The organism is Brachybacterium subflavum, assembly GCF_009299795.1.
Classification (GTDB): domain Bacteria; phylum Actinomycetota; class Actinomycetes; order Actinomycetales; family Dermabacteraceae; genus Brachybacterium; species Brachybacterium subflavum.
In genome coordinates this window covers 56,836-113,939 of the sequence record NZ_VIGP01000008.1, presented here as the reverse complement: position 1 = coordinate 113,939, position 57,104 = coordinate 56,836, and the positions used below count along the sequence as shown (strand labels likewise).

Sequence of the window (57,104 nt, the reverse complement as noted above, 5' to 3'; positions counted from 1 at the left end):
GTGAAGGCGATCGCCTGCAGCGAGGTGAAGCCGCAGCGGGTGACGCAGCGAGACTCGAAGTCCTACTTCGCCGTCCTCCTCGACGACAACAACCGCCGCACCATCGCCAGGCTCTGGTTCAACGGGAAGAGCACGAAGCACATCGGACTTTTCGACGAGAACAAGGTCGAGACCCGTCATCGCATCGAGGGCGTCGACGACATCTATGCCCACGCGGAGACGATCCGAGAGACGGTGCGCCGCTTCACGGCGTGACGCCGCTCGATCTCAGGGCGGAGGATCGACGAGTCGTGAGGGGGAGCGTGGGAATCTCACGCTTCCCCTCACCGAGCGCATCGATGACTGGTCGGAGGGCACGTCCCCACCCGCATCGAAAGGCTCTGCCGCCGCGTCCTCGCGCCCAGGGATTGACGGGGGCCGTCGTCCACGGGCGATGCCTGACAGGATCGGACGGCACTGCCCCATCGGCGGGCGGAGCCGCAGCATGCTTGGCAGAGGGTTGGCCGACCGCGTCCGCCCGTCGGCCCGCCCGCCGAGCGATCTCGTCCCGAGGAGGACCATGACCACCGCCCCCGTTGCCCCCGTCCTCTCCTTCGAGGACGTCACCTTCCAGCGGTCCGGAAAGCTCATCCTGCCCGGCGTGACCTTCGCGATCGGCCGGGGCGAGCACTGGGTGATGCTGGGTGCGAACGGCGCCGGCAAGAGCACGATCCTCAGCTTCGCGGGCGGCAACGCGCATCCCACGAGCGGGACCGTGCGGATCCTCGGCGACCAGGTGGGACGCGTCGAGCTGCGCGCCCTGCGCGAGCGCATCGGGCACGTGGACCCGCGCCACAAGGTGCGCTCGCCGCTCACGATCGAGGAGGTCGTGCTCACCGGCTTCACGGGCACCGCCGAGAAGATGATGCGCTGGGAGCCGGAGCCCGCGCAGATCGCCCGCGCTCGCGAGCTCATGGAGATGCTGGGGCTGGGTACCAAGCGCGGGTCGATATGGCCCACGCTCTCCCAGGGCGAGCGCGGTCGCGCCCTCATCGCCAGGGCCCTCGTCACCGATCCCGAGCTGCTGCTCCTGGACGAGCCGACGACGGGCCTGGACGTCGCCGCCCGCGAGCAGCTCATGGAGACACTCGAGGTACTGCCCCGCACCCACCCCGGTCTCACATCACTGCTGGTCACCCACCATCTCGAGGAGATCCCGCCCACTGTCACGCACGCTCTGTTGCTGCGCGACGGCGTGGCCAGCGCGCAGGGCCCGATCCGGGACGTGCTCAGCACCGAGGCGGTCTCCGCAGCCTTCGACCATCCGATCGCGGTGCGCCACGAGGACGGCCGCTGGAGCGCACGCTCGATCCGCAGGTGATCCCGCCTCGCCGGTCACGAGGACGAGGGGCGCGGCACGACGAGCGGCCGGCCCGTCGTGGGGTCCTCGATGACCACCGAGGGCAGGTCGAACACCTCCTCGACGAGACGCGGCGTGATGATCTCCTGCGGTGCGCCCTCGGCGACGATCCGGCCGTCCCGCATGGCGATGATGTGGGTGGCGAAGCGGCACGCGTGATTGAGGTCGTGGAGCACCGCGACGATCGTCCGCCCCTGGGCGTTGAGCCGCGCGCAGAGCTCGAGCACACCGATCTGGTGCGCGATGTCGAGGTACGTGGTCGGCTCGTCCAGGAGCAGGAGGTCGGTCTCCTGCGCGAGGACCATGGCGATCCAGGCGCGCTGGCGCTGCCCGCCCGAGAGCTCGTCCACGAGGCGCGTCGCCAGGTCCCGCGTGCTCGTCGCCGCGAGGGCGGCCGCCACGGCCGCGCGATCCTCCGGCGTGTTGCGGGAGAACGCGCCGCGATGGGGGAACCTGCCGCGTGCCACGAGGTCCCCGACCCGGATGCCGTCGGGCGCGATCGAGGACTGCGGGAGCAGGCCGAGCCGCGTCGCGACCGCGCGGGGCGACATCGAGCGGATGTCCTTCCCGTCCAGCACGATGTGCCCGGAGCTGGGCTTGAGCAGGCGCGACATGGACCGCAGGAGCGTGGACTTCCCGCAGGCGTTCGGGCCGATGATCACCGTGAAGGAGTCATCCGGGATCTGCACGTCGAGGGTCTCGATGACCGTGCGCTCGCCGTAGCCGATGCTCGCCCCGCGCGCGGCGAGCCGCGAAGGCGCGGCCCCGGATGCGGCGCGCGCCGGTGGGAGGGTGTCGAGCTCCGCCGCGCTCGTCGTGCCTGTCTGCCCGGCGTTCATCGCAGGTGCTTCCTTCCTTCGGAGATGAGCAGCCACACGAGGTAGATGCCGCCGACGCACACGGTGACGACGCCGACGGGCAGGGGGCTGGTCGGGTTGATGCGCTGCGCGACGTAGTCGCTGACGATGAGCAGCAGGGCGCCCATGAGCGCCGCCGGTGCGATGGCCATGCCGTGCGAGCGCGTGAGGCGCTTGGCGATCTGCGGGGCGGCGAGGGCGACGAAGGAGATCGGTCCCGCGACCGCCGAGACCAGCGCGACGGCCGTGATGCCCGTGAGCATCAGCGCGAGCCGGGTGCCCTCCGCCCGCACCCCCAGGGCCGACGCCGATTCGTCGCCCATCTCCAGGATGTGCATGCGCTCGGCGAGGACGACGCAGGCGGCGCAGAGCGCGACCACCGTGATGATCGTGGGCCGCATCTGCTCCCAGGAGACCCCGTTGAGCGAACCCGCGCCCCAGACCGCGACGCGCATGGCGTCCTCGATCTCCGCGTGCAGCACCAACCAGGTGTTGACCGCGGAGAGCATGGCGGAGACGCCGATGCCCACGACGATCAGGCGGAACCCCTGGATGCCGCGTCTCCCGGCGCCCTTCGTGATGGACAGCAGGTAGACCACGAGGGCGGTGGCCGTGCCGCCGATCAGCGCACCGGCGGCCGTGCCCAGGTACGAGCCGCCCAGCAGCAGGATCACGATGAGGGCGCCCGTGTACGCGCCGGTCCCGAAGCCGATCACGTCGGGACTGCCCAGCGGATTGCGGGTGAGGGACTGGAAGATCGCGCCGCCGATGCCGAGAGCGGCCCCGAGCAGCAGCGCCATCAGCCCGCGCGGCAGGCGCCACTGCTGGACCACCAGGACCGTGCCGCCGTCCCCGGCGCCGAACAGGGCCGGCACCACCTGTCGCACGGGGATCATGAGGTCGCCTGTGCTGACGGCGAGGACGAGCATCGCCATGCAGGCGATCAGGATCGCCAGGCACACGCCGAGCGTGCGCAGCGGGAGGGGGACGTGGCCCCGTCCGAGGGTCGGGAGCCTGAGCGTGCGCGGCGCCCTGGGGGCCGTCTGCCCGCTGCGGCTCTCCTGCCCACTTCTCTCCTGCCCGCTGCCGTTCTCCTGCTCACTGCCGCTCTCCTGCCCACTGCCGCTCGGCGGAGCAGGGGAGGCCGATGGTGGGGAGGTCTGGGCGATGCTGCGTGCGGTCATAGGGTCGACACCGCCTTCGAGCGCACCATCGCGATCAGCACCGGGGCGCCGAGGAACGCGGTGACCACGCCGACGGGGAGCCCGCCGGGAGCGGCGATCCGTGCGACCACGTCGGCCGCGAGCAGCAGCACCGGCCCGCCGAGGGCCGATTGCGCCAGGATCCACCCCTGGTTCGGTCCCGTCGCCCAGCGCACCACGTGCGGGACCATCAGGCCCACGAAGCCGATCGGGCCGGCGATCGCAGTCGCCGCGCCGCAGCACAGGGTGATGCCGAGGATGCCGATGGCGCGCGCCCGTCCGAGCCGCACCCCGAGGGTCGCGGCCAGGTCGTCGCCGAGAGCGATCGCGTTGAGCGAGCGCGCGGTCAGCATCGCCGCCAGCAGGCCGACGACGATGAACGGCACGGCCCGCAGGGCCGGTCCCAGTCCTCGCACGGACAGCGAGCCCGCCGCCCACGAGCGCATGGCGTCGAAGGCCGCGGGATCGAGCAGGGTGACCGCGGTCGTGAAGCCGGAGGCGACGGCCGCGAAGGCCACGCCGGAGAGCGTCAGCCGCACCGGATCGCCGCCGCTGCGTCCGGCTGCACCGATCGCGAGCACGGCCACGGTGGCGATCAGCGCACCGGCCAGCGCCAGCCAGAGCTGGCCCGCCATCCCGGCGATGCCGAGCAGTGAGGTCCCGGCGGCGACGGCGAGGGCGGAGCCCGCGTTCACGCCGAGGATCCCGGGGTCCGCCAACGGGTTGCGCGTCAGCGACTGCACGAGCGCTCCGGCGACGGCCATGGCGGCGCCGACGACGAGGCCGCCGAGGGTCCTGGGGACCCGCGAGCCCCACACCACGCGTCCGTCGACCGTGGCCTCGTCGTGCTCCAGGAGCGAGCGCAGCACCGTCCCGGGCGGGATCTGCCGGTCCCCGATGCACAGGCTCGCCAGGAGCGCGAGCCCGAGCAGCAGCAGGAGGCCGACGGCGAGCAGGAGCCGGCCGGTGCCGCCCACCCGGATCGGCTCGTCGGTGTCGAGCCCGGTGTCGGCGTCGGTGTCGGCGTCGGTGCCGGCGCCCAGGACCGCCGTCGCGTCCTCGGTCCCCGGCGGCGTCGCGTCCTCCGTCCCCGACGGCGACTCCTCGGGCAGTTCGGCCGGACCCCCGGGGGCGGCGACCTGTCCGCGAGGTGCGGCCGTGCCGGCGGACGGGCTCACTTGACGACGTCCTCGGCCTTCTCCAGCACCTCTGCGAGGTCGTTCAGCCACGTCGTCTGCACGGTGTAGGAGTACGCGCGCTTGTCGTCCCAGCTGCCCACCTGGTCGGCCTCGACGGCGGGGAGCGAGGTCCACAGGGGGTTCTCCTCGTAGCCGGTCGACGTCTCGGCGAGGAGGATGACGTCGGCGTCGTAGTCGCTGATCTTCTCCCAGGTCGACGTGGCCCAGGCGCTGTCCTTCGGGGCCTCGGGGCCCACGAGGTTCAGCCCCAGGTCGGCGAGCATGGTGGTGACGCCGAGGGTGTCGCTCGTGTAGATGTCGTCGCCGGCGATGTTCAGGGCCATCACCGTCAGCCAATCCTTCTTCTCCTCGGCGACCGCGCGGACGCGCTCCGTCGCGGCATCGAAATCCTTCTTGGCCTGCTTCTGCTCCGGGGTGTCGACATCGGCGCCGAGCGCCTTCGCGACGCCCGTGTAGCGGTCGATCATCTCCTGGGGCGTGCCGCTCATGCGGACGGGCAGGAACGGTGCGACCTCGGAGACCTGCGTGGTCACCTTCTCGTCCCACCAGGTCCAGCCGTCGCCCTTCTCGTTGCCGACCCCGATGACGAGGTCGGGGGTCGCGGCGGCGAGCTTCTCGAGGCTGAACTCGGCATCGAGGCCGATGATGTTCTCCTTCTCCAGGTCCAGGTCCCCCTGGCCGCCGGCGCCCTTGCCGAAGCCGAAGACTCCCGCGAAGGTGATCCCGAAGGGCTGGAGAGCGGCGGCCGAGTAGATGTCGGCGACGATCTTCTTCGGCGTCTGGTCGAGCTCGACGGTCAGGCCGTCGTACCCCTCGGGCGAGTACGAGAAGGCCCCGGAGCCGGCGCCGCCCCCGTCGCTCGCCGATGAGCCGGAATCGGCTGCGGTCGACGAGCAGCTGGCGAGGGCGAGGAGACCGGGGATGGTCAGAGAGAGGAAACCACGACGGCGCATGCGGAGACTCCTGGGGACGGACGGACGGACGGCCGGACGGACGGCCGGCGGCGGGGCGGGCACGTGCGAAGAGGACGGGGGATGGGGGATAGGCGGGGAAGCGATGACTCATGCGGAGACAAGGCAAGGCTTGCCTATTTGGCTCGAGGCTAGTGTGATCCCCGGGTGGGACCGGTGGGCCGGGAGTGATACGAGACGCACCTCACGGTGGTGGGTGGCCGTCCGCGCAACACGGTTGGGGTGGCACAGCCAGCACCGCAAAGCTGGCGCCGCCAAGCTGGCGCCGCCAAGCTGGCGCCGCGCAGTCGGCGCCGAGCAGTTCCAGCCGGTCTGTCCGGGCCGGGGGCTGCGGCGGGTCGCCCTGCATGGGGCCCAGCGATGTCATGGAGCGGCGCGGGCGCGACATCCGTGCCGCATATTGCACGGATGTCGCGCATAGGCCGGTCCGTGACAGGGGCCCGCTGGAAGTCGCACATCCGCCTGTCCGTGACACGGCCTGATGGGGAGGCGCTCCGACGTGGCATAGCACCCGCGGGCAGTCCCCGCGCCCCTTCACCCGCCCAGCTGAACGAGTGCTCCCGCCACCTCGGTCCGGTCCGCGGTGCGATGGGCGAAGTCGAGTGCCGGGTGCCCGCCGACCCGGATGCTGCGGCGAGCGTGCCTGAGCAGCTCGACGTCGTTCACGTCGTTCCCGAACGCGGTGTACGCGCCGTCGCGGATGCCGAGGCGGCGCAGCGCGGAATGCTTCGTGATGCCGCTCGGTGCCACGTCGATCAGGTGCTCGTCGGGGTGGACGGACACGCTCAGTCCGGCGGCCCGCAGCTGATCGATGACCTGGGGGTCCTCGGTGAACAGCACTGCCTTCGCGTAGTCGGGCAGCGCGCTGCGCGGGACGTTGCGGGCGAGTCCTTCGGCGTCGAGCTGACGGAAGATGCGGTGCTGCTCGTCGCCCGTGAAGGAGAAGTCCCAGGGGCCGTCGACGAGCGCGGGCAGGGAGTGCGCCTCGATGATCTCGTCGAGCAGCGCCCTGGCAGGGGCAGGGAAGCCGACGACCTCGACGTCGGTGACCCGAGCCGGGCGCACGAAGGCGCCGTTCCCGCCGATCAGAGCGCTATCGGCGAGATCCTCCGGGAGCACTGGCAGCAGGTCGCGCACCGGGCGCGCGGAGGCGAAGGCCAGCGGGTGCCGCTCGCCGACGTCGCGCAGAGCCTCGACGATGTCGTCCGCGATGGTGCGCCCGTCGAAGCAGAGGGTCCCGTCGACATCGAGCACCACGAGTTCGGCGGTGGCACGATCCCGGCGGGGCCGGTGCTCATCGGCTCCGCCGTCCCCGCCAGGATCGTCTCCCGCCGGGATCACGGCACCCGGTGGCCCGCCGCGCGGAAGAGCTCGTACCACTCGGCGCGGGTGAGCGGCAGCTCCGAGCCGTCGGCCGAGTCGGTGACGCGCTGCGGGGTGGTGGTTCCGAGCACGACCTGCATGTTCGCGGGGTGGCGGGTGATCCAGCCGGTCGCCACGGCCTCCGGGGCGACGTCGTACTTCGCGGCGAGGCGGTCCACCACGGCGTTCAGGTCCGGGTACTTGTCGCTGCCCAGGAAGACGCCGTCGAAGAAGCCGCCCTGGAAGGGCGACCAGGCCTGCACGGTGATGTCGTTCAGGCGGCAGTAGTCCAGGATGCCGCCGCCGTCCAGGACGTTGGACTGCTCCTCGCCGCTCATGTTCGCGGCGATGCCCTGGGCGATGATCGGCGAGTGGGTGATCGAGAGCTGCAGCTGGTTGGCCACGAGCGGACGGGTCACCGAGCGCTTGAGCAGGTCGATCTGGCGAGGCGTGTGGTTGGAGACGCCGAAGGCGCGCACCTTGCCGGAGGCGTGCAGGTCGTCGAAGGCGCGGGCCACCTCGTCGGGCTCGATGAGGGCATCGGGGCGGTGCAGCAGCAGGATGTCGATGTAGTCGGTGCGCAGGGCCTTCAGCGACCCCTCAACCGACTCGATGAGGTGCTCGTAGGAGTAGTCGAAGTAGGGGCCGTCGGTGACGATGCCGGCCTTCGTCTGGATGGTGATCTGCTCGCGCTCGGCGGCGTTGAGGTGCATCGCCTCGGCGAAGCGGCGCTCGCACAGGTGGTCGCCGCCGTAGATGTCGGCGTGGTCGAAGAAGTCGATGCCCGCATCGCGGGCCGTGTTCACCAGGGTGCGGATCTCCTCGTCGGACTTGTCGTTGATCCGCATGAGGCCCAGCACCACGTTCGGTGCCGTGATCTCGGTGCCCGGAAGGGGGAAATGCTTCATCGCAGAGACTCCTGTGTCGTCATGAGATCGGCCGCGGACGCGGTCGGGCCGGCGAGCGGCGCTCGCCGGAGGCAGTGGGGGCGGAATGCGGGCCGACGGGCGGGGCCGGCGAGTGAGCCGCTCCGCCGACGACCGGGGACCGTGGATGAGCCGCTCCGCCCGACGGGCGGGGCCGGGACTCAGCCCGTCGGCAGAGCCCCGGCCCATGCTGTCAGGCGCAGCGCACGAGCAGAAGACGAGCGCCCGTTGACGACGCGCGCCCTCGGGCGCCCGTCGTCGCTCGGATCAGTTGAACTCGAGCGGGTGGGTGCCCACGCGGCCCGAGCCGTCGCCCGTGTCGAGGGCGTCGATGGCGGTGACCTCGTCGGCCGACAGCTCGAAGCCGAACACGTCGAAGTTCTGCTCCATGCGCTCGCGGTGCGTGGACTTCGGGAACACGATGAAGCCGCGCTGCAGGTGCCAGCGGATGACGACCTGCGCCGGGGTGACGCCGTGCGCGGAGGCCGCGTCGGCCACGGCGGACTCCTCGAAGAGCGGGTACTTGCCCTGGCCCAGCGGGCCCCAGGACTCGATGTGCATCCCGTTCTTCCCGGCCCACTCGAGCACGTCGCGCTGCTGGAGCGCGGGGTGCAGCTCGATCTGGTCGACGGCCGGGACCTCGCCGGTCTCCTTCACGAGGCGGTCGAGGTGCTCGGGCAGGTGGTTGGAGACGCCCACGGAGCGGGAGAGGCCCTGGTCGCGGATCTCCAGCAGCTTCTGCCAGGCGTTGACGTAGGTGTCCTTCTCGGGGGTGGGCCAGTGCGTGAGGTAGAGGTCCACGTACTCGAGGCCGAGCTTCTCGAGGCTCTCGCGGATCGCCGCATGGGGCTCCTCGCCGGCCTGGCGGTCGTTCCACAGCTTGGTGGTCACGAACAGCTCGTCGCGCGGGATGCCGCTCTTGGCGATCGCGGCGCCCACGCCCTCCTCGTTGCCGTAGATGGCGGCGGTGTCGATGTGGCGGTAGCCGACCTCGAGGGCGCTGGTCACGGCCTTCTCGGCCTCGTCGGCCGGGACCTTGAAGACGCCGAAGCCGAGCTGGGGGATCGCATGTCCGGAGTTCAGGGTGATGGTGGGAACAGTCATGGCCCCGAGCCTAGGAACCCTCGATATATAAGTCCAACAGCTCGCAGCGATGCCATTCATGGCGCCGGCTGGTAGATGCGATGATGTGGCGGGCCAACGGGCCGACAGGCCGACGCGTGGGCAGGCTGGCGCGCTGTCCACCCGACGGCAGCGCATGGTCGACGGATCACGAACGAGAAGGATGCGGGGCGGACATGGACCTCAGGCAGATGGAGTACGTGGTGGCGCTCGCCGACGAGCGGCACTTCACCCGCGCGGCCGAGCTCGCTGGCATCTCGCAGTCCGGGCTCAGCAGCGCGATCCGCAGTCTTGAGCAGGAGCTCGGCACGCCGCTGTTCGAGCGCACCACCCGGCGCGTCGAGCCGACCGCCGCAGGCTTCGCCCTGCTCCCGCACGCCCGCACCCTGCTCGAGGAGGCCGCCCGCGCCCGCGAGGCCGTGCTGCGCGTGGGCCCCGCGGTCAGCGGCTCGCTGCGCGTGGGCGCCGAGCAGTGCCTGGGTCTCGTGGACGTCTCCGCCCTGCTCTCGGCGTTCCATCAGCGCCACCCGGGGATCGCCACCGAGTTCGCGCAGGCCGGCTCGCACGAGCTGGTGGGAGCGGTGCGCGAGGGCGAGCTGGACGTCGCCTTCGTCGCCACCGACCGGCACCTCGGCGCACTGCGCCACACGTTCCTGGGCGGGGAGCCGCTCGTGCTCGTCGTCCCGCCCGATCACCGACTCGCCCGCCGCACCATCCTGCGCTGGGAGATGCTCGACGGCGCCGACTTCGTGGACTTCTCCGAGACCTGGGGGGTGCGCACCATGAACGACGACCTGCTCGCGACCCATGGCGTCCACCGCCGCGTGCGCTGCAGCGTCAACGACGTGCACACCCTGCTGGACCTCGTGACCAGCGGGCTCGGTGTCGCGATCGTCCCCGCGCACGTCGCCCGGAAGCCGCAGGCTGCCAGCCTCCTGACCCGCGAGCTGCCGGGCGCCGCCCAGCCCAGCTGGTCGGTGAGCGCCATCAGCCCGCTCGCCCCGTCGGCCGACGTCCCCTCGGCGCTCCTGCTCGACCTGCTCGGGGAGACGGTGCCGTGCGAGGACGCGTGCGGCGCGAGCGCGCCCGACGGGCAGGCCGTGCCCGACGGTGCGATCGCCCGTGACGCAGGGAGCGACCCCGTCGGAGAACGGGCCGTCCCGGTCACTGCGTGAGGGTCGAGGTGAAGGTTCTGCGGTACTCGCCGGGCGAGGTGCCGAGTGCGCGGCGGAAGTGGAGCCGCAGGTTCGCCCCGGTGCCCAGGCCCGTGCGCGCGGCGATCTGATCGACGGGAAGGTCGCTGTCCTCGAGCAGGCGGCGTGCCATGTCCACGCGGGCCTCGAGGATCCAGCGGTGCGGCGGGCGCCCGGTCTCCTCGACGAAGCGGCGCTCGAAGGTGCGCCGCGACATCGCGGCCCGGTCGGCCAGCTGCTGCGTGGTCAGATCCTCCTCGAGGTGCCCCAGTGCCCACGTCCGCACGTCCTCGAGCGCCTCGCCGTCCGCGACGGGCATCCAACCGGCCGGCTGGTACTGCGCCTGGCCGCCGGCGCGGCGCGGTGAGGTGACCAGGCGCCGGGCGATCTCGTTGGCGGTCTTCGCGCCGAGGTCCTTGCGCACGATGTACAGGCACAGGTCGAGGCCGGCCGCGACCCCGGCGGAGCTGAGGATGCTGCCCTCGTCGACGAACAGCACGTTCGGGTCCACCTCCACGTCCGGGTAGGTGCGCGCGAGCCGGGCGGCGGCATCCCAGTGGGTCGTCGCGCGCCGTCCGCGCAGCAGCCCGGCGTCGGCCAGGGCGAAGGCGCCGTAGCAGATCGACACCAGCCGTGCCCCGCGCTCGTGGGCCGCCATCAGCGCCTCGCGCACAGGCAGGGGGACCGGCCGATCCGGGGGCGCGTAGCCCGGGACGATGACCGTATCGGCGCGCGCGAGCGCCTCGAGCCCCTGCTCCACCTGGTACGCGAGCCCCGAGGCGGCGGGCACGGCGCCGGGGCTCTCGGCGCAGATGCTCAGCGCGTACGGGGTGCCCGGGCGCTCCGCGAAGACCTGCAGCGGGATGCCGACGTCCAGCGGCAGCGCCCCGGGCATCACGAGCACGGCGACCTGGTGGCGGGTCGGAGCGGCCGACGAGTGCTGCGGGTCCGGCGGGTCGACCGAGTCCTGCGGGTCGACCGGGTCCTGGGGGGCCAGCGGGTACATGACGTAATCCTTGCACATGTCGGCAGTTATGCCACTGTCCTCGTCTCGCTCCCCGCTCGCAGGATGGGTCCCGTCGGCCGACGAGAACCCGACGAGAACCCGACGAGAACCCCCGAGAGGACCCTGATCACCGTGCCTTCGATGCCCCGATGGGCCGCCTGCTGCGTCTCCGTGCTGGCCTTCATGGCGGCCATGGCTGCCGCGGGAGCGCCGAGCGTCCTGCTGAGCTACGACCAGGAGGCCTGGGGCTTCTCGGACGGCGCCCTCACCGGCGCCTTCGCCGTCTATGCGCTGACCCTGCTCCTGGCGCTGCTGACCTGCGGGTCGCTCTCCGACCACCTCGGGCGACGCCCGGTGGCGGTCGGCTCCCTGCTGCTGACCGCCCTCGCGCTCCTGCTCTTCCTGCGCGCCCACGCCATCGGCGACCTGGTCCTCGCGCGCGCCGTCCAGGGCGCGGCGATCGGCGCCGCGACCGCCGCGCTCAGCGCGTCCATCGTGGAGCTCGCCCCCGAGCGGCATCGGCGCCTCGCGCACACCGCGGTGAGCGTGACGACCGCCGGCGGTCTCGGGATCGGCGTGGTGCTGGCGGGGATCGCCATCGAGGCGACGTCGGCCCCGAACGCCGTGCTGTTCGCCGTCGCGCTCGCCGTGGTCCTCGTCGCCGCCGTCCTGCTGATGCTGTCCCCGGAGACCGTCTCGCCGCGCGCCGGCGCCCTGGCCTCGCTGGTCCCGCGGATCCGGATCCCCGATGCGGTGCGCGGGCAGTTCCTCCGGCTCGCGCCCGGGATCATCGCGATCTGGATGTCCGCGGGACTGATCCTGGGCCTGGGAGGGTCGCTCGCCGGCAGCGTCCTGCACCTCGGCGTCGGCCTCCCATCGGCGCTGATCGTGGCGACCCAGCCGCTCGTGGCCACGATCTGCACCCTCGTGCTCGCCCCGCGGATCGGGCCGCGCGTGCTCGTGCCCGGCGGGTACGTCGCGGTGATGCTCGGCGTCCTCGCCGAGTGCGCCTCCTTCGCCACCGGCGACGCGTCCCTGGTGGTCGCGGGGGCTCTCGTCACCGGCGTCGGGTACGGAGCGGTCTTCTCCGCGACCCTGCGCATCCTGCTGCCGGGCGTCCGGCCGCACGAGCGCGGAGGGTTCTTCGCGGCGTTCTACATCGTCGGCTACCTCGCCTACGGTGCCTCCGCCCTGTGCGCGGGACTGCTCAGCGACCTCATCGGACTCGGCGCCGCCGGAGTGGTCTACGCGGTCGCGACCGTCGCGGCCGCCGCCCTGGCCCTGGGTGCGTGGCTGCTGCCCGCGCGCCGGGCCCCGCGCCCGCAGGCGCTCGCGGAGCAGCCGTGCCCCGCGCCCCGGTGAGCCCGCCGCGCTCCCGTCGACCCGTGCGCACCCGGCTGCCCGCCGCGCTCCGGGGACCGCGCAGCGTCCCTGATCCCACGTCCACACCCACCGCACCCACCGCACAGAACCCACCCACCGCATCCGGCGGACGCCGACGCCGAGGCGTCCGGCCCGCCGGGAGAGGAAGCACCGCACCATGGCAGCATCGCCCCGACCGCTCCGCTTCACGACACTGCTGTTCCCGCAGGTCACGCAGCTCGATCTCACCGGGCCGGTCCAGGTCTTCGCGGGCTTGCCGGGCGCCGTCGTGGACCTCGCGTGGCATCGGCACGAACCAGTCCCGACCGACGCCGGTTTCTCCCTGCTGCCCACGGTCGCCTTCGAGGAGGCGGGGCAGGCCGACGTCCTCATGATCCCCGGCGGGCAGGGCGCCTTCGACACTCTCGAGGACTCCGTCGCCCTCGACTTCGTGCGGCGCCAGGCTGCAGGCGCGCGCTACGTGACGAGCGTCTGCACCGGCGCCTTCGTGCTCGGGGCGATCGGTCTGCTGCGGGGTCGACGCGCCACGACCCACTGGGCCGTGCACCCGCTGCTGCGGCACCTGGGCGCGATCCCCGTGCGCGAGCGCGTGGTGCGGGACGGCGACCTGCTCACCGGGGGAGGGGTGACCAGCGGCATCGACTTCGCTCTCACCCTCGCCGCGGAGATCTACGGGGACGACGTCGCCAAGGGCGTCCAGCTCGCCATGGAGTACGACCCGCAGCCGCCGTTCGACGCGGGATCGCCGGGAGCGCCGGAGGCCGACCCCGCCCACGTCGAGGAGGTCATGCGCGCTGCCCGGCGCAGCCGCGAGCCCCTCGTGCTGCGCGCGGCGGACCGGCTCGCGTCCTGATTCGAGGCCGAGAGCGGCGCTGGGGCTGGTGACAGCACGCCACCGGTGTTACCCTCGGGGCACAACCCCTGTTCCTCCGGATCAGGCTCAAGGCCCCGCTTCGTGCGGGGCCTTGCTATTTCCAGGACGGTGGTCGATGGATCGGCTGTTTCCCCGTCTGGACCACAGGTGGGAGCTGATTCCGCGATGCGTAGCCGGGTCGCAGATAGAGACTGAAGTCGATGCCCGCCTGCTCGAAGAGTTTTGTTCTCTCGTTTCGCGGGTAGAGAACGCCGACCCGTACGCCGAACCTCTGCTTCGCTACGGCAATGGGGTGCGCCAGGTCCGAGTCTGAGGAGACGACGACCAAGGTCTGGGCGAGCCCATCGAGCGCATCCATGAGCGGCTGCGTCGCCAGCTTCACGTCCGAGCCCTTCTCCTGGACCTTGTAGACGTGATGGTGCCGGAGCGGTGGTCGCTCCTTGCCGTCGACCCACTTGCGCGCGAATCCGTGATGCACGGTGAAAAGGGAATCATCGTGGACCGTCAATCGATCCAGAGTGCCGAGGGCTCTCAGATATGCGTGCTGCCGGTCTGGTGCGTGCGGGTCCTCGGGGTTCATGCGCCCCTTGATGCGAGCGGTGAAGTAGTGCACATGGCGAACATCGAAGGCGTCCAAAACGTCGTCGAAGAGCGCAACGAGATCCAGCCACTTGTTCTGAGGACGGCTCTCCAGCTGCCCCTTGTAGAGATTGAACCCATCGACGTACACAATCGCTGCTGGCTTCGACACCGTTCAAGCATGCACGAGCTCACGCCACCACGGCAGGAAACGGGCGGATACGACGGCTCCCTGCGTGTCCCTGCCCCCGGGCTAGGGTGAACGGGTGACCACGGCCGATCCCGCGCAGCCCCCGTCCATCCCCGAACGCGCTGCGCAGCAGCCTCGCCGGCCCCGCGCCTTCATCACCGTCGCGATCGCCGCGATCACCATGATCGGCCCGTTCACGATCGACTCCGTGTTCCCCGCCTTCACCCGCATCGGCGCCGAGTTCGGGGAGTCCGAGGGCGCGCTGCAGCAGCTCGTCTCCGCCTACCTCGCGGCCTTCGCGGTGATGTCGATCTTCCACGGGCCGCTCTCCGACGCGCTGGGGCGGCGGCGCGTCATGCTCGCGGGCCTGAGCATCTACGTGCTCGGGATGTTCGCCTGCGTGCTGGCCCCCACCTTCGGCAGCCTCGTGCTGCTGCGGGTCCTGCAGGGCATGAGCGCCGGGGCGGCGACGATCATCTCCCGCGTCATGGTGCGCGACCTCTACTCGGGCGCCCAGGCGCAGCGGCTGATGGCGCAGGTCATGGCCATCTTCTCGATCGCGCCCGCCCTGGCCCCGGTGATCGGCGGCTGGCTCCTGCTGCTGGGGGACTGGCGCTGGGTGTTCGGCGGCATCGGCCTCTACGGACTGCTCGCGATCGTGCTCACGATCCTGCTGCCCGAGACGCTCCCGCCCGAGCGCCGCTCGCCGCTGCGGATCGGCTCGCTGCTCGGCTCGCTCGTGCACGTGGGCGCCTCGGCGCTCATGGTCCGGATCGCCCTCGCCACGGCCTTCGGCTTCGCCGCCCAGTTCCTGTTCATCGCCTCGGCCCAGATCATCGTGGTGCGCCTGCTGGGGCTCGGCGAGCAGGACTTCTGGGTGCTGTTCGTGCCGCTGATCATCGGCATGTTCACCGGCGCCCAGGCCGTCGGCCGACTCGCCGACCGCCTGCCGCGCACCCGCATGATCACCGTCGGCTATCTCGCGACGCTCGGAGCCACCGCGCTGAACCTGCTGCTCGTGACGCTCGCCCCCGCGCCCGACGGCACGATCTCGCCTGCGCTCATCCCCGTGCTCGTCGGCCCGATGCTGATCGGCTTCACCGTCTCCCTGATCTTCGCGCCCATCCAGCTCGAGATCATGGACCTCTTCCCTCACGCCCGAGGCGCCGCCGCATCGCTGGGCACCTTCTCCTCGCTCGTGCTGAACGCGCTGCTCGCGGGTGTCGTGGCGCCGCTGGTGACGGGCTCCCTGGTGACTCTGGCGGCGACCGCGCTGGCGTTCGTCTGCGCGGGGACCGTGCTGTGGCTGTGGCACCTGCGCGCGACCGGCGGGCGCGGCGCCGAGGTGGTCGAGGACGGCGAGGTCGTGGCCTAGCGTGTGCCGGATCCGCGTCCGCCCTGGTCGCGGCGTCACCGGGGTCGGCGCGTCATCGTCCCGGACGCCTCGCCGTCGCAGATCGTGAGGGAGACAGCGGTCGTGCCCAGAGCGACCACTGCGGCGGTGAGGAACGCGAGCCGGAATGGGAACGGTTCTGCGCCACTGATGCCCGTGCTCGAGTGCGATGGTGCGGCGAGGACGAGGACGGTGGAGAGGAGTGCGACGCCGACGGCGCTCCCCAGCTGCTTCCCGGCGTTGAAGATCGGGGACGCCCTGCTGGTGTCGGCCTTGGAGATCGTGGCCATGGAGATCGCTTGGGACGGGATGAAGACCGCCGCGACGCCCAGCCCGAGCAGCAGCAGGTCGCTGCGCACCCACCAGAGGCTCGTCCCCGTCCCGACGAGCGCCATCAGCGAAAGGCTCGCACCGATGAGGAGGAGCCCGAGGGTCGTGAGCCGTCGCGGACCGAAGCGCGGGTAGAGGATGCGGGAGACGAGCTGCCCGCCGATGATCACTCCGATCGCGGAAGCAGCGCTCGTCAGTCCGGCCTCGAACGCTGAGGCATGGAGGGCATCCTGGAGGTACACGGAGACGAGGTAGAGGCCGCCGATGTACGCGACAGATGCCAGCCTGTAGAGGCTCGTCGCGCTCGAAACCCACAGCTCCGACGGCCGCGTGAAGATCGTCGCCCTCACCCCGCGCGGAAGAGCGCTCGCACAGCGAGCGCAGCAGGTCCACGACACGCCTCCCGACGCCCTCAGCGCGCTCGCGCCCGAGGATCTGGAGCAGCTCCGCTCGATCCTGGAGCGTGTGGGATGACGTGCCCGCGGACAAGCCCTCGCCCAGCCCCGAGCTCTTGACCGCGCTCGTCGCGCAAGCCCACCATGAGGCTGGGCGCGGGACAACGAGGTCGGACGCGCCGCCGGGAGGCGAGGAGGCCACCGCTGATGTCGAGCAATCGAGCAGTCGCGTACAAGGGAGCCGGGAAGGTCGAGGTCGTCGACATCGACTACCCCACCTACGAGCTCAAGGACGGGCCGGGGGTGAACCCCGCGAACGTCGGCCGGAAGCTGCCCCACGGGGCGATCCTGAAGGTCGTCACCACCAACATCTGCGGCTCGGACCAGCACATGGTCCGCGGCCGCACCACCGCACCCGAGGGGCTGGTGCTGGGGCACGAGATCACTGGCGAGGTGATCGACGTGGGCCCCGACGTCGAGTTCATCAAGACCGGCGACCTGGTCTCGGTGCCGTTCAACATCTCCTGTGGCAGGTGCGTGAACTGCAAGATCGGGCGCACCGAGATATGCCTGAACGTGAACCCCGACCGCCCCGGCAGCGCCTACGGCTACGTCGACATGGGCGGCTGGGTGGGCGGGCAGGCCGAGTACGTGCTCGTGCCCTACGCCGATTGGAACCTGCTGAAGTTCCCCGACAAGGACCGGGCGCTCGAGAAGATCCTCGATCTCACGATGCTCTCGGACATCTTCCCGACCGGGTACCACGGCGCCGTCACCGCAGGCGTCGGCCCCGGCAGCTCGGTGTACATCGCCGGGGCGGGGCCGGTGGGACTCGCCGCGGCCGTCGGCGCGCAGCTGCTCGGGGCGGCGGTCGTCATCGTCGCGGACATGCAGGAGGACCGCCTCGCGGCCGCCCGCGCCTTCGGCTGCGAGACCGTCGACGTCGCCGAGCAGGACCCCCGCGAGCAGATCGCGAGGATCCTGGGTCGCGAGGAGGTCGACTGCGGGGTCGACGCCGTGGGCTTCGAGGCCAAGGGCCACGGGCACGACGCGAAGGAGGCGCCCGCGACCGTGCTGAACACGCTCATGGACGTCACCAAGGCCGGCGGCGCCCTCGGGATCCCCGGGCTCTACGTCACCGGCGATCCCGGCGGCGTGGACGAGGCGGCCCAGGAGGGCTCGCTCTCCCTGCGCCTCGGCCTGGGCTGGGCGAAGGCCCTCGGGTTCATGACCGGGCAGTGCCCCGTCATGCGCTACCACCGCCAGCTCATGGAGGCGATCCTGCACGACAAGGTGCACATCGCCGACGCCGTGAACGCCACCGTCATCTCGCTCGACGACGCCCCGCGCGGCTACGCCGAGTTCGACAAGGGCGCGGCGAAGAAGTTCGTCATCGACCCCCACGGGACGACGGGGCTCGCCGCTGCGAGCTGAGAGAGCGGGCTCGGCGGTCCGCCGCGCGCCGGCCGGCCGACGGATGCGGCCGACCGGTCAGCGCACGGTGGGGGAGAGCTCCCTGCCCAGGTACAGGGTGGCGGCGCCGATCGCGCCGACGTCGTCGCCGAAGGCGGAGGAGCTGATGGTGACGCCGCGGCGTCCGCCGCTGCCCTGCAGCGCGCGCTCGAGCACCTGCGGCATGGCGAACGGCTCGAGCGCGCGCCAGTAGGGGCCGCCGATGATCACGCGGTGCGGATCGTGGACCCCGATCAGGGTGCGCAGCGCCTCGCCGAGCGCGGTGCCGTGCTCCTGCGCGATCCGTGCGGCCAGGCGGTCGCCCGACGTCGCCGCCGCGAGCAGGGCGTCCAGGCGCTCGCCGTCGGCCTCGAGGGACGCGGAGGAGAGCTCGTCCACCTCGATCTCCGCCGCCGGATCCGCCGCGTGGCCCTCGGGTGGGCTCCCTGCGGAGTCCTCCGCAGTTCTCCCCGCGGCGTCGATCCGGTGCAGCATCGCGTGCACGTCCGTGAAGGTCGAGAGGCACGCGCGCCGGCCGCATCCGCAGATGGGACCGTCCAGGCCCGTCGGCAGATGCCCGATCTCGCCGGCCTGCGTGGTCGAGCCGCGCTGGACCCGGCCCGCGCTCGAGACCGCCGAGCCGACGCCCGCGCTCACGTAGACGTACAGGAGCGTCTGCTCGCTCAGACGCTCGCCGGCCCAGATCTCCGCCGCGAGCGCCGCGTTCGTGTCCTTGTCCAGGAGGGCCGTGCGGCCCGTCGCCCGCGAGAGCATCTCCACGAGGGGCGTGTCCCACCAGTCCGGCATCCAGGGCGGATCCACGAGCACGCCGCGGCGCCAGTCCAGGCCGCCCGGAGCGGCGACCCCGACACCCAGCAGGGCCTCGCGCGCACTCTGGCCGCCGGGGGTGCGCCAGCCGTCCTCGTACATCGTCGCGAGCAGCTCCTCGAGTCCCGCCGCGATCCGAGCCACCCCCGCATCGGGGTCCGGGCCCGGGGGACCGAGCGCCTTCTCCGCGACGACGTTCGCCCCCAGGTCGACGATGACCAGCGTGATCCCCGTGGGATCCAGGTGCACGCCGGCCGCGAGCAGCGACGACGGCACGACGCGCAGCACGGTGCGCGGCTTACCCCTGCCCGCGGAGAGCGTGCCGTCGGTCTCGACGAGGCCGCGTTCCATGAGCCGGCGCGTGATGAGGCTGACCGCCTGCCGGGAGAGGCCGCTGCGGCGCACCACCTCCGATTGCGAGCTGCCCTCGGGCGCACTGCGGATCGCATCGAGCACGACGAGCTCGTTCTTGGCGCCGATGTCCGGCATGGATGACCCGCGCACGAGTGCTCCTTCCACCTCGGGGCGAGCCCCGTTGCCTTTAGTCCAACAGTGTGAGTAATGTACGTCACCGAGAGGCGCGGGATGGCCCGCGATGCGGAACGGACCGCATCGACACGGTGCTCGATCCCCGCCGAAGAACTCCGGTCTCCGCAGCCAGCGGGGCCGACCCCCGGGCCTCACGACATCGCCGTCCGGCCCGCTTCCCGACCAGATCCCCCATCCCATCGTTCCCGCTCCGACTCCCACGTGAGCAGAGCCCCCGACGTGCCGGAGACGGCCCGCCGAGACCGAGGAAGGAACCCACGATGAGTGTCACCGACACCGTCGGCCCGCCGGCCGGCCCCGCGAGCGCCTCAGGCGCCTTGGGCAGTGCGGCGCCCGCCCCTCCCGCACGCCGCAAGCGCGGCATGAATGCGGGCCAGCGCCGAAAGCTGCGCACCGGCCTGCTGTTCATCTCCCCCTGGATCATCGGGGTCCTCATCTTCATCATCTACCCGGTCGCGTACTCGATCGCTCTGAGCTTCACGCGGTATTCGGGGATGGAGGCGCCGACGTGGGTGGGCGTTCAGAACTATGTCACCGCCTTCACCGACCCGATGGTCGGCAAGGCGGCGTCGAACACGATCTTCTACGCCATCATCGCCGTCCCGCTGGGGCTGATCATCGCTCTGGCGCTCGCGATCGCGATGAACCAGAACGTGCGCGAGGTCGCCTGGTACAGGACGATCTTCTACGCGCCCTCGCTGATCCCGGCGTTCGCGATGTCCTTCATCTTCATCGTGTTCCTGAATCCCCAGTTCGGCGTGTTCAACCAGGTCCTCAAGATCTTCGGGGGCGCGAACGTCAACCTCCTGGGTGATCCCACCGGGGTGAAGATCGCGATCATCCTGATGGCACAGCTGGGTGCGGGCAACGCGGCCCTCATCTTCCTCGCCGGTCTGCGCAACATCCCGAAGACGATCTACGAGGCGGCCCGAGTGGACGGCGCCAGCCCCCTGCGCCAGTTCTTCTCGATCACGTTCCCGCTTCTCTCCCCGGTCCTTCTGTTCAACCTGATCACCGGCATATCGGGATCCCTGCAGGTGTTCACCGAGGCATTCATCGTCACGAACGGCACGGGCGATCCCGACGCGGGCGCGCTGTTCTACATGATGTACCTCTACAAGAACGCCTTCGGCTTCGCCGAGCTCGGATACGCATCCGCCCTCGCGGTGATCCTCTTCCTGGTGGGGCTCGGGCTGGCCCTGCTCGTCTACTGGCTCTCGCGCCGGTTCGTGAACTACGACGTGGAGGCCGGCTGATGAGCACCATGATCCAGACTCCTGCGGAGAACATCGCTCCGCAGCGCAAAAAGGCCAACGCCGAGGCCTACAACCGGCGCGCCGACGGCACCAAGCGCTCCTGGCACTCGACGCTCATCGCGCGCATCGTGATGATCATCCTCAGCATCCTGTTCCTGATGCCGCTCTACTGGATGATCGTCTCCGCGCTCAAGTCCGACCAGGAGCTCGCGAAGTTCCCGCCCACGCTGTTCCCGCACAACATCGAGTTCGGGAACTTCGTCAAGGCAGTCACTGCGATGCCGTTCCTGCAGTTCTTCGCGAACTCCGCGATCATCACCATATCCGTGGTGCTGCTGTCGGTGATCTCGAACTTCATCATCGCGTACGGATTCGCGTGCATCGACTGGCCGGGCCGCGACAAGCTCTTCTACGTCGTCATCGCGACACTGTTCCTCCCGTTCCCCGTCACCCTGATCCCCATGTTCGACATGTGGGCCCGACTGGGGTTGGTGAACACGCTGTTCCCGCTGATATTGCCGGCCATGTTCGGCAGTGCGTTCTACGTGTTCCTGCTGAGACAGTTCCTCAAGCAGATCCCTCAGCCCATGCTCGACGCCGCCCGGGTGGACGGCGCGAGCGAATGGACGATCCTGTGGAGGATCGCGTTCCCCACCGCGATGCCGGCGCTGACCACCGTCGCGATCTTCTCGGCCGTCGGCTCGTGGAACGACTTCATGGGGCCGCTGATCTATCTGCAGGACCAGAAGGTCCAGACGCTCTCGATCGGTCTGCAGACGTTCCGCTCCGTCAACGCGCAGGACGTCTCCTTCAACCAGCTGATGGCCGCCAGCTTCCTGGTGATCCTGCCCCTGCTGCTCCTGTTCTTCATCTTCCAGCGGTACTTCATCCGCGGCATCACGATCGGAGGCTTCAAGTGATCTCCAGACGATCCTTCCTGGCCGGAGCCACGGCCGCCGGTGCGGCCGTCGGACTGGGCGCGTGCGCCTCGGCACCTGCCGCGGGACCGAACGTGGTCAGCTACTGGGGCCTCGGCGCGGCCGACGTCGACAAGGACAACCAGGTCATCGACGCCTTCAAGAAGACCGACGCGGGCAAGAACGCGGAGATCTACGTCGATCAGGTGCCGTCGAGCGGCGTCGCGGACATGAGCCAGATCATCACCGCGGTGCGCGGCGGGACCGCTCCGGACGTGTGGTGGATGGACCGGTTCAACGCGGTGCAGAACGCCTCGATCGGCCTGCTCGAGCCCATCGACGGCCTCATCGAGAAGTACGAGGACGTCTCGCCCGAGGAGTTCAAGTCCCAGTGGATCCAGTTCGCCATCGACGAGCTGACCTACGACGACCAGCTGTACGGGCTGCCGGCCACGACCGACGCCCGCGGGCTCCTGTACAACAAGGACGTCCTCAAGGATGCGGGGGTCGACCTCGATCTGTTCGACTGGAAGAAGCACGTCATCACGTGGGACGAGCTCGGCGAGGCCTGCGAGAAGATCGTGGACATCGACAAGCGCGGCAACTACAAGCGCTTCGGCTTCGCTCCCTGGCTCTCCGAGGGATGGCCCTACACGTGGGGCTTCGGACTCGACGCCCAGGCCTACGACAACGAGACCGCCACCGTCACCCTCGATTCCCCGCAGTGGGAGTCGGTGTACCAGCTCTATGCGGACTGGGCCGAGCAGTACCCCTACGCCTCCGTCGACGCCTTCTTCGCGACCTACCAGCCGCCGAACGCGCCCCCCACGCAGACGGCGATGTTCAGCGGCCGCCTGGGAGTGGACACCTCGGGGCCCTGGCAGATCAGCGGCAACGAGAAGTACGCCCCCGACCTTCCCCTGGACTTCACCTATCTGCCGGTCGCGAAGGAAGGGGACCCCACCTACACCTGGTCGGGCGGGCAGTGCCTGGTCATCCCCAAGGGCGCCAACATCACGAAGACCCTCTGGGAGTTCATGAAGTTCTATGCGGGCTTCGAGGGGCAGAGCATCGTCGTTCCCCAGTTCGGGAACCTGCCCACGAGCATCAAGGCCATCCAGGAGAAGAAGTACAACCCCAAGGCGGAGCTGTTCCGCACGATGCTCCCGAACTCCACCTCGCGCCCGCCGCTGCCGGTGGGGTCGGCCATGTGGGACACGCTCACGCGCACCAAGAGCTCGGTCGCCCTGGGGTCCTCGACCCCGAAGCAGGCCGTGGAATCCAACCAGCAGATGATCGCGCCCAAGATGGAGCTCTTCCCGGACTACAAGATGCCCGAGACCTACGGCAAACCGAGCCCCGTCCCCGGTAGCTGACCGGGGCCGCATCCCGGGCCGACGAGCGCAGCCCGGGATGCGCCCCGCTTCTTTCCCCCGCTATCCCGATGCCCGGCCCCGCCGGGCCGCGGATGCACCCCGCCTTCGGACCCGCACCACCTTCGGAAGGGAGGCCCGATGCTCGACCGACGACAGCTCCTCACCGGTGCCGGCGCAGTCCTCGCGGCGGGGCTGGGCACGACGTCGTGCGCGGGCAGCGGACCGACCGGCCCGCGCACCGTGCGCTACTGGGGGATGGGCGCCGCGGACAAGGACAAGGACGAAGCAGCGCGCGATGCCTTCCTGGCCACCGACGCCGGTGCGGGAGCACAGGTCAGCATCGACCAGGTGCCCTCCAGCGGTGCGGCCGACATGAGCCAGATCATCACCGCGGTTCGCGGCGGGACCGCTCCTGACGTGTGGTGGATGGACCGCTTCAATGCGGTGCAGAACGCCTCCATCGGTCTGCTCGAGCCCGTGGACACCCTGATCGAGAAGTTCGAGGATGTCTCGCCCGAGGAGTTCAAGTCCCAGTGGATCCAGTTCGCCATCGACGAGTTGACCTACGACGGGAAGCTCTACGGACTGCCGACTTCGACGGACGCCCGCGGGCTGCTCTTCAACGAGAACGTGCTGAAGGATGCCCGTGTCGACCTCGACATGTTCGACCCCGAGCAGCACGTCCTCACCTGGGACGAGCTGCGGGATGCTGCGCGGCAGATCACCCACCAGGACTCGCGCGGGAACTACGACCGCCTCGGATTCGCGCCCTGGGCCGACCAGGGCATGCCCTACACCTGGGCGTTCGGCCTGGACGCGCAGGTCTACGACAACGAGACCAGCCAGGTGGTGCTCGATTCGCCGCAGTGGAAGTCCGTGTTCGATCTCTACGCGGACTGGGCCGAGGAGTTCCCCTACTCCGGGGTCGACGCATTCTTCGCGACCTATCAGCCGCCCAACGCCCCACCGACCCAGAATGCCGTGTTCGGCGAGCATCTGGCGATCACCACGGGCGGGCCCTGGCAGATCTCCGGGAACAAGAAGTACGCCCCGAAGCTGCCCCTGAAATGGACCTGGTTGCCGGTCGCGAAGGACGGCGACCCCACGTACACCTGGTCCGGCGGCTTCTCGCTGGTGCTGCCCAAGGGATCCAACATGTCCCGCACCACCTGGGAGTTCATGAAGCACTTCACGGGCTTCGTCGGACAGTCGATAGTGGTCCCGAAGCTCGGCAGTCTGCCCACGCATCTGCGGGCGATCACCGAGAAGAAATACGACCCCGACGCCGAGCTGTTCCGCCAGATGCTGCCCAACTCGACCTCGCGCCCGCCGATCCCCGTCGGCTCCGCCGCGTCCGACACCCTCGACCGCGCGAAGACCTCGGTCGCCCTCGGCTCCAAGACCCCTCAGCAGGCCATCGACGAGAACCAGGCGATGGTCGTCCCGAAGATGGAGCTCTTCCCCGACTACACGATGCCCGACACCTACGGGAAGCCTCAGCAGATCCCCGACGGAAAGCGGTGAACACCGGCCCGTCGGCCGCAGTCTTCGAACCGCACTACAGATCCCGGCCCCCACGGCCGGACCACAGACCCCCGGCCCCGTCGGCCGGTCAGGAAAGCACCAACCCCCACGAGACGGAAGCAGGAAACTTCTCCATGACCTCCCCCTCCACCGCGGCAGCGCCCCTGCGCATCGCCGTGCTCTCCGCATGGCACGTGCACGCCGAGGAGTACGGTCGGGCGGCGATCGAGCACCCGGACACGGAGCTCGTCGCCGTCTGGGACGACGACATCGCGCGCGGCCAGGAGCTCGCCGAGCGCCTGGGCGTGCCCTTCGAGGCCGACCTCGACGCCCTGCTGGCCCGCGAGGACCTCGACGGCGTCACCAACACCACCGCGACCACCGTGCACGACGAGATCCTCGGCAAGGTCATCGCCGCGGGCAAACACGTGTTCACCGAGAAGCTGCTCTCGCCCAGCGTCGAGGGCTGCGACACCCTCATCGACGCGGCCGGCGAGGCGGGCGTGGCCCTCACCGTGTCCCTCCCGCGGCTCTCGCACGGCTACACCGTGGCCCTGCGGAAGATCCTCGAGGACGGCACCCTGGGCCGCATCACCTACGCCCGCGTGCGCCTCGCGCACGACGGCTCGACACGCGACTGGCTGCCCGCACGCTTCTACGATCCGGCCGAGGCGATCGGCGGCGCGTTCTCCGATCTCGCCGCCCACCCCGTCTACCTCACCCAGCTGATCCTGGGCGAGGACGCCTCGAGCGTGCGCTCGAGCTATACGGACATCACCGGGCGCGGCGTGGAGGACAACGCCTCGGTCACGATCACCACGCCCGACGGCGCTATCGGCGTCATCGAGACCGGCTTCGTGACCCCTGCCAGTGGCTTCACCATCGAGGTCCATGGCACCGAGGGCTCGCTGCTCTACGGCTTCGGCGGCGAGAAGATGCTGCTGACCACCCGTGAGGGCACCACAGAGGTCGAGGTCCCCGCTGACATCGACGCGCCCTTCTGGCAGTGGGTCCGCTCGATCCGCAGCGGGGAGCCCACGCTCGAGAACCTCGCCCGGGCCCGCGCCCTCACCGCCCTGGTCGTCGCCGCGAACGCCGACGCCGGGATCTGACCGGCCCGGTCCGCGGATCCCGCGCCCGTCGCGGGACCGGTCGGCCCCGAGCGTCTGCCGACCGGGCGCCTGCCGACCGGACACGTGCCGGCCGGCCGCTCACCACCCCAGACAGACAAGCACCCCAGACATCCGCTCACGAAGGAGCACACCATGACCGTCACCCTTCCCGTCCGCATCGGCCTCATCGGCGGCGGCGGCATCGCCAACGCCCACCTCAAGGGCTACTCCACGATCCCCGACCGCGCGCGCGTGGTCGCCATCGCCGACGCGAACCCCGAGACCCTCGCCCTGCGCACCGAGGAGATCGGCGCCAAGGGCTACTCGGACTTCACCGAGCTCGTGCAGGACCCCGACGTCGACGCCGTCGACATCTGCCTGCCCCACCACCTGCACAAGCCCGCGATCGTCGCGGCCGCGAACGCCGGCAAGCACATCCTGTGCGAGAAGCCGCTGTGCCTGACCGCGGAGGAGGCCGCCGAGGTCCGCGCGGCCGTCGACGCCGCCGGCGTCACCCTCATGTGCGCGCACAACCAGCTGTTCATGCCGGCCGTCGCCAAGGCCAAGGAGGTCATCGACTCCGGCGCGCTGGGCGACGTCTACGAGGTGCGCACCACCGACTCGTTCTTCAACGACTTCGACCCGGAGAACATGGGCTGGCGCGCGCACACCGCCACCAGCGGCGGCGGCGAGTACATCGACACCGGCTACCACCCGACCTACCTGCTCATGCACCTCTCGGGCGGCCGCCCGAAGCAGGTGTTCTCGATGATGTCGACCCACCGCCTGAAGTTCATGGAGGGCGAGGACTCGGCGCAGGTCCTGGTGCGCTTCGACAACGGCAGCGTGGGCCAGCTCGTCACCTCCTGGGCCTACCAGGCGGCGCCCGGCACCGACCGCTTCTCCGTGGTCGGCGAGAAGGGCTCGCTGAGCTCCGACGGCTCGACCCTGCGGGTGAAGCTGCGCGCCGAGGACGAGGAGCAGGTCTTTGCGGCCGAGCCCATCGACACCTTCGCCGCGGAGATCGCCGACTTCGTGACCTGCCTGGAAACCGGCAAGCGCCCGCTGAACACCGAGGAGGAGGGCATCGCCGTGCTCGGCATCATCCTCGCCGCCTACGAGAGCGCCCGCACCGGCTCTGCCGCGGAGGTCATGAGCGCCTGAGGCGATGAGCTGACAGGAGCGACCACCCCACCGGTGGTGCATCCGGAGGCCGGGCGGCGGCGCGCAGCGCATGCCACCCGGCCTCCTGCTGTCCGGACGCTCGGGTGGTCCGAGGTGCTCGGGCGTTCCGGAATGCTCGAGTGGCCCTGGGGGCTCGGCGCTCAGGCGCGCACGACGCGCAGGTGCAGCGGCAGTGCGTCCTCGAGGGCCGTGATCTGCGGGTCGGTGAACGCGGACCCGTCGACCGTGGGCAGCGCGAGGTAGCCGCGGCGGATGTGCACGTCCAGCGCCTCCGGGGCGCCGTCGGCGGAGGTGCCGTCGGCGGAGGTGCTGTCGGCGGAGGCGCCATCGGCGGTGGCGGCGCCGGCGGGGATGCCTCGGGCGGCCGACGGGACCAGGTGCCAGCGCTGCGGGTGCGCCCGCAGCTCCAGAGTCAGCTCGCGCGTTGCGGGATCGGCCAGGAGTGCGGCCCAGAGCTCACCGTCCGTCAACAGCGCGAGGTGCTCCGCGTCGAAGCCCGAACCGTTCTCGAGAGCAGTCGTGACCAGGTGCTTCAGCACGGCGATCGGGACGATGTTGGACGGTGCGCGCTGGTGGCGGGCCTCCGCGGCGATGAGGTCCGCGAGCTCGTGCGCGGTGGCCTCGTCGGTGTCCACCGCGCCGTCGACCAGTCGAAGCCGCTCGAGCATCTCGCGCGGGGGAGTCCGCGTGCGCCCGTGCGCCTGGCCGCTGCGCAGGAACGAGTCGAGGTGGTCGAGCTTGAGGGCGCCGGACGCGTTGGTCAGGGGCGAGGGATGCGTGCCCTCGTCGATCGCGATGACCTCCGCGGCATCGAGGCCGTGGCGCCGCAGCATGGGATCGAGCTCGGTGATCCGCTCCCGGCCGATCCTGTGGTGGTCGAGCCCGGCGATGCCCTCGAGGGTGTGGCTGAAGGGCAGATGCCCGATGTCGTGGAGCAGGGCCGTCGCCCGGGCCGCGCGATCATCCGGCGCGAAGTGCGCGGTGAGGGCGAGGACGCCCAGGGAGTGCTCGATGCGCGTGTAGCTCTGCGTGGTGGTGAACGAGGCGATGCCCGCGTGGGCGATGAAGGCGAGGCGCCGCACCCACCAGGCGTCCAGCAGCTCGAGCTCGAGCGGCATCAGCTCGATCTCGATGCGCCAGACGGGGTCGAACCAGCGTCCGTCCAGACCGAGGGTGTCGGCGTCGATCCCGCGCACCTCGCCTCCCTTCCTCGTCGCTGCCGTCGGCCGACGGCTCAGCGCTGCAGGTCGCCCCGCGGCACCCGATCGCGGTCGTAGGTGATCTCCGTGTAGCCGTGCGGCGCGGGCCGCCCGTCCGCATCGACGTTGACGAACACGAGCTCGTCGATCGTGAGGATGCTCTGCTGCGTGAACAGGTTCCGGGCCTCGGCGCGCATCGTGAGGGACGTGCGGCCGAACTTCGTCGCGACCAGGCCGATCTCGACGATATCGCCCTCACGCGCCGAGGAGACGAAGACGATCTCCGACATGTACTTCGTGACCACGCGCTGATGGCCCAGCTGGATGATCGCGTAGACCGCGGCCTCCTCGTCGATCCAGCGCAGCAGGCTGCCGCCGAAGAGGGTGGCGTTGGCGTTGAGATCCTCGGGGCGCACCCACTTGCGGGTGCGGAAGGACATGACCGGCTCGGACGAAGAAGTCTCCATGTCTGGACATTTTAGGGGAGGGGTGTGTCCCCGGGGAGCCGCTGTGGCGCAGCCCGTATCGGGCGGCTCTGCCGCGCTGGGCGGCGGACCGTACCGCGCGGCACGACCGGCGCCGGGTGATGGAGGCGGCGCTGGGCGGGCGGCCGCATGGCAGGATCGAGCGCATGGTCAGCGGGGACGGAAGGCACGGGGGCGAGGGCCTGTTCTGGGACGCCGATGTCGCGGTCCGACGGGCTGAGTCGGATGGAGTCGGAGTCGGAGTCGGAGTCGGAGCCGGCACCGGGGGCGGGGCGGCTGCCGTGGGCGCGGCGATGACCCCGGCCCAGGCTGCTGCACAGACCCCGGCCGCGGCACCCGCACGGGCGCGGATGCTCGTCCTCTCGCCCGATGACTCGGCGATCGCGGCGATCCTCCGCACTCGTCCCGGCCGCGAGCCCTGTGCCGTGCTCCCCGGCGGCGGCCTCGAGCCCGAGGATGCCGATCCGCTGTCCGGCGCGCTGCGCGAGCTCATCGAGGAGACCGGGTTGACGGGCGACGACGTGGACCTCCTGACCAGCAGCGTCGTCGTCGAGGGCGAGCAGTGGATCTTCCTCGCCCGCGCCCGGCGCACGCCCGCCCTGCACCTCGGCGGGCCCGAGACCGCACGGGACACCGAGGTCCACGGCACCTACGAACCCGTGTGGCTGCGACCGCGCATTGCACTGGAGACGCTCGGCGGGAGGGTGCATCCCGACTGGATCACGAGGATGATCGCGGAAGCACGCTGAACCGCGAGGAGGCGGCATGGCCACGACCGAGCACCCGCACCATGAGCGCGCCGACGGCGCACCGCGACCGACCCGCCGGACCGCCGCGGCGGCCGCCCTCGTCGCACTCGGCGGCCTGGCCGCCTGCGCCGATACCGGGACAGCACCGCGAGGGGACGGGGCCGAGGATCGCACATCCGACGGCGGCGGGTCCCCGTCGGGCGGAGGCGGTCAGACCTCGCAGAGCCCCGAGGGCGTCGAGGTCCTCGCCGAGGGCCTCGAGGCGCCCTGGTCGATCGCATTCCACGGGGAGGCTCCGCTGATCAGCGAGCGCGGCAGCGCCCGCATCCTCGAACGGAGACCGGACGGGTCCCTGCGCACCGTCGCGACGATCCCCGGCGTCACCCCGCAGGGCGAGGCCGGGCTGCTGGGGATCGCCGTGCGCGACGGGACGCTGTTCGCGCACTCCACCTCCGCGGACGGCAACCGGATCCAGCGCTTCGAGATCACCGGCGAGCCCGGCTCATTGGACCTCGGCGAGGCGACGACGCTGCTCGACGGGATCCCATCGGCCGCGAACCACAACGGCGGGCGGCTCGCCTTCGGACCGGACGGGAAGCTCTACGCGACGGCCGGTGATGCCGGGGACAGGGACGCAGCGCAGGACGTCGACGCCCTGGCCGGGAAGATCCTCCGCCTCGATCCCGACGGGTCCGTGCCGGACGACAACCCGTTCCCGGCCTCGCCCGTGTTCAGCTTCGGGCACCGCAACCCGCAGGGCATCGCGTGGGACGAGGACGGCACGATGTACGCGAGCGAGTTCGGGCAGGACACCTGGGACGAGCTCAACGTCATCGAGGCCGGGGAGAACTATGGATGGCCCACGGCCGAGGGCATCGCCCACGAGGACGGCCTCGTCGATCCTCGCCAGCAGTGGCATCCCTCGGAGGCCAGCCCGAGCGGCATCGCGATCTCCCACGGCACGATCCACATCGCCGCTCTGCGCGGCGAGCGCCTCATCGACGTCCCCTTGAGCGACCTCTCGACCTCGACGCCGCGGCTGGCGGGGGACTACGGCCGTCTGCGAGACGTCGTCATCGCGCCCGACGGCTCCCTGTGGGTGCTCACGAACAACACGGACGGCCGCGGCTCGCCCGCCGACGGCGACGACCGTCTGCTGCGGGTGCCGACGGGGTGAGGGGCGCGATCCGGGGCTCGCTCGTGCCTGCCGGCCCCCTCGTCTCCGGCAGGGGCGTGCACTTCGCGTAGCCAGAGGTCGGGTCGTGACGAATAGAGCACGCGACCCGACCTATGACTACGCGTGGTGCACGGTGACGGTCGAGACCGTGCATGTGAAGGCGCCGAAGGGGGTGCCGGGAGTGCGAGGGCGCCGGGAGTCAGGTTCGGCGTCGAACCGCAGGGGAGGTCCCGCTCCCGGTCAGGTCCTGCAGAGCCCTCAGGTCCTTCAGATCGCGCCCTGCGCCTCGGTGCCGGAGGGCAGGGGAGTCATGCGGGTGACCAGGGTGGGCTTCTCGATGAGCTCGGCGATGTCCCCGTTGAGGATGCCGACGGCCTCGCCCGCGCCATGGGTGTCGAGGTCCTGGGCGCTCGTCCACTTCTCGATCATGGTGATGGTGCCGTCCTCGGCATCGTGGATCGAGTAGAGCTCGCAGCCGGGCTCCTCGTGGACGGCGGCGATGCCGCGCTGCATGGCCTGGACCAGCTCCTGCTTCTTCCCGGCCTTGGGGTAGAACACGGCGGTGACGATGACGGTCATCGGGGCAGCTCCTTCGCGTCGTTCCGGCGTCCTGCCGCCGGTGCCTCGAACGTATCAACCCAGCTCAGCGCCATCGAGCGCACCCCAGGATGTGGACCGTGCGATCCTGGCCGGAGCGCACGCGTCCGGCCCGCGCCGACGCACCGGGTCCGCGTCCGGTCCGCCCCGGACCGGGCACGCCCCGAACGCGTCCCGCTCCCGGTCGAAGGAGACCCCGATGAGCATGCTCGATGACGTCCGCCGCCTCGCGATCACCCTGCCGGAGGTCGAGGAGTCGACCTCCTATGGATCCCCGGCCTTCCGCGCGGCGGGCAAAGTCTTCGCGACCGTCCGCGGGCCGCGCCGCGCCGAGATCGCGGACGGGATCGTCGGCCCCGATGCGGAGATCCTCGTGGCCTGGTGCCATGACGTCGGTGAGCGCGAGGCCCTCATCGCCGCCCGTCCCGACCGCTTCTTCACCACCGACCACTACCGCGACCACCCGAGCGTGCTGGTGCGCCTGGAGACCCTCGAGGACGAGGACCTTCGCGAGGTGCTCGAGGACGCCTGGGATGCCCGTGCCCCGCAGTCCCTGCGTCCGGGGGAGTGAGGCGCGCCCCGCTTCTCGCGCCCCGCCTCTCGCGCTCCGAGAACGCCCCTCGCCATCCGCGTGCGCCGCGTCGTTCGATGGCTACGCTGGCCCCGGCCCCTTGCGGCATCATCTTCACCCCCGACAGCGATGGAGCAGACGGACATGAGCACACGGCGGAACCAGGGATCCTCGAGCGCCGGGTCCCAGCAGGCCCTCGACGCGTTCGCCCAGATCATGGGCTCCAAGCACGTGCTCACCTCGAAGCGCGCCACCGCCCCCTACGCGACCGGCGACCGCTTCGGCTCCGGCGACGTGCTCGCGGTGCTGCGCCCCGCCTCCCTCGTGGACATGTGGCGCGCCCTGCAGGTGTGCGTCGACCATGACCTGATCGTCATCACCCAGGCGGCCAACACCGGCCTGACCGGCGGCTCCGGCCCGGGCGATCAGGACTACGACCGCGACATCGTCATCATCTCCACGCTGCGGATCGACCAGATCCACCTCATCAACGACGCCCGCGAGGCGATCTGCCTGGCGGGCGCCACCCTCTTCGAGCTCGAGGAGACCCTCGCCGAGCACGGCCGCGAGCCGCACTCGGTCATCGGCTCGAGCTCCATCGGAGCCTCCGTCGTCGGCGGGATCGCGAACAACTCCGGCGGCAGCCAGATCCGCAAGGGCCCCGCGTTCACCGAGCACGCGCTGTTCGCCCAGGTCGACGCGGACGGCACGATCCACCTGGTCAACCACCTGGGCATCGACCTCGGCACCGACCCCACCCACGTGCTCGACAGGCTCCAGCGCGGCGACTGGGATCCGGCCGACGTCACGGCGCCGCCGGAGGACTCGACCGGCACCGACTACGCCGAGCATGTGCGCGAGATCGTCGACACCCCCGCCCGCTACAACGCGAACCCGAAGTTCCTGTTCGAGGCCTCGGGCTGCGCCGGCAAGCTCATGGTGTTCGCGGTGCGCACCCGCACGTTCCCGCTCGAGAAGGACAAGGCCACCTTCTACATCGGCACCGACCGCCCCGCCGACCTCGAGGCCCTGCGCCGCACCTTCCTGGCCGCCGACGGCCCGCTGCCGATCTCCGGGGAGTACATGAGCTCCCATGCCTTCGACCTCGCCGCCGAGTACGGCAAGGACACCTACGTGTCCCTCAAGCACGCCGGCAGCCGCACCCTGGTGCGCATGTTCGCCCTCAAGAGCTGGGCCAACGGCGTGTTCGAGAAGCTCCCCGGCTTCGGACCCTCGGTCGCCGACGAGATCTCCCAGAAGCTGTTCGGCCTGATCCCCGAGAAGCTCCCGAAGCGTCTTCTGGGCTTCCGCGACCGCTTCGCCCATCACCTGCTGCTCGTGGTCAGCGGCAGCGAGCGCGAGGCCACGCAGCGCCTGCTGACCGACTTCTTCGCCGCGCCCGAGCACGAGGGCGAGTTCTTCGAGTGCGACGCCGACGAGGCCCAGAGCGCCACCCTGATCCGCTTCGGCGTCGCCAGCGCCGCCGGCCGGTACTTCACGATGCACCGCGAGGAGGCGTCGGCCATGGTGACCTTCGACGTCGCCCTGCGCCGCGACGACGAGGACTGGCTCGAGGTGCTGCCCCCGGAGATCGCCGACCAGCTGCTCGAGAGCGTCTACTTCGGGCACTTCTTCTGCCACGTGCTGCACCAGGACCACGTGGCGAAGGCGGGCGTGGACCCCGTGGCCCTCAAGAAGCGGATGACGACGCTGCTCGAGGACCGCGGCGCCGCCGTCCCCGCCGAGCACAACTACGGGCGCATCTACCCCGCGCCCGAGCCGATGGTCGACCACTTCCGCGAGATGGACCCGCGCAACATGTTCAACGCGGGCGTCGGCGAGACCACGGCGCACAGGGACTGGGCGCCGGTCGACTCCCGGGCCTGACGGCCCCGCTCAGACCTGCTCGATCGCGGCCAGGTGCTCGGGGCGGACCGCGTCGACGTGCGGGGCGGCCTCGTCGTGGTGCTCCACCCAGCGGGCGACGTACGGGCACACGGGCACGATCCGACGGCCCTCGCGCACGGTCTGCTCGAGCGCCGTGCGGGTGAGGGTCGAGGCGAGTCCGCGGCCCTCGTACTCGTCGAAGACGACCGTGTGGAAGAAGATCCGCTGCGAGGCGTCGTCGCCGTCGACGTCGCGATACTTCGAGAACCCGGCGTGGTGCTCGCCGACGAAGACGTCGAACCGGCGCTTCTCGGGGTTGTCGCGGATGAAGGCGCGGTCGGGCGTGCCGTCCTCCTCCGCCGCGGGCGGGGCGGCTTCCTGCGGGGAGGCGTCGCGCGGGGTGGCTTCCTGCGAGGCCGTGCTCGGTGCGTCGGGCTGCTCGGGGGTCGGGCTCTCGCTCATCGGGGGTCTCCTTCGTGCGGTTCTGGGGGCCTACGGGGCTGACGGCGGGGCGTGATGCGTGCGTTCGGGAGCGTGGGCGCCGGCAGGGGAGCGGGCGTGCCCTCGGGGAAGGGACCGAACCGGGAATTGTCGGACGGGGCCGCCGACGGGGCCGCCGGAGGGGTCGTCCGGGGCCCGGTCGTCCCGGGCCCCACGGAAGAGTCCTCCCGTCCGATCTCGCGCTGCCACTGCGCTCGGAACCGGGCGATCTCCTCGTGGGAGCGGCCCACGAAGTTCCACCACATGACGATCTCCTCGGGGAACGGCGGCCCGCCGAGCAGGATCAGGCGCGCCGGCTCCGTACCGGCGTCGACGCTCAGCGCGCGGGTGCCCTCGGCGATATGCGCGAGATGGTCGGCAGGGAGGTCGACGGTGCCGTCGCCGTCCATGCCTGCACCAGCGCCCGTGCCCAGGCCCGAACGCGTGCCCACTCCCGCGAGCTCGCCCGCATCCATGCTTACGCGCGCAGTCCCCGTGTCCACGAGCACGCCGTGCTCGAAGGTCGGGTCCAGGGCGAGCTCGAGGTGCGCGCGTGCCGGGAGCAGGAGCTCGGCGGCGAGGGCCGGGGTGCGGGTGGCGATGGGGGCGGAGGGGCCGTTGCCGGCGAGCCGTCCCAGGTAGGTGCGCACCGCGGCGCCGCCGATGTCGATCAGCGGAGCCACGTGGTGCTGGGAGGCGGGCGCGCCGAACCGCTCGGGCTCCGGCAGCGCGTACCAGAGCTGGACGCCGTGCAGCACGGTGGTGCTCGCCGTCGAGAACTCCGAGTGGGAGACGCTGCGGCCGGCGATCATCAGGTTCACCTCGCCCGGCCGCACCGTGTTCGAGAATCCCGTGGAGTCGATGTGGTCGATCTGCCCCTCGAACAGCAGCGTCACCGTCGCCAGCCCCGTGTGCGGGTGGCGGGGGACGGCCATGCCGCCGGTCGCGGCGACGTCGTCCGGACCGAAATGGTCGAGGAAGCACCAGGGGCCGATGAGCGAGAGGGCCCGCTGCGGCAGGGTGCGCCGCACGGTCATCGCGCGCGGCCCGCCGAGCGGCACGTCGCGAGGAGTGAGGACGCTCGGGCGAGGGGCACCTCCGTGGTCACCCCGTGCGGTTCGATCCGTGCCCGGGGCGGCCGAGCACAGCAGCTCGCGCGGATGCTTCTCCGTCGTCGACATCGTCGCCTCCCTCTGCGATCCCGGCGCATGCTCAGCCTATGCGTGGGCATCCGTGCCCGGCAGTCGGACGGGCTGCGGGTCGTGTTGCCGGGCGCCGGGCCCGACGGTAGATTCGAGGACCAGCCGAGTGAGCCACGGCACCCTCCGCGACGACCCCTCTGAGGAGCGAGATGACTGCCCCACCCGTCGGCCGCCTGCGCGCCGGCATCATCGGCACAGGCGGGATCTCCCGTGCGCATGCCCCCGGTTGGATCGACGCCGGCGCCGAGCTGCACGCATGCAGCCTCGAGGGCGCGGACGCCTTCGCCGAGCAGTTCGGCGCCATCGTGCACGAGAACCTCGACGACCTGCTCGCCGCGGTCGACGTCGTCGACGTCTGCACCCCCACCCCGAGCCACCCCGAGATCGTCCACCGGGCCCTCGACGCCGGCCGGGACGTGGTCTGCGAGAAGCCGCTCGCGCTGCGCGCCGAGGACGCCCGATCGCTGGTCGAGCACGCCGAGCGCGTCGGCCGCCTGCTGTTCCCCGCGCACGTGGTCCGCTTCTTCCCGCAGTACGCGGCGGCGAAGGCCGCGATCGAGCGTGGCGCGATCGGGGCCCCCGCCGTGCTGCGCTTCGAGCGCACCGGCGCGATGCCGAAGCAGCCGTGGTTCGCCGACGAGTCCCGCTCGGGCGGCATCGTCATGGACCAGATGATCCACGACATCGACCAGGCGATCTGGATGGCCGGTCCCGTGGCCTCCGTGTTCGCCCAGCAGAACCGGCGCGGCGAGGACGGCTCCCTGCGCACCGCGCACGTGGTCCTCACGCACACCGGCGGGGCGATCAGCCACTGCCGCGGTCTCTGGGGCGCTCCCGGGACCGTCTTCCGCTACACCTTCTCCCTCGCCGGCGACGGCGGACGCCTCGAGTACGACTCCGCGAGCGGGGACGGCGTGATCCGTGACGAGGTCGCCGCCGCCCGGCGCGGCGCAGACGGCGACTACCTTCCGGATGTCTCCGGCATGACCAGCCCCTACGCCCTCGAGATCCTCGACGCCGTCGCCACGCTCGAGTCCGGTGCGACGCCGCGCGTGAGCGGGGCCGACGGCGTCACCGCGGTCGAGGTCGCGCTCGCTGCCCTCGAATCCATCGCGTCCGGACGGAGGATCGCATGCTGACCACGGACGACCGGGCGGACGATCAGGCGGCACACCACGCGGGCGAACAGGGGCGCGCCCCGGACCGCCCTCTGCGCATCGCCCTGCTCAGCTGCGCCCACACCCACGCCGCCGGCTATGCGGCCCTGCTCGACGCGCGCGAGGACGTCGACCTCGTCGTCTCCGACCCCGACGGCTTCGGCGACGTGCGCGTCTCCGACCGCTCGCGGATCGTCGGCAGCCACGAGGAGGCGCTCGACGCGTGGGGCGGGGGGACGACCGGGCCCGACGCCGTCGTCGTCACCAGCGCCAACGCGCACCACCGCGACCTCGTCCTCGAGGCCGCGCGGCGCGGCGCGCACGTACTGTGCGAGAAGCCGCTGGCGACCACCGTCGTCGACGCCCAGCAGATGGTCGAGGCCTGCCGCGAGGCGGGAGTGCTGCTCATGACCGCCTTCCCCGTGCACTTCGCCCCGCAGGTCGCCTCGCTGCGCGATGCTGTCGCCCACGGCGGTCTCGGCGAGGTCGTGGGCGTGACCGGCACCAACAACGGCAAACTGCCCACGGGGCGCGACTGGTTCACCGACATCGAGCTCTCCGGGGGCGGCGCGCTCGTGGACCACACCGTCCACATCGCCCAGATCCTCGACTCCGTGTTCGGGGAACCGGAGACCGTCCACGCCGTCACCAACCGGATCCTCTTCGCCGATCGCGCCGGGGACGGCGCCGAGACCGGCGGACTCGTGACCCTCACCTACGCCGACGGGCTGGTCGCGACCATCGACTGCTCCTGGTCGCAGTCGGCCGACGCCCCCACCTGGGGCGGCGTCACCCTCCAGGCCGTCGGCACCCAGGGACAGCTCACCGTCGACCCGTTCTCGCAGCACGTGGGCGGATTCGGCCAGTGGCTGCCCTACGGCGCGGACCTCGATGCGCTCATGCTCGATGCGTTCCTCGCCGCAGTGCACCGGGGAAGCAGCAGCGGTGTCGAGCCGAGCGGTGAGGCCGGCCTGCGCACCGTGCGCATCGTCGCCGCAGCCCAGGAGTCCGTGCGCACGGGCCAGCCGGTCGCACTCGCCGAGGTCTGATCCGGGGGCTCGATCAGTTCGTCCGTCGCGTTCTCTCACCGAATGTCCTGTCGCGGATGGGCCGCTGGTGAGGAGCCGGGGCAATATTGCCACGGCTCCTCACCAGCGGCCCGTCCGTGACTTCGGTGCTGGCAATGCCTGGTGACGATCTCAGCTCGCGGGCGTCCAGGTGCGTGCCCCGCGCCCGATCAGCGCGCCGTCCACGCCTCCCACAGTCGGGCGTAGAGGCCGTCTCCGCGGGCAAGGTCCTCGTGGCGGCCGATCTCGGCGATCCGCCCCTGCTCCATGACCACGACCCTGTCGGCCGACGCGGCCTGCGAGAGCCGGTGGGCGACGACCAGCCCGCCGCGGCCCGCGAGCACCGCCTCGGCCGCGGACTCCAGGGCCCTCGCCCCGGAGGATCCGGCCTCCGCGGTCGGCTCGTCGAGGACCACGAAGTCGGGGGCCGCGAGCACGATGCGGGCGAGCGCGAGCATCTGCTCCTGCATCGCCGTCAGCCGGTGCGCACCCTCGCCGACCGGGGTCGCCAGCCCCTCCGGCAGCGCCGCCGCCCACTCGAGGGCGCCCACGTGCGCGAGCGCACCCTCGACCTGGGCGTCGTCGGCCTCGGGGCGGGGAAGGCGCACGTTCTGCGCGACCGTGCCGTGGAAGACGTGCACCTCCTGGCTGATCATCGCCACGCGTCGGCGCAGCTCGCGGGCGGGGATCTCGCGCACGGAGTCCGCGCCGAGGCGCACGCTGCCGGTGCTGGGCGGGACGATGCCCGCGGCGATCTGGGCGAGCGTGGACTTGCCCGCACCGGTCGCGCCGACCACCGCGACCACCTCGCCGGGAGCGATCGTGAGATCGACGTCGGCGAGCACCGTGCGCTCGGGGGCGTAGGCGTGGGCGATGCCCGCGAGCACCAGGGGAGCGGTGTCGGCGATCGGGGCCGCGACCGACGCCCCTTCCGCACGAGCCGATCCGGCCAGCGCGTGCTCGTCAGCCGACGCGCCCTCGTCGCCCCCAGCGTTCCCTCCGGCACCCAGCAGGCTCTCGCGGACCCCTTGGGCCGGAAGGTCGATGACGCCGACCATGCGGGCGAGCGAGGCGCCGGCGGACTGGATCTCGTCGAACATGCCCACGAGCGCGCCGATCGGGTTGAACAGGCGGTGGAAGAGCAGGGCCGCGGTCGCGACGCCGCCGGCGCTGAGGCTGCGCGACTCGACGAGGAAAAAGCCCACCACCAGCAGGACCACGAGGGTCACGGCCTCGGCGCGGTTGTTGCGCGAGAAGGCGCGGGTGAGGAAGCGGAACACGTGGATCGAGAGGTCGCGGGCACGGGAAGAGGCGGCGTCGATCCGGTCCAGCTCCGTGCGCTCCGCCTCGAAGGCGCGCAGCGTCGCCGCGCCGCCGATCCCGCCGAGCATCCGCTGCGAGCGCACCCCGAAGGCGATCCGCTCCTGCGCGTAGATCGGCCCTGACCGGGGCAGGTACCAGCGCAGCGTCAGCCAGTACATCGGCACCGCGACCAGGCCCGCGACGCCCAGGCGCCAGTCCACCGCGGTCATGCCGGCCGCGGAGACGACGACCACGAACAGCGACTGCAGGAACATCGGCAGGATCAGCGAGGCCGCATCGGTGACCACGCGGGAGTCCTCGGCGACACGGGAGACGAGGTCACCGCGGCCGCCGCTCTCGACGACCGCCGAATCCACGGACAGCGCGGCGTCCATGACGTCCTCGCGCAGCGAGGCGACCGCCGGCTCGGCCAGCGAGGAGGTCCACCAGCGGCCGAGCCACGTGGCCAGGCCGCCGACGATCCCGGCGCCGAGCACCCAGATCGCGCCGGTGACGACCGGGCGCATCGTCGGATCGGCGGTGAGGTCGTCGACCAGGTCGCCGACGATCCAGGGGCCCACCAGCCCGCAGACCGCGGAGATGACGCCGGCGGCCACGATCGCGAGCAGCAGCAGCGGTCGCCGCGTGAGCAGGGGCCGGATCTCGGCGAGGATGCGCCGGGGCGGGGCCGTGGGCAGGAGCGGCGCGGTGGCCGACGGGGTTGTCTCGGCCGACGGGGCGGTGCTGGTCGTCATCGCTGCACGCTCGCGATCTGGGTCGGGGCCGCATCCTCGGGGATCTCGACGATCCGGTCGGCGAGGGCGCGGAAGGCGGGGGAGGCGGTGAGCACGAGGGTCGCGCGCTCGGCGCGCAGCGCCTGGACGCCGCGGGCGATCGTCCACTCGGTCACCGAGTCGACGGCGCTCGTGGGGTCCTCGAGCACGAGCACGTCGGGGTCGGCGTGCAGGGCGCGGGCGAGGGCGATGCGCTGGCGCTGTCCGCCGGAGATATTGCTTCCCGCTTCGCGGACCGCGTGGTCCAGGCCCGTGCCGACGGCCTCGAGCACCTCGTCGGTCGCCGAGGCGGCGAGCACGGCGGGGGAGATCTCCGGTGCGGTCGCCGAGAAGGTCCCGGGGACGACCGCGGAGGAGACCGCGCGGGGAGCGTCGGCCTCGAGGCCGTGGGTGAGGGTGATGTTGGAGCGGATGGTGCCCTCGAACAGGTCGGCCGCGTGCGGCGAGAGCACCATGCGCGGGGCGATCGGCCGGGGCGCGCGGGCGCGGTCAGCCCCGCCCAGCAGGACATGGCCCGCGCCGTCGTGCCCGGCCAGGGCGTCCGCGACGCGCGTCGCGACGGCGGGCTGCGCGGCGTCGATGACCACGAGACCGGCCGGTGGGACCGCGAGGTCGAGGGTGCGCGGGGCCTCGGCGTCGGCCGCATCGAGCGGGAGCCCGCGGATCTCGAGGGCCGAGCTCGTGGGGGCGGGGGCGCCGACGGCCTCGACCTCACCGGTGGAGAGGTAGTCGGCGAGGCGCTGGGCGGCGCCGTGGGAGCGCGCGAAGACGGCGACGGTCATGGTGAGCGCCTGCACGGGCTCGGAGAAGAAGGCGGCGACGCCGACGATGGAGACCAGCTGGCCGACGCTCAGATCGCCGCTGGTCACGCGCCATCCGGCGAGCAGGAGCACTCCGGCGAGGATGATCGCGACCGCGAGCGTGCCCAGTCCCGTGACGCGCCCGGAGAGATCCGCGGTGCGCACTCCCGCGTGGGCGGCCTCGCGGGAGGTGCCGTGGTACCGGGCCGACGCCCAGCGCTCGCCGCCGATCGCCTTGAGGATGCGCAGTCCGCCCATGGTGTCCCCGGCGACGGCGCCGGCCTCGGCGATCGCCGCCTGCTGCACGCCGCTGCTGCGTGAGATGAGCTTCGAGGGGCCCGCGATCGCGAGCAGCGTGAGCGGCACGCCGACGATCACCACGAGTCCCACCAGCACGTCCGTCCACAGCAGGTACAGCGAGGCGCCCGCGAGCCCCACCACCGCCGATCCGCCGACGGCAAGCTGGCGGAAGATCGTGGCGGCGACGTCCGCGTCGGCCGTGGAGAGGGAGAGGACCTCGCCCGGACGCCTGCCGCTGAGCGCGCCGCGCGTGAGCAGGGCGTGGCGGGCCACCTCCACCCGCAGGGCATGCGCCTCGCGCAGCAGCGAGAAGTGCATGCACCGGGACCCGAAGCGGTAGGAGAAGGACAGCACCGTGAAAAGCGCGAGCAGGCCGAGCATCGAGATCAGCAGCGCGAGACGGTCCATCGGCACCACTGCGCGGTCCACGATCACGCCGATCGCGATCGGCACGACCGCCTCGCACGTCTGCCACAGCGCCATCAGCAGGAAGCCGGGGATCACCGCGCCCAGGTGCCGGCGCAGGGCGCGGCGGATGAGCGCCCACGCGGTGCGCGGCGGGGCGGGTCGGGATACGGGCTGAGGTCCGGCGGCGGCATCGGCGCCGTCCGCGTCGGGGCCGACGACGGCTTCGCCGGCGGACCCGGCCGAGGGCCTCGCGTCGCGACGTGCCTTCCGCTCGAGCGGGTCGGTCCAGGTGTCGACGGGCGGCGGGGCGGCGGCGTGCGCGGGGACGTCACGTGTGCGCGTGGCAGGCATCGTGCCTCGGGCTTCCGGGAAGAGGGCGGGTGGGGATGGGCCCGGGGCGAAGGGCTGAGGTCAGCCTAACCTGTGGGGGTCGAGGCGTGCTCGCCGCCGTCCTGCCCCGGCCGCTTCTGCCCCGCCCGATCCGGCTCCACCCACTCCGGCTCCACGAGCGTCACGCGCGGGGAGGCGCCGTCCTCGCGCAGCAGGCGGACGAGCTCGCGCACCGCGAGCTCGCTGATCTCCACGCGTCGCGGATCGATCCTGGGGATCCGTGCGAGCAGAGGGCTGATGGCGGCGAGGTCCTCGTCGGTGAGCGCGAGGGGCAGCAGCTCAGGGTCCGCGAGCGCGCCGCTCGCGGCGGTCGCGAAGAGCACTTCGGTGACGCCGTTGAGCCCGAACACGGCCGTGCGCCTGCCCGCGCGCGCGAGGTCGCGGGCGCGGGCGGGGACGTCAGGGAGATCGCCCGCATCGAGCACGACCTCGAGGCCCGTGCTCTGCCCCTGCTCCTCGATGCCGAGCAGGAACCGGGAGACGTCATTGCGGTGGCGACGGTGCCCGGGCTCGCCGAACAGCAGCAGGCGCTCGCAGCCCTCGTCGGCCGCACGGTCCACGACCATCCGGCCCAGGCGCTCGAAGTCGAGGTCCACCACGCTGCCGTTGGGGAATCCCACGGGCTTGCCGATCAGGACGAACGGCAGGCCCGCCTCCACCACGGCAGCGACGCGCTCGTCGTGGCGGCCGAGCTCCATGAGGATCAGAGCCTCGCACACGCCCGTGCGCACCACGCGGTGGATGCCCCGGGCGCCCTCCTGCGCCGTGACCAGCAGGATGTCGTAGCCGAAGCGCTGCGCCTCCCGGGCGATCGCGCCCACGAAGCGCATCAGCACCGCATCGTTGCCGTAGGCCTCGGGCACCATCAGCCCGATCACGCCGCTGCGGCGCGAGCGCAGGGCGCGGGCCCCGGAGTTCGGGTGGTAGCCGAGCTTCTCGATGGCCTCCTCGACCCGTCGGCGCGTGGCGGCGGAGATCGGCCGGGAACCGGTGAGCACATAGCTGACGGTGCTCTGGGAGACGCCCGCCAGGCGCGCGACGTCCTGGCTCGTCGGCGCGCTCCTCCTCACCGGCATGCCCCCTCCGCTCGTTCCTCACACGGCTCCGCCACCTGCGCTCCCAGTCTTCCACGACTCCAGGGCGCTGCTGCGGCCGTCGGCGTGATCCAGCTCCCGCGCCGCGTCGAGCGCCTCGTCCATGATCTCGGCGAGGTCCACGGTGCGGCCATCCGCGGCCGAGCGGACGGCCGCCTCGACGATCGCCTGGGTCCAGACGTTCTCGTGCACCTCCGACTCGGGCGTCGTGCCCTCGCGCAGGGCTGCGCAGAAGGCCGCGAGCGAGGAGTCGAGCTCCCACAGGGCGTCGGCCGCGGGCTCGCGGCCGGGGATCTCCCGGCCGTCCTCCGTCGTGGCCGATGGAGGCCGCTCGCCGTCCCAGGCGACCGTGCCGCGCGGGCAGCTGAGCGACCACTCGCCGTTCCAGCTGGTCTCCCGCCCCGGCGAGCACCACGAGCCGACGAAGGTGTGCACGGCCCCGGAGTCGTAGCGCACCGTGACCGTCGCGGCCGCGTCCCCGTCGTACCAGCTCCACGCAGGGTTGTACGAGACTGCGGTGACGGATGCGGGGGTGCCGGCGACGAGCACGCGGGCCGCGTCGAAGGCGTGGATGGCCATGTCCACGATCAGCGGCTGCGCCATCTCCTCGCGGAAGCCCCCGAAGCGCGGGGCGCGCGAGAACCGGGTGGAGACGAGGCCCGCGCCGCCCAGCTCGCCGGCGAGCCGGGCCGCCTCCCGCAGGTGCGGGTTGTGGCGGCGCGACTGCGAGACCATGAACAGCCTGCCCGTGGCCTCGGCGTGCCCGGCGAGCGAGAGCGCCTGCGCGAGGGTCGCGGCGCAGGGCTTCTCGCCCAGCACGGGGTATCCGGCGTGCAGCGCGTCGGCCGTCACGCGGTGGTGGGCGGCGGGGATGGTGACGTCGATGATCGCCTGCGCGCCCGCCGCGCGGGCGACCTCGAGGGCGTCCGTGCCGGTGCGCACCGCGCCGCGGTTCGCCTCGGGCACGAGGTCCGCGACGGCGCTCGCCGCGGCCCCGTCGATCACATCGGCCACTCCTGCCAGGCGCGCATCGCGCGAGCGCAGCACCGTGGAGATCCACGCCCTGCCCATGCCGCCGGCGCCGACGACCACCACGGGCAATGCATCCGCGCGCTGCCCGGCGGGATCCGTCCGCGTCATCACTCGCCCTTCCCCGCGGCCTCGGCGTCTCCCACTCCCTGCCCGCCGTCGCCGGTGAGGAACCAGTCGGTGGGGTAGCGGTCCAGGAAGGGCACCTCGCGGTCGGCCGCCGCGGGCCGCGCCCAGTCCACGCCGTTGGCGATCACGCGGCGCACGTCGCGGTGCTGGTAGACGGGATAGTCCTGGTCGCCGGGGGAGAAGTAGAAGATCTTGCCCTTGCCGCGGCGGAAGCAGCAGCCGGAGCGGAACACCTCGCCCCCGCTGAAGGAGGAGACGAACACGAGCTCGTCGGGCACGGGGATGTCGAAGTGCTCGCCGTACATCTCCTGCTCGTCGATGACGATCGGGTGGGGGACGCCGGCGGCGATCGGGTGCGAGGGGTTCACGGTCCACACCAGCTCGCGATCGCGCTCGTTGCGCCAGCGCAGGGTGCAGGTGGTTCCCATGAGCCGCGTGAACGGCTTGGACCAGTGCCCGGAGTGCAGCACCACCAGGCCCATCCCGGCGAGCACGTGGCGCTGGACCCGCTCGGCGACCTCGTCGCTCACCTCGTCGTGCGCCATGTGCCCCCACCAGGTGAGGACGTCGGTCGCGGCGAGCACCTCCTCGCTGAGCCCGTGCTCGGGATCATCCAGCAGGGCGATCCGAGTGGTCACGGACGCACCGAGGTTTTCGGCGACGGCGTCGCGGATCGCGGCGTGCATGCCCTCGGGGTAGTTCTCGCGCACGCGGGCGTCGCGCTGCTCATGGCGGTTCTCGCCCCAGACGGTCACGCGCAGCGGGCGCGCGGTCGTCGGGGAAGCGGGGGCGGTGGTGGTCATCGGGTTCCTCTCTCGGGTGGGGTCATGGGAGCACGGCCCGCGGCGGGGCCGGGACAGGGCCTGGTTCCGGGCTGGCAGCAGGGCGCGGTCATTTCACGGCGCCTCCGGTGGCGCCCGCGGCGATGTACTTCTGGGCCGCGATCATCAGCACCACGGCGGGGACGGAGGACATCACGGCCGTCGCCATCACGGCGCTCCAGTCGGTGTCGTTGGTGCCGATGTAGGTGTAGAGGCCCAGCGTGACCGGGCGGATGGTCTCGCCGGTGGTCAGCGTCAGGGCCATCAGGAAGTCGCTCCAGGCGAAGAGGAACGAGAAGATCCCGGCGGTGATCAGCGAGTTCCGGCTCACGGGCAGCACGATCGAGACGAAGGCGCGCAGGTGCCCGCAGCCGTCCACGCGCGCCGCCTCGACGATCGAGGTCGGGAACGTCTCGAGGTAGGCGCGCATGATGAGGATCGAGAAGGGGATGCCCTGGGTCGCGTCGGCCAGGATCAGGCCGGGGATCGAGTTGATCAGGCCCAGCGGCGTATACGCCGTGTAGAGCGCGTTGGCGATCACGATGCCGGGGATCATCTGGCTGATCAGGACCAGGAACACGAGCACGGCGGTGCCGCGGATGCGGAACTGGGCGAGGGCGTAGGCGCACGGGGCGGCGATGACGAGCGACAGGATCGCCGCGCCCACCGCGACGACGAGCGAGGTCAGCAGGTTCGGCCCCTGGTCGGCGAAGGCGCGGGCGTAGCCGCCGACGTCGGGGTGCAGGGGCAGCAGGCCCGTGTTCAGGCTGTTGCCCTGAGGGGCGAGGGAGGCGTTGACCATCCAGTAGACGGGGAACAGCATGATCGCGACGAGCACGATGCCGATGCCGGTGTGGAGCAGGCCGCGCGGGGCGCCCGAGCGCCGGCGCGGCGGGGTGAGGGATGTGCGGGGTCCGGTGGTGGTGGTCATGGCGGTCATCCGTTCTTCGCGGCGCGCGCGTTCGCCCGCAGGTAGACGACGGAGAAGAGCAGGGCGATGAGGATCAGGACGTTGCTGAGCGCGGCGCCCTGGCCGAAGTCGAACTCGAGGAAGCTGAGCTCGTAGCTGCGGGTCGCGAGCGTCTGCGTGGCGTTCGCGGGGCCGCCGCCGGTGAGGCCGATGATCAGGTCCAGGACCTTGATCGTGTAGATGACGCCCAGCAGCAGCACCACGCTGACCACGGGGCGCAGCAGCGGCAGCGTGATGTGGCGGAAGGACTTCCAGCCGGTCGCGCCGTCGAGCTGGCCGGCCTCGTAGAGCTCCTCCGGGATCGCCTGCAGCCCGCTGTACAGCAGCGCCACGTTGAAGGGGATCCCCAGCCAGATGTTCACCATGATCACGGCGATCAGGGCGGTGTCGGAGCTGGTCAGCCAGCCGATGGGCTCGGAGATCAGGCCGATGGACTCGAGGAAGCGGTTGAGGATGCCGCTGTCCTGCTCGAGGATCCACCGCCACACGGCCGCGGAGACGATCATCGGCAGCAGCCACGGCAGCAGCAGGAGGGATCGCAGCACCCCGGAGAGCGGGAAGTGTTTGCGGAAGTAGAGGGAGAGGCCCAGCCCGATGATGAACTGGCCGATGATCGAGCCCACGGTGAACAGGCCCGTGTTCGCGAGGGCCTTGAGGAAGATCGGGTTCGACAGCGCGGTCGCGTAGTTGTCGAGGCCGACGAACGGTGCGCTGCCGTTGAAGAACGTCGAGAAGTCGTACGCCTGGAAGCTCATCACGACGTTCTTGACGATCGGGTACCCGTAGAACAGCAGCAGGTACAGGACCGCGGGGGCGATGAAGGCGTAGCGCACCAGGACGCCCTCGCCGCTGCGCCGCCGGCGGCGCTCCGGACGCTGGGCGGGCCCTCCGTCGGCGGCGTCGGCGCGAGGGGATCGGCGGGTGGCCCGGGGTCCGACGGAAGCGAGTCCTTCGGCGCTGGAAGCAGTGCTTGTGCTGGTCATCTGTGGCTCCTCGTCTCAGCTCACGGTCCGGGCGGCCTCGTCGAAGGCCTTCGCCGGATCGGTGTCGTCGACCAGGACCTCCTGGTTCGCGGTGTAGATGGCCTTGGCGGTGCGCGGCCACTCGGGCCCGAGCTCGCCGGTGCGGGCGCGGGCGGTGGAGACCTGCTCGACGAAGGTCGCGAGGTCGGGGTGCTCGCTCGCGAACTGCTTCGCGGTCGCGGCGTGGCCGGGGATGGTGCTGCGGGCGGTGCCCATGCGCAGCTGGTTCTCGGGGGCGACGAAGGCCTGGAGGAGCTTCGCGGCATTGCGCTGCTTCTCCTCGTTCCCGGTCACCGGGACCGTCCAGACCTCCCCGCCGAGCGGTGCGATCGACTCGGCGCCGGAGCGCGGGACCGGGAGGGTGACCACGTCCCACTCCAGATCGGGGGTGTCGGCCGTCAGGCCCGCGATGTTCCACGGGCCGTTGACGACCATCGCCGCCTTCCCGGCCTTGAACTGGTCCATCGCATCGCCCTGTCCCCAGTTGACCACCGACCGGGAGGCGGAGCCGTCCTGCAGGAGCTGGGACCAGAACTCGGCGGCGCCCGCGACCTCGGGGGTCGCGAGGTCCTTCTCGTCGCCGCCGTTGGACCACATGAACGGCATGAACTGGAAGGTCCCCTCATAGGTGGCGATCGCCGAGAACGCGATCCCGTAGGTGCCGTCGCCGGTGAGGGCGCGGGCCGCCTCCCGGGTCTCCTCCCAGGTGGTGGGCGGGTCGATTCCGGCCTTCTCGAGCATCGGCACGTTGAAGAACAGGGCGATCGTGTTGACCGTGGGGGCGATCGCGTACAGCGTCCCGTCGAGCATCCCGAGGTCGGCGATCGACGGGGTGAGCCCGTCGGTCGAGAAGCCGTACTGATCGAGCGGCGCGAGGGCGCCGGAGGCCGCGAGCTGTGGGAGATCGGGGTTGTCGAGCATGAGGATGTCCGGGAGCGTCTTCGAGGACCCCATCTGCAGGACCTTGGGGATGAGCTGGTCGCCGGGGACCTTCTCGCGGCTGAACGTGAGCCCCAGGTCCTTCGCGCTCTTCGTGAAGGTCTCCTCGATGACGACGTCGTCGGCCGGGGTGTTGTAGTAGTCGACGATCCGCAGGGACGTCGGATCGGAGGCGGTCGAGCTCCCGCAGCCGGCGAGGCCCAGAGCCGCGGTCGAGGCGAGGGCCGCGGGGGCCAGGAGGGTGCCGAGCGCGCGGCGGGAGAGCACGGGCTGCGGGGCGCGGAGGGAGCGCGAGGACGCGGCGGTCCGCGGGGACGCGGCGGACCGCGCGCGGTGGACGGCTCTGCGCGGGAGGGGCGGGCGTGGAGCGGATGGCACGGGGAACTCGCTTTCTCCGCCGCATTGCATCGATACGAATCGATGATGTGCGGTCGACGACGTCGGCGATGGAGGAACGGAGGGGTGTCGCCGACGGGCGCTGCGATGCGCCCCGGTCGGCTGCGGACCATCATGGACGTGCCGGGCGGGGATTGCAAGGGGTGGTCCGGCCGGCAGGGGCCGAGGAGGCCCGCATCCTCGGAGCGCCCGGGAGCCTGCTGCCGGGGTCACGGGCCAGCCGGACGGCCTGCGGAAGACGCGGCTGCGGACAGCAGTTGTCGATTCGTATCGGCTGGAGTGCGACGAAGGGCCGCGCGGTTCCGCGCGGCCCTTCGCGATCGACCTCGGGCGGGTGCGCCCGGTCCGATCAGTCCTTCTCGGGGGAGACGAGGACCGTCCCGTCGGCCCCGGCGCTCGCGCCGTGTCCCGTGGCCCCGTCGGCCCTCGCCGTCCCACCGGCGCCCCGTGCCCGTGTGCTTCGCGCGAGCACCACCATGAGCAGTGCCGAGAGCAGCATGAAGAAGCCGACCAGGAACATCGGCGCCTCGTAGCCGCCGGTCCAGTCATGGACCGCGCCGGTGATGTACGGCGCGCTGAAGCCGCCGAGGTTGCCGAGCGTGTTGATGAGCGCGACGCCCGCGGCCGCTGCGGCGCCGGTGAGGAACTGCGTGGGCAGCGTCCAGAAGTTCGGCAGCGCCGCGAAGATCGCGCAGGCGGTGACGGTGATGACGGCGATCGTGAGGGCCGGCGAGCCCGCGTACAGCGCCAGCGGGATCGAGACCCCTCCCACGAGCGCGGGCACGGCGATGTGCCAGGACTTCAGGCCGTTGCGGCTCGCGTGGCGCGACCAGAAGTACATGACGACCGCGGCGGGCAGGTAGGGGATCGCGGTGATCAGTCCTTGGGCGAGCACGCCGAAGGACTGGCCCGACTGGTCCTGGAAGCCCTCGATGATCGTGGGCAGGAAGAAGGCGAGCGCGTAGAGGCCGTAGATGAAGCCGAAGTAGATGATCGACAGCATCCACACGCGTCCGCTGCGGAAGGCGAAGCGTGCCGGCACGTGCCCGGTGCCCTCGCTCTTCGCGGTCGACTCGGCGCGCAGGGAGTCGGTGAGCCAGTCCTGCTCGGCGCGGGTCAGCCACTTCGCGTCGGCCGGCCGGTCCTTGAGGTAGAACAGCGCGGCGATGCCGATGATGATCGCGGGCAGGCCCACGCCCAGGAACATCACGCGCCAGCCCGCGAGGCCGAACAGCCCGTGCTGCTGGATCAGCAGCCCCGCGAGCGGGGCGCCGATCACCGTGGTCAGCGGCTGCGCGAGGTAGAAGAGCATGAGGATGCGCCCGCGGTACGCGGCGGGGACCCACAGGCTCAGGAAGAGGATCGCCCCGGGGAAGAATCCGGCCTCGGCGACGCCCAGCAGGAAGCGCAGCACCGTGAGCGAGGTGAAGCCCTGCACCCAGGTGAAGGCCACCGCGACCACGCCCCAGCTGATCATGATGCGCGCCAGCCAGATGCGTGCTCCGAAGCGGTGCAGCGCCAGGTTGGAGGGGATCTCCAGCAGGATGTAGCCGATGAAGAACACTCCGGAGGGGAAGCCGAACTGCGCCGCGGAGAGTGCGAGGTCGTCGTTCATGCCGTTGGGGGAGGCGAAGCCGATCGCCGTGCGGTCCAGGTAGTTGATGAAGAACATCAGCGCGACGAAGGGGACCAGGCGCACCGAGACCTTGCGGATCGCGGACCGGGCGACGGCGGACTCGGCGACGGGCGAGGGTGCGGGCGCTCCGGGCGATGCCTCGGAGGAGGAAGCGGTCACGGTGACTCCTGTGTCGGTGTGAGCGTCGGCGCGGGCGGGCCGCGGTGCCGGACGTCGGTCCGCTATAGTGTGGCAAACCGGTTGACCAATCGCAAGGACGGCCCCGAGCGCCGAGACGGCAGCTCCGATGCCGCGTCGATTCCTATAGGATTTGGTCGACTCGGGCTCGACGCCAGCCCCCGACCACGCCCACGCAGCCGTGAGAGCGGCCCTTCCTGGAGGATCCACGATGACGTATCTCTTCGACGAGCCGAGCGAGTTCGCGGCCGACGCGGTGGCGGGGCTGGTGGCTTCGCAGCCGGGCCTGCTGCAGGTGCATGGGGGTGTGGTGCGGTCTGCGCCGACGCCCGCGGGCCAGCCGGCCCTGGTGATCGGCGGCGGCTCGGGGCACTATCCGGCCTTCGCGGGCTGGGTCGGACGCGGGATGGGGCACGGAGCCCCGTGCGGGAACGTGTTCGCCTCGCCCTCGGCCTCGCAGGTGTACTCGGTCGCGCGCAATGCGGAGAACGGCGGCGGCGTGATCCTCGGCTTCGGGAACTATGCCGGGGACGTGCTGCACTTCGGCCTGGCGGCAGAGAAGCTGCGGGCCGACGGGATCGACGTGCGGATCGTGAAGGTCAGCGACGACATCGCCTCGAACACCCCGCAGAACCATCGCGACCGGCGTGGGATCGCGGGCGACCTGCCGGTCTTCAAGATCCTCGGTGCGGCGATCGAGGCGGGCGCAGACCTGGAGGCGGCCGAGCAGGTCGCGATCCGCGCGAACGACGCCACCCGGTCCTTCGGGGTCGCGTTCGACGGCTGCACCCTGCCCGGCGCCCAGGCGCCGCTGTTCCACGTCGAGAGCGGTCAGATGGCGGTGGGCCTGGGGATCCACGGCGAGCCCGGGGTGCGGGACGTGCCCCTGGGCAGCGCCCGCGAGGTCGCGGCGATGCTGGTCGAGGGGGTCCTCGCCGAGGAGCCCGCGCGTGCGGCCGACGGCGAGGCCGGGTACCTCGGCCGGGTGGCGGTGGTCGTCAACGGCCTGGGCACGGTGAAGTACGAGGAGCTCTACGTGGTCTATGGGCACGTGGCGCGGATGCTCGCGGAGCGGGGGATCACGCCGGTGCGCCCGGAGGTGGGCGAGCACGTGACGAGCCTGGACATGGCAGGGCTCTCGCTGACGCTGGTGTTCCTGGACGAGGAGCTCGAGGAGCACTGGCTCGCGCCGGTGGACACTCCCGCGTTCCATCGCGGGGCGATGCCCGCGGTGGAGACGGGCGGTGTTGGTGCCGACGCCGATTCCGGTTCCGTCTCCGGGGCCGACACCGACGCCGCGGGTGTGGTGCGGTGGGAGCCGGGTGTGGACCCGATCCCGCAGGCGAGCGACGAGTCCCGGGCGGCGGCGCGCAGGATCAGCGGCGTGCTGGACCTGTTCGAGGCCGTGTGCGCGCGGGAGGAGGCCGAGCTGGGGCGGATCGATGCGATCGCCGGCGACGGCGACCACGGTCAGGGCATGGTGTTCGGCTCCAAGGGCGCCGCAGAGGCCGCACGCACCGCGGTCGCCGACGGCGCGGGCGCCCGCACGGTGCTGGTGCACGCGGGCGAGGCCTGGTCCGAGGCCGCCGGCGGCACCTCCGGGGCACTGTGGGGCGCGGCGCTGATCGCGGCCGGGAGCACCGTGGCAGACAGTCAGGGCGTGCAGGGCCCGCAGGTCGTGGACGCGCTGGTCGCGGGCGTGGACACGATCGGCCGGCTCGGCGGTGCGGTCGAGGGCGACAAGACGATGATGGACGCGGCAGTGCCGTTCCGCCGCGCGCTGCTCGAGGCGTTCGACGGCACCGATCCGGCCCCGGCGATCAGCTCGGCCGCGGCCCTCGCGCGCGATGCCGCGGAGGCGACCGCGCTGATCACCGCGACCAAGGGCCGCGCTCGCGTGCTCGGCGAGAAGTCCAAGGGCACCCCCGATCCCGGTGCCCTGTCCTTCTCCATCCTCATGGCCGAGCTCGGCGAGCACCTGGGCTGAGACGTCCGGCGGGGCCGGGGCGAGCTGGCCAGGGCCTGGCCGAGGGGCTGCGGGCCGCCTGCAGGACGAGCCCATCAGCGGGTTCCGGCAGGTGCGGTGTCACGGACGGGCCGCTGGTGAGGAGCTGTGGCGATATCGCCACGCCGCCTCACCACCGGCCCGTCCGTGACAACAGGGGCGGCGAAGGGTGACATGACGGCGGCCCACCCGGCCCGGCCGGCCCACTCGGCCCGGCCCCGCCGTCGGCCATGCCGGGCCGTCGGTCCGGCCCGCCCCACCGTCGGCCCGGCCCACCCATCGGCCCAGCCCAGGCCGTGGCCCGGCCCGGCGGCTACGCCTCGGCCGCGTCGGCCATCGCGCCCGAGCGCTCGCGCACGCCCTCGAGGTGGCGGCGCAGGGCGTCGAGGGCGCCGTCGTGGTTGTGCTCGGCGATCCGGGCGAGGATCGCCTCGTGCTCGGTGATGGCCTCGGCCGCGTCGATCTGCTCGGGGCCCTCCGACCAGGTCTGTCGCATGCGGTGGCCGTGGGTGTTCAGCACCTCGCGCATCGAGCCCAGGTAGTGGTTTCCGGCGTGCGTGAACAGTGCCTCGTGGAAGGCGGCGTCGGCGTCGAAGTACTCGTGCAGCAGCGAGTAGTCGGGCTCGCCGGCGGCGGCGATCCGATCGGCGATCGCGGTGTGCGCGGCGTGGGCGGTGCGCAGATCCTCCAGCAGTGCTTCCCAGTCGCCGAAGGCGCGGGTGAAGGCGGCGGTCTCGAGGATCAGGCGCGCATCGATGAGCTCGTCGATCTGCTCGGCGCTCAGCGGCGGCGCGACCACGAAGCCCTTGAGTGCCTTGTACTCGATGAGGCCGGAGCGCTCGAGGGCGACCAGCGCCTCGCGCACCGGGGTGGGGGAGACCTCGAGCTCGCGCGCGAGTCCGTCGATGCTCAGCCGTGACCCGGGGCGCCAGTTGCCCTGTACGAGGCGGTTCTGGATCCCCTCCTGCACGTCCGCCCGCAGCACCTGCCGCTTGCTCGCCATGGGGGTCTCCTGCTCCGTCGGGTGAGTTGTCCTCGCAGACGAATCCTACAAACGATCCGATTCGGAGGGCCTGACCCCTCGACCATCGGCCTCCACATGAGTACTATTCCTATATCCTATTGGATTCGGGCGTGAGTAGCGCCGCCCGGCAGCGAGAGTGAAGGAGCTCCGAACATGACTGCACCCGCCGTGGCTCGTCGGCCCGCGCGCTCCCGGCCCACGAGGAAGAGACTCGGGATCTTCGCCATCCTCTGGCTCCTCGTGCTCCTGAACTACGTGGATCGGTCGACCTTGTCGATCGCGCTCCCGTACATGTCGGAGGACCTGTCGATCTCGCCCGCTCTGCAGGGCTGGATCCTCTCGCTGTTCTTCTGGACGTACCTGGTCTTCCAGATCCCCGGCGGGTGGCTCCTGGATCGGTTCGGACCGCGTCGCGTCGTGAGTGCGGCGGGAGCTCTCTGGGGGCTTCTCCAGGCAAGCATCGGCCTCATGACCTCGGGTCTCGGCCTCGGGGTGGCGCGGCTGGGGCTCGGGGCCTTCGAAGCTCCCACAGCGCCGTCCGGTTCGAAGCTCAACAGTGAATGGCTTCCCGCGAGCGAGCGTGCGCGCGGAGCGACGTTCATCGACATGGCCGGCGCCTTCGGCAGCGCCATCGGGGGCGTGCTGGTGACCGGCATCATCGGGGTCCTCGGATCCTGGCGATGGGCCTTCGTCGTCACGGGGCTGCTCACCGTCGTGCTCGCCGTCGTCTACTTCATCTATGTCCGAGACACCCCGGAGGAGCACTCCGGTGTCGATGAGGGCGAGCTGCGACACATCCGTCAGCGTGGTTCCGCCGAGTCCGCAGAGGCCGCTGGGGCGGACGGTAGCAGTGCTGCGGTGCCGGAAGTGGTCTCCCCGGATGCCCCGCTCCCGCGCCTCACCGATTATGCGCGGTCGGCTTCCTGGTGGGGGTTCTGGTTGGGGAGGCTGGGATGGGCCACCGTGTGGTGGGGGATCATCTCCTGGACGCCGTCCTACCTGGCTGACGCCCGCGGATTCGACCTCCTGAGCCTCGGCGGCGCCACCTTCGCGGTGTTCGGGATGGGCGTGGTCGGGCAGCTCGTCGCCGGGGCTCTCGCGGACTGGGGGCGTGCTCGCTTCGGCAGCTACAACCGCGTGATGAAGACGATCCTCGTGGGATCGGGACTCGCCATGGTCGTCACGGTGTTCCTCATCCCGACCGTCTCCAGCTCGCTCGCCTGCCTGGTGATGCTCGCCCTCGCCGTCTTCTTCACGAACTTCGGCGGCCTGTACTGGGCGATCCCGGCATGGTTGGCGCCACCGGCACAGGTCGGCAAGGTCGGATCCGTCATGAACATGGCATCGAGCCTCGGCGGCGCCCTCGCCCCGGTGGCGATGGGCTACGCGATCGGAGCCGCCGACGGTTCGTACGCAGGAGCGTTCCTCTTCCTGGGCCTGGCGGCGGCGCTGTACCTGATCGGCTCGGCCGTCATCAACTTCGGGCGTCCGCTCGCTGTCGCCGGGAGCAGGTGAGATTTCCATGAGTCTCTACGACGGTCCCGTCATCGACGCCCACCATCACTTCTGGGAGCCGTCGCTCGGGCGACAGCCCTGGCTGCGGCCGGGCGTCGACATCGACTTCCGGTACGGACCGTACGAGTCGATCAAGCGCGACTACCTCCCGCCGGACCTTCGCGCCGACGCCGAGTCCGCCGGCGTCGACCTGGTGGGTTCGGTGACCATGGAGACCGAGTGGGAGCTCGACGACCCGGTGGGGGAGATGCGCTACACGGAGGGCATCGCCGAGCGGTACGGGCTGCCGAACGCCGCCGTCGCCCACGCCCAGCTCGATTCACCGGACGTCGAGAGCACCCTCGAGCAGCTGGCGGCGATCCCGATCGTCCGCGGCATCCGGCACAAGCCGGGGCAGAGCCACGGGCCGGCGGAGGCGAAGCATCACCCGAGCCTGCTCAGTGATCCGACGTGGCTGGACGGGCTGAGCCTTCTCCCTCGCTTCGGGCTGAGCTTCGATCTGCAGGTCGCGTGGTGGCACCTCCACGAGATCGTCCCCGTGCTCGAACGGATTCCCGAGCTGCCCGTGATCCTGAACCACGCGGGGCTCCCTTCGGACCGGACCCCAGAGGGTCTGAGCGCCTGGTCGCGAGCCGTGGCACTGGTGGCGAGATATCCCCAGGTCTCCGTGAAGGCGAGCGGGATCGGGCAGCGCGAGGCGCCCTGGACTGTCGAGAGCAACGGGCCGATCGTGCGCCGTCTCGTCGACCTGTTCGGACCCGAGAGACTGATGTTCGCCTCGAACTTCCCGGTGGACGGTCTCACGGCCACGTACGCCGAGATCTGGCAGGGGTTCCGCGAGATCGTCCGGGACTGTTCCCGCGACGAGCAGGAGCAGATGTTCGCCGGCACCGCCCGCAGGGTGTATCGGCTCCCGGTAGAGCTTCTCCGCCGCGCCGAGCCCCCGGGGTAGTGAGCAGTGCCGGAGCTCGCCTCCAATCCAATACGAAAGCAGCGTGAACGGCCTCGACGAGGCAGGGACGCACCTCGTCGGGAGACGGGCCCGTGAACTCCCTCGGTCTGCTGGAGGACGATCAGATGTCTCAGCGACATTCGTACGGCCAGGGAGGACGGGCGCGCTGGCGTGCTCACTGGGTACGTCCCCATGGGATGCACGGTCCTCGAGAGGTCGTTGACACAGATGCGCATGTGCCCGAAGATGGAAAAAATCCTATTGGATTCACGTCGTGGGCTCGCGGCGACCATGCCAAGCCCTCACCATCACCAGATTCCGGCACGCAGCAGTGCCGGCGCAGGAGGACACTGATGACCTCATCCGCCCCACGTATCGCCCTCACCTTCGGCGACTTCTCCGGCATCGGTCCGGAACTCGCCGTGCGTCTCCTGGCGGACCCCGAGAACCTTCGGCGAGCCCAGGTGATCGCCCTGGTCTCGCCGGCAGAACTCGCCGCGGCCAGTGAGGCCGCCGGGGTCGAGGTGCCCGTGTCCGATCACCCGACGACGGGCGCGGTTCACCTGGTCGGCTCGGATCTCCAGGACATCGAGGTGCCCCGCTGCAGCACCACGGTCGAAGCCGGCACTCGCGTGATCCGGGACCTCGAGAAGGCTCTCGCCCTGTACTCGGCCGACGAGGCCGACGCCATCATGTTCCTCCCGCTGAACAAGACGTCACTCCATCTGGCCGGGATGCACGAGGACGACGAGCTGCGCTGGTTCGCGAAGCAGTTGGGATTCGAGGGCTTCACGAGCGAGGTCAACGTCGTCCCCGACCTGATCACGTCCCGCGTCACCTCGCACATCCCGATCTCCGAGGTGGCTGCGAACATCAGTGCCGCGCGGGTGCGCCAGGCCATCGGGCTCCTGAACGAGGTCCTCCGCGGATCCGGCGTCGCCGCGCCGCGCATCGCCGTCGCCGCCCTGAACCCGCACGCGGGGGAGAACGGGCAGTTCGGACGCGAGGAGATCGACCACATCGCACCCGGAGTGGAGCTCGCGAACAAGGTCGACGAGGTGGACGCGAAGGGGCCGTTCCCCAGCGACACGATCTTCATCAAGGCCAACAACGGCGAATACGACGGCGTCGTCACGATGTACCACGACCAGGGTCAGATCGCGATGAAGCTGATGAGCTTCTCCGACGGCGTCACCGTGCAGGGCGGACTCCCCGTGCCGATCACCACGCCTGCCCATGGCACCGCGTACGAGATCGTCGGCAAGAACGTCGCGAGCATCGGCCCCAGCCAGCGCGCATTCGACATCGCCGTGGGACTCGGTGCCCAGACCGCCACCGGTCGGCTCGACGCCGACGCGAAGGCCTGACCGCCGATGTTCGCAGCCATCTCGGGCTTCCTCGCGGTCGTCGTCCTCATCCTCCTGATCGTCAAGTGCAAACTCCACCCCTTCATCGCCCTCCTGATCTCCGGTATCGCCCTGGGCATCGTGAATGGCCTGGGCAGCGTCGGTTCGGTCGACGCATTCTCGAAGGGGTTCGGCGACCAGCTGTCCACGACGGGCATCGTCATCGGCCTCGGTGCTGTCATCGGCGGCCTGCTGGTCAGCAGCGGCGGCGCCGAGACGATCGCCAACGTGATCATCGGACGGAGCCGCGCCGCGCTGGTGCCGCTCGCCATCGGCCTGGTCGCGCTCGTCATCGAGCTCCCGAACCTGTTCGAAGTCACCTTCGTCCTGATGATCCCCATCGTGTTCTCCGTGGCGCGTCGACTGGGCAAGTCGGCCCTGTACGTCGCCATCCCCATGGCCGCGGGCATGATGGCCGCTCACGGCCTGATCCCACCCGGCCCCGCGACGGTCATCGCCGGCAGCGCGGTGGGGGTGGATCTGGGGCTGGTGACCCTGTTCGGCCTCCTGGTGGCCGTGCCCGTCTTCGCCAGCGGCGTCTGGCTGTTCCCGAAGCTCTTCCAGAGGCAGTACCTGACGTACGAGGTCAGCGACGGCTCCGAGTTCGGATTCGCGGAGACCCATCACGAGCGTGCGCCGGGAATCGTCGCGGCGCTGGCCGCGGTGCTGCTCGCCCCGCTCCTGATGGTTCTCGGGACGATCGGGAACGCGATCTTCGCCGAAGGATCGCTCGGGGCGGCCGCCGCCGGGTTCATCGGCAGCCCGATCATCGCCCTGCTGCTCGCAGCCCTGTACTCGCTCACGGTCCTCGGACTGGGCGCGGGGATGAACGCATCGAAGGTGC

Annotated in this window: 50 protein-coding genes (2 of these 50 only partly in view); 24 read left to right on the top strand and 26 right to left on the bottom strand. The window is 71.3% G+C overall.

Annotated features, from left to right (window positions below; all coding sequences use genetic code 11):
* Both FHG10_RS17060 and FHG10_RS17055 read left to right on the top strand, forming a co-directional pair.
* Positions 1-255 carry the final stretch of a type I restriction endonuclease gene (locus FHG10_RS17060; RefSeq protein ID WP_152354567.1) on the top strand. 843 nt of this gene lie to the left of the window's left edge, so only the last 255 of its 1,098 coding nucleotides appear in the window; its start codon lies off the left edge, out of view; the stop codon is at positions 253-255.
* Positions 256-559: 304 nt separating this feature from the next.
* The gene (locus FHG10_RS17055; RefSeq protein ID WP_152354566.1) at positions 560-1,360 is read left to right on the top strand and encodes an ABC transporter ATP-binding protein; all 801 of its coding nucleotides are present in this window, start codon (positions 560-562) and stop codon (positions 1,358-1,360) included.
* 14 nt (positions 1,361-1,374) lie between these two features.
* Here the strand turns inward: FHG10_RS17055 and FHG10_RS17050 are convergent, their stop codons facing one another.
* From FHG10_RS17050 to FHG10_RS17020, 7 genes are all read right to left on the bottom strand, one after another.
* Positions 1,375-2,238 carry an ABC transporter ATP-binding protein gene (locus FHG10_RS17050; protein WP_152354565.1) on the bottom strand — a complete coding sequence of 288 codons (864 nt, stop codon included), beginning with the start codon at positions 2,236-2,238 and terminating at the stop codon, positions 1,375-1,377.
* Entirely contained in the window at positions 2,235-3,440 is a 1,206-nt protein-coding gene (locus FHG10_RS17045; RefSeq protein ID WP_152354564.1) for a FecCD family ABC transporter permease, read from the bottom strand. Before FHG10_RS17045 ends, FHG10_RS17050 begins: the two co-directional genes overlap by 4 nt.
* Positions 3,437-4,636: a FecCD family ABC transporter permease gene (locus tag FHG10_RS17040; protein ID WP_193636370.1), complete on the bottom strand. Its 1,200-nt coding sequence runs from the start codon at positions 4,634-4,636 to the stop codon at positions 3,437-3,439. Before FHG10_RS17040 ends, FHG10_RS17045 begins: the two co-directional genes overlap by 4 nt.
* Positions 4,633-5,610 (bottom strand): ABC transporter substrate-binding protein, encoded by a 978-nt coding sequence (locus FHG10_RS17035; RefSeq protein WP_152354563.1) that lies wholly within the window; start codon positions 5,608-5,610, stop codon positions 4,633-4,635. Before FHG10_RS17035 ends, FHG10_RS17040 begins: the two co-directional genes overlap by 4 nt.
* 552 nt (positions 5,611-6,162) lie before the next feature.
* Positions 6,163-6,885, bottom strand: a complete 723-nt coding sequence (locus FHG10_RS17030; protein ID WP_193636369.1) for an HAD hydrolase family protein — start codon at positions 6,883-6,885, stop codon at positions 6,163-6,165.
* A gap of 80 nt (positions 6,886-6,965) precedes the next feature.
* Entirely contained in the window at positions 6,966-7,898 is a 933-nt protein-coding gene (locus tag FHG10_RS17025) for an aldo/keto reductase (RefSeq protein ID WP_152354561.1), read from the bottom strand.
* A gap of 285 nt (positions 7,899-8,183) precedes the next feature.
* Positions 8,184-9,020: an aldo/keto reductase gene (locus FHG10_RS17020; RefSeq protein ID WP_152354560.1), complete on the bottom strand. Its 837-nt coding sequence runs from the start codon at positions 9,018-9,020 to the stop codon at positions 8,184-8,186.
* A gap of 194 nt (positions 9,021-9,214) precedes the next feature.
* On the opposite strand from FHG10_RS17020, the gene FHG10_RS17015 reads away from it, so the two are divergent.
* Complete coding sequence (locus FHG10_RS17015) at positions 9,215-10,213, top strand: LysR family transcriptional regulator (protein ID WP_152354559.1); 999 nt, start codon at positions 9,215-9,217, stop codon at positions 10,211-10,213.
* Here FHG10_RS17015 and FHG10_RS17010 read toward each other — a convergent pair.
* Complete coding sequence (locus FHG10_RS17010) at positions 10,203-11,237, bottom strand: GlxA family transcriptional regulator (RefSeq protein ID WP_152354558.1); 1,035 nt, start codon at positions 11,235-11,237, stop codon at positions 10,203-10,205. The two genes, FHG10_RS17015 and FHG10_RS17010, sit on opposite strands and share 11 nt — an antisense overlap.
* Positions 11,238-11,378: 141 nt before the next feature.
* Between FHG10_RS17010 and FHG10_RS17005 the strand changes: the two genes are divergently transcribed.
* Both FHG10_RS17005 and FHG10_RS17000 read left to right on the top strand, forming a co-directional pair.
* Positions 11,379-12,599 carry an MFS transporter gene (locus FHG10_RS17005; RefSeq protein WP_193636368.1) on the top strand — a complete coding sequence of 407 codons (1,221 nt, stop codon included), beginning with the start codon at positions 11,379-11,381 and terminating at the stop codon, positions 12,597-12,599.
* Positions 12,600-12,777: 178 nt separating this feature from the next.
* Complete coding sequence (locus FHG10_RS17000) at positions 12,778-13,473, top strand: DJ-1/PfpI family protein (RefSeq protein WP_152354556.1); 696 nt, start codon at positions 12,778-12,780, stop codon at positions 13,471-13,473.
* Positions 13,474-13,588: 115 nt separating this feature from the next.
* Here FHG10_RS17000 and FHG10_RS16995 read toward each other — a convergent pair whose 3' ends face one another.
* On the bottom strand, positions 13,589-14,245 hold the full coding sequence (locus tag FHG10_RS16995) for an NYN domain-containing protein (RefSeq protein ID WP_152354555.1): 657 nt from the start codon (positions 14,243-14,245) through the stop codon (positions 13,589-13,591).
* Positions 14,246-14,339: 94 nt separating this feature from the next.
* On the opposite strand from FHG10_RS16995, the gene FHG10_RS16990 reads away from it, so the two are divergent.
* A complete protein-coding gene (locus FHG10_RS16990; protein WP_152354554.1) occupies positions 14,340-15,638 on the top strand; it encodes a multidrug effflux MFS transporter in 1,299 nt (432 codons plus the stop codon).
* 35 nt (positions 15,639-15,673) lie between these two features.
* Here FHG10_RS16990 and FHG10_RS18080 read toward each other — a convergent pair whose 3' ends face one another.
* Positions 15,674-16,336, bottom strand: a complete 663-nt coding sequence (locus tag FHG10_RS18080) for an MFS transporter (protein WP_193636367.1) — start codon at positions 16,334-16,336, stop codon at positions 15,674-15,676.
* 252 nt (positions 16,337-16,588) lie between these two features.
* Here FHG10_RS18080 and fdhA point away from each other — a divergent pair, with 252 nt between their 5' ends.
* Positions 16,589-17,815, top strand: a complete 1,227-nt coding sequence (gene fdhA / locus FHG10_RS16980; protein WP_152354552.1) for a formaldehyde dehydrogenase, glutathione-independent — start codon at positions 16,589-16,591, stop codon at positions 17,813-17,815.
* 57 nt (positions 17,816-17,872) lie between these two features.
* Here the strand turns inward: fdhA and FHG10_RS16975 are convergent, their stop codons facing one another.
* Positions 17,873-19,165, bottom strand: a complete 1,293-nt coding sequence (locus FHG10_RS16975) for an ROK family transcriptional regulator (RefSeq protein WP_152354551.1) — start codon at positions 19,163-19,165, stop codon at positions 17,873-17,875.
* A 305-nt stretch (positions 19,166-19,470) separates the two neighbouring features.
* On the opposite strand from FHG10_RS16975, the gene FHG10_RS16970 reads away from it, so the two are divergent.
* The 6 genes from FHG10_RS16970 to FHG10_RS16945 all read left to right on the top strand — a co-directional run bounded on the left by FHG10_RS16970 (position 19,471) and on the right by FHG10_RS16945 (position 26,559).
* Entirely contained in the window at positions 19,471-20,466 is a 996-nt protein-coding gene (locus FHG10_RS16970) for a carbohydrate ABC transporter permease (RefSeq protein ID WP_152354550.1), read from the top strand.
* On the top strand, positions 20,466-21,386 hold the full coding sequence (locus FHG10_RS16965; RefSeq protein ID WP_152354549.1) for a carbohydrate ABC transporter permease: 921 nt from the start codon (positions 20,466-20,468) through the stop codon (positions 21,384-21,386). The genes FHG10_RS16970 and FHG10_RS16965 overlap by 1 nt, the downstream gene beginning before the upstream one ends.
* Entirely contained in the window at positions 21,383-22,759 is a 1,377-nt protein-coding gene (locus FHG10_RS16960; protein WP_152354548.1) for an extracellular solute-binding protein, read from the top strand. Before FHG10_RS16965 ends, FHG10_RS16960 begins: the two co-directional genes overlap by 4 nt.
* A gap of 138 nt (positions 22,760-22,897) precedes the next feature.
* The gene (locus tag FHG10_RS16955) at positions 22,898-24,283 is read left to right on the top strand and encodes an extracellular solute-binding protein (RefSeq protein ID WP_152354547.1); all 1,386 of its coding nucleotides are present in this window, start codon (positions 22,898-22,900) and stop codon (positions 24,281-24,283) included.
* A 134-nt stretch (positions 24,284-24,417) separates the two neighbouring features.
* Positions 24,418-25,395: a Gfo/Idh/MocA family protein gene (locus FHG10_RS16950; protein ID WP_152354546.1), complete on the top strand. Its 978-nt coding sequence runs from the start codon at positions 24,418-24,420 to the stop codon at positions 25,393-25,395.
* A gap of 153 nt (positions 25,396-25,548) precedes the next feature.
* Positions 25,549-26,559 (top strand): Gfo/Idh/MocA family protein, encoded by a 1,011-nt coding sequence (locus FHG10_RS16945; protein ID WP_152354545.1) that lies wholly within the window; start codon positions 25,549-25,551, stop codon positions 26,557-26,559.
* Between the two features lie 161 nt (positions 26,560-26,720).
* On the opposite strand, the gene FHG10_RS16940 is transcribed toward FHG10_RS16945, so the two are convergent.
* Both FHG10_RS16940 and FHG10_RS16935 read right to left on the bottom strand, forming a co-directional pair.
* Positions 26,721-27,776: an HD domain-containing protein gene (locus tag FHG10_RS16940; RefSeq protein WP_152354544.1), complete on the bottom strand. Its 1,056-nt coding sequence runs from the start codon at positions 27,774-27,776 to the stop codon at positions 26,721-26,723.
* A gap of 38 nt (positions 27,777-27,814) precedes the next feature.
* On the bottom strand, positions 27,815-28,246 hold the full coding sequence (locus FHG10_RS16935; RefSeq protein WP_152354543.1) for an acyl-CoA thioesterase: 432 nt from the start codon (positions 28,244-28,246) through the stop codon (positions 27,815-27,817).
* A 311-nt stretch (positions 28,247-28,557) separates the two neighbouring features.
* Here FHG10_RS16935 and FHG10_RS16930 point away from each other — a divergent pair, with 311 nt between their 5' ends.
* On the top strand, positions 28,558-29,013 hold the full coding sequence (locus tag FHG10_RS16930) for an NUDIX domain-containing protein (RefSeq protein ID WP_227488345.1): 456 nt from the start codon (positions 28,558-28,560) through the stop codon (positions 29,011-29,013).
* 16 nt (positions 29,014-29,029) lie between these two features.
* Positions 29,030-30,190, top strand: a complete 1,161-nt coding sequence (locus FHG10_RS16925) for a PQQ-dependent sugar dehydrogenase (protein ID WP_152354542.1) — start codon at positions 29,030-29,032, stop codon at positions 30,188-30,190.
* A 267-nt stretch (positions 30,191-30,457) separates the two neighbouring features.
* On the opposite strand, the gene FHG10_RS16920 is transcribed toward FHG10_RS16925, so the two are convergent.
* Positions 30,458-30,769, bottom strand: coding sequence for a putative quinol monooxygenase (locus FHG10_RS16920; protein ID WP_152354541.1), 312 nt, complete (start codon positions 30,767-30,769; stop codon positions 30,458-30,460).
* Positions 30,770-30,986: 217 nt separating this feature from the next.
* On the opposite strand from FHG10_RS16920, the gene FHG10_RS16915 reads away from it, so the two are divergent.
* Positions 30,987-31,358, top strand: coding sequence for an MmcQ/YjbR family DNA-binding protein (locus FHG10_RS16915; RefSeq protein WP_152354540.1), 372 nt, complete (start codon positions 30,987-30,989; stop codon positions 31,356-31,358).
* 144 nt (positions 31,359-31,502) lie between these two features.
* Positions 31,503-33,245, top strand: a complete 1,743-nt coding sequence (dld, locus tag FHG10_RS16910) for a D-lactate dehydrogenase (RefSeq protein ID WP_152354539.1) — start codon at positions 31,503-31,505, stop codon at positions 33,243-33,245.
* A 9-nt stretch (positions 33,246-33,254) separates the two neighbouring features.
* Here the strand turns inward: dld and FHG10_RS16905 are convergent, their stop codons facing one another.
* Positions 33,255-33,707 (bottom strand): GNAT family N-acetyltransferase, encoded by a 453-nt coding sequence (locus tag FHG10_RS16905; protein WP_152354538.1) that lies wholly within the window; start codon positions 33,705-33,707, stop codon positions 33,255-33,257.
* Positions 33,704-34,906, bottom strand: a complete 1,203-nt coding sequence (locus FHG10_RS16900; protein ID WP_152354537.1) for a pirin family protein — start codon at positions 34,904-34,906, stop codon at positions 33,704-33,706. Before FHG10_RS16900 ends, FHG10_RS16905 begins: the two co-directional genes overlap by 4 nt.
* 170 nt (positions 34,907-35,076) lie before the next feature.
* Between FHG10_RS16900 and FHG10_RS16895 the strand changes: the two genes are divergently transcribed.
* Both FHG10_RS16895 and FHG10_RS16890 read left to right on the top strand, forming a co-directional pair.
* A complete protein-coding gene (locus FHG10_RS16895) occupies positions 35,077-36,066 on the top strand; it encodes a Gfo/Idh/MocA family protein (RefSeq protein WP_152354536.1) in 990 nt (329 codons plus the stop codon).
* Positions 36,060-37,133, top strand: a complete 1,074-nt coding sequence (locus FHG10_RS16890; RefSeq protein WP_152354535.1) for a Gfo/Idh/MocA family protein — start codon at positions 36,060-36,062, stop codon at positions 37,131-37,133. The genes FHG10_RS16895 and FHG10_RS16890 overlap by 7 nt, the downstream gene beginning before the upstream one ends.
* Positions 37,134-37,321: 188 nt before the next feature.
* Here FHG10_RS16890 and FHG10_RS16885 read toward each other — a convergent pair whose 3' ends face one another.
* From FHG10_RS16885 to FHG10_RS16845, 9 genes are all read right to left on the bottom strand, one after another.
* Positions 37,322-39,208 carry an ABC transporter ATP-binding protein gene (locus FHG10_RS16885; RefSeq protein ID WP_152354534.1) on the bottom strand — a complete coding sequence of 629 codons (1,887 nt, stop codon included), beginning with the start codon at positions 39,206-39,208 and terminating at the stop codon, positions 37,322-37,324.
* Entirely contained in the window at positions 39,205-41,106 is a 1,902-nt protein-coding gene (locus tag FHG10_RS16880) for an ABC transporter transmembrane domain-containing protein (RefSeq protein ID WP_227488344.1), read from the bottom strand. Before FHG10_RS16880 ends, FHG10_RS16885 begins: the two co-directional genes overlap by 4 nt.
* Positions 41,107-41,171: 65 nt before the next feature.
* Positions 41,172-42,221, bottom strand: coding sequence for a LacI family DNA-binding transcriptional regulator (locus tag FHG10_RS16875; protein WP_152354533.1), 1,050 nt, complete (start codon positions 42,219-42,221; stop codon positions 41,172-41,174).
* Positions 42,222-42,239: 18 nt separating this feature from the next.
* Positions 42,240-43,379 (bottom strand): Gfo/Idh/MocA family protein, encoded by a 1,140-nt coding sequence (locus FHG10_RS16870; protein ID WP_152354532.1) that lies wholly within the window; start codon positions 43,377-43,379, stop codon positions 42,240-42,242.
* Entirely contained in the window at positions 43,379-44,200 is an 822-nt protein-coding gene (locus tag FHG10_RS16865) for a ThuA domain-containing protein (protein ID WP_152354531.1), read from the bottom strand. The genes FHG10_RS16870 and FHG10_RS16865 overlap by 1 nt, the downstream gene beginning before the upstream one ends.
* Positions 44,201-44,288: 88 nt before the next feature.
* Complete coding sequence (locus tag FHG10_RS16860; protein ID WP_406565172.1) at positions 44,289-45,149, bottom strand: carbohydrate ABC transporter permease; 861 nt, start codon at positions 45,147-45,149, stop codon at positions 44,289-44,291.
* Between the two features lie 5 nt (positions 45,150-45,154).
* Positions 45,155-46,171 (bottom strand): carbohydrate ABC transporter permease, encoded by a 1,017-nt coding sequence (locus tag FHG10_RS16855; protein ID WP_152354529.1) that lies wholly within the window; start codon positions 46,169-46,171, stop codon positions 45,155-45,157.
* Positions 46,172-46,186: 15 nt separating this feature from the next.
* Entirely contained in the window at positions 46,187-47,416 is a 1,230-nt protein-coding gene (locus FHG10_RS16850) for an extracellular solute-binding protein (RefSeq protein WP_227488343.1), read from the bottom strand.
* A 478-nt stretch (positions 47,417-47,894) separates the two neighbouring features.
* Positions 47,895-49,340, bottom strand: coding sequence for an MFS transporter (locus FHG10_RS16845; protein WP_152354527.1), 1,446 nt, complete (start codon positions 49,338-49,340; stop codon positions 47,895-47,897).
* Positions 49,341-49,569: 229 nt separating this feature from the next.
* On the opposite strand from FHG10_RS16845, the gene FHG10_RS16840 reads away from it, so the two are divergent.
* Positions 49,570-51,345, top strand: a complete 1,776-nt coding sequence (locus tag FHG10_RS16840) for a dihydroxyacetone kinase family protein (protein ID WP_152354526.1) — start codon at positions 49,570-49,572, stop codon at positions 51,343-51,345.
* Positions 51,346-51,676: 331 nt separating this feature from the next.
* Here FHG10_RS16840 and FHG10_RS16835 read toward each other — a convergent pair whose 3' ends face one another.
* Positions 51,677-52,366 (bottom strand): GntR family transcriptional regulator, encoded by a 690-nt coding sequence (locus FHG10_RS16835; protein ID WP_152354525.1) that lies wholly within the window; start codon positions 52,364-52,366, stop codon positions 51,677-51,679.
* Between the two features lie 174 nt (positions 52,367-52,540).
* Here FHG10_RS16835 and FHG10_RS16830 point away from each other — a divergent pair, with 174 nt between their 5' ends.
* The 4 genes from FHG10_RS16830 to FHG10_RS16815 all read left to right on the top strand — a co-directional run.
* Positions 52,541-53,902, top strand: a complete 1,362-nt coding sequence (locus FHG10_RS16830) for an MFS transporter (RefSeq protein WP_152354524.1) — start codon at positions 52,541-52,543, stop codon at positions 53,900-53,902.
* Between the two features lie 7 nt (positions 53,903-53,909).
* Entirely contained in the window at positions 53,910-54,854 is a 945-nt protein-coding gene (locus tag FHG10_RS16825; protein ID WP_152354523.1) for an amidohydrolase family protein, read from the top strand.
* Between the two features lie 353 nt (positions 54,855-55,207).
* Positions 55,208-56,221 carry a 4-hydroxythreonine-4-phosphate dehydrogenase PdxA gene (locus tag FHG10_RS16820; protein ID WP_152354522.1) on the top strand — a complete coding sequence of 338 codons (1,014 nt, stop codon included), beginning with the start codon at positions 55,208-55,210 and terminating at the stop codon, positions 56,219-56,221.
* Between the two features lie 6 nt (positions 56,222-56,227).
* Positions 56,228-57,104, top strand: the 5' portion of a protein-coding gene (locus FHG10_RS16815; protein WP_152354521.1) for a GntT/GntP/DsdX family permease. The gene runs 464 nt beyond the window's last position; the window shows 877 of its 1,341 coding nt (coding positions 1-877); it begins with the start codon at positions 56,228-56,230; its stop codon lies off the right edge, out of view.

Bases quoted from the DNA above. Each gene is read 5' to 3' on its own strand.
- FHG10_RS17055 (WP_152354566.1), top strand. From the start codon at position 560: ATGACCACCGCCCCCGTTGCCCCCGTCCTCTCCTTCGAGGACGTCACC.
- FHG10_RS17050 (WP_152354565.1), bottom strand. From the start codon at position 2,238: ATGAACGCCGGGCAGACAGGCACGACGAGCGCGGCGGAGCTCGACACC.
- FHG10_RS17045 (WP_152354564.1), bottom strand. From the start codon at position 3,440: ATGACCGCACGCAGCATCGCCCAGACCTCCCCACCATCGGCCTCCCCT.
- FHG10_RS17035 (WP_152354563.1), bottom strand. From the start codon at position 5,610: ATGCGCCGTCGTGGTTTCCTCTCTCTGACCATCCCCGGTCTCCTCGCC.
- FHG10_RS17025 (WP_152354561.1), bottom strand. From the start codon at position 7,898: ATGAAGCATTTCCCCCTTCCGGGCACCGAGATCACGGCACCGAACGTG.
- FHG10_RS17020 (WP_152354560.1), bottom strand. From the start codon at position 9,020: ATGACTGTTCCCACCATCACCCTGAACTCCGGACATGCGATCCCCCAG.
- FHG10_RS17015 (WP_152354559.1), top strand. From the start codon at position 9,215: ATGGACCTCAGGCAGATGGAGTACGTGGTGGCGCTCGCCGACGAGCGG.
- FHG10_RS17010 (WP_152354558.1), bottom strand. From the start codon at position 11,237: ATGTACCCGCTGGCCCCCCAGGACCCGGTCGACCCGCAGGACTCGGTC.
- FHG10_RS17005 (WP_193636368.1), top strand. From the start codon at position 11,379: ATGCCCCGATGGGCCGCCTGCTGCGTCTCCGTGCTGGCCTTCATGGCG.
- FHG10_RS17000 (WP_152354556.1), top strand. From the start codon at position 12,778: ATGGCAGCATCGCCCCGACCGCTCCGCTTCACGACACTGCTGTTCCCG.
- fdhA (WP_152354552.1), top strand. From the start codon at position 16,589: ATGTCGAGCAATCGAGCAGTCGCGTACAAGGGAGCCGGGAAGGTCGAG.
- FHG10_RS16970 (WP_152354550.1), top strand. From the start codon at position 19,471: ATGAGTGTCACCGACACCGTCGGCCCGCCGGCCGGCCCCGCGAGCGCC.
- FHG10_RS16965 (WP_152354549.1), top strand. From the start codon at position 20,466: ATGAGCACCATGATCCAGACTCCTGCGGAGAACATCGCTCCGCAGCGC.
- FHG10_RS16955 (WP_152354547.1), top strand. From the start codon at position 22,898: ATGCTCGACCGACGACAGCTCCTCACCGGTGCCGGCGCAGTCCTCGCG.
- FHG10_RS16950 (WP_152354546.1), top strand. From the start codon at position 24,418: ATGACCTCCCCCTCCACCGCGGCAGCGCCCCTGCGCATCGCCGTGCTC.
- FHG10_RS16945 (WP_152354545.1), top strand. From the start codon at position 25,549: ATGACCGTCACCCTTCCCGTCCGCATCGGCCTCATCGGCGGCGGCGGC.
- FHG10_RS16935 (WP_152354543.1), bottom strand. From the start codon at position 28,246: ATGGAGACTTCTTCGTCCGAGCCGGTCATGTCCTTCCGCACCCGCAAG.
- FHG10_RS16930 (WP_227488345.1), top strand. From the start codon at position 28,558: ATGACCCCGGCCCAGGCTGCTGCACAGACCCCGGCCGCGGCACCCGCA.
- FHG10_RS16925 (WP_152354542.1), top strand. From the start codon at position 29,030: ATGGCCACGACCGAGCACCCGCACCATGAGCGCGCCGACGGCGCACCG.
- FHG10_RS16920 (WP_152354541.1), bottom strand. From the start codon at position 30,769: ATGACCGTCATCGTCACCGCCGTGTTCTACCCCAAGGCCGGGAAGAAG.
- FHG10_RS16915 (WP_152354540.1), top strand. From the start codon at position 30,987: ATGAGCATGCTCGATGACGTCCGCCGCCTCGCGATCACCCTGCCGGAG.
- dld (WP_152354539.1), top strand. From the start codon at position 31,503: ATGAGCACACGGCGGAACCAGGGATCCTCGAGCGCCGGGTCCCAGCAG.
- FHG10_RS16905 (WP_152354538.1), bottom strand. From the start codon at position 33,707: ATGAGCGAGAGCCCGACCCCCGAGCAGCCCGACGCACCGAGCACGGCC.
- FHG10_RS16900 (WP_152354537.1), bottom strand. From the start codon at position 34,906: ATGTCGACGACGGAGAAGCATCCGCGCGAGCTGCTGTGCTCGGCCGCC.
- FHG10_RS16895 (WP_152354536.1), top strand. From the start codon at position 35,077: ATGACTGCCCCACCCGTCGGCCGCCTGCGCGCCGGCATCATCGGCACA.
- FHG10_RS16890 (WP_152354535.1), top strand. From the start codon at position 36,060: ATGCTGACCACGGACGACCGGGCGGACGATCAGGCGGCACACCACGCG.
- FHG10_RS16885 (WP_152354534.1), bottom strand. From the start codon at position 39,208: ATGACGACCAGCACCGCCCCGTCGGCCGAGACAACCCCGTCGGCCACC.
- FHG10_RS16880 (WP_227488344.1), bottom strand. From the start codon at position 41,106: ATGCCTGCCACGCGCACACGTGACGTCCCCGCGCACGCCGCCGCCCCG.
- FHG10_RS16875 (WP_152354533.1), bottom strand. From the start codon at position 42,221: ATGCCGGTGAGGAGGAGCGCGCCGACGAGCCAGGACGTCGCGCGCCTG.
- FHG10_RS16870 (WP_152354532.1), bottom strand. From the start codon at position 43,379: ATGACGCGGACGGATCCCGCCGGGCAGCGCGCGGATGCATTGCCCGTG.
- FHG10_RS16865 (WP_152354531.1), bottom strand. From the start codon at position 44,200: ATGACCACCACCGCCCCCGCTTCCCCGACGACCGCGCGCCCGCTGCGC.
- FHG10_RS16860 (WP_406565172.1), bottom strand. From the start codon at position 45,149: ATGACCACCACCACCGGACCCCGCACATCCCTCACCCCGCCGCGCCGG.
- FHG10_RS16855 (WP_152354529.1), bottom strand. From the start codon at position 46,171: ATGACCAGCACAAGCACTGCTTCCAGCGCCGAAGGACTCGCTTCCGTC.
- FHG10_RS16840 (WP_152354526.1), top strand. From the start codon at position 49,570: ATGACGTATCTCTTCGACGAGCCGAGCGAGTTCGCGGCCGACGCGGTG.
- FHG10_RS16835 (WP_152354525.1), bottom strand. From the start codon at position 52,366: ATGGCGAGCAAGCGGCAGGTGCTGCGGGCGGACGTGCAGGAGGGGATC.
- FHG10_RS16830 (WP_152354524.1), top strand. From the start codon at position 52,541: ATGACTGCACCCGCCGTGGCTCGTCGGCCCGCGCGCTCCCGGCCCACG.
- FHG10_RS16825 (WP_152354523.1), top strand. From the start codon at position 53,910: ATGAGTCTCTACGACGGTCCCGTCATCGACGCCCACCATCACTTCTGG.
- FHG10_RS16820 (WP_152354522.1), top strand. From the start codon at position 55,208: ATGACCTCATCCGCCCCACGTATCGCCCTCACCTTCGGCGACTTCTCC.